Source organism: Dolichospermum compactum NIES-806 (genome assembly GCF_002368115.1).
Taxonomy (GTDB): domain Bacteria; phylum Cyanobacteriota; class Cyanobacteriia; order Cyanobacteriales; family Nostocaceae; genus Dolichospermum; species Dolichospermum compactum.
This window is the reverse complement of record NZ_AP018316.1, coordinates 4,976,008-5,033,678: the sequence shown is the minus strand read 5'-3', so window position 1 is coordinate 5,033,678 and position 57,671 is coordinate 4,976,008. Positions and strand designations below refer to the sequence as shown.

Annotated in this window: 46 protein-coding genes, 1 tRNA gene and 2 pseudogenes (1 of these 49 running past the window's edge); 27 read left to right on the top strand and 22 right to left on the bottom strand. The window is 39.2% G+C overall.

The window, feature by feature from the left end:
• The 6 genes from kaiC to CA730_RS23330 all read left to right on the top strand — a co-directional run.
• A protein-coding gene (kaiC, locus tag CA730_RS23355; protein WP_096670962.1) for a circadian clock protein KaiC crosses the window boundary here: on the top strand, positions 1–201 show its 3' end. Its footprint begins 1,356 nt before the window's first position; 201 of the gene's 1,557 nt are visible here — the last part of the coding sequence; the start codon falls outside the window, past its left edge; its stop codon occupies positions 199–201.
• A gap of 108 nt (positions 202–309) precedes the next feature.
• The gene (locus CA730_RS23350; RefSeq protein WP_096670960.1) at positions 310–2,313 is read left to right on the top strand and encodes a TolC family protein; all 2,004 of its coding nucleotides are present in this window, start codon (positions 310–312) and stop codon (positions 2,311–2,313) included.
• 107 nt (positions 2,314–2,420) lie between these two features.
• Positions 2,421–2,804, top strand: a complete 384-nt coding sequence (locus tag CA730_RS23345) for a hypothetical protein (protein WP_096671760.1) — start codon at positions 2,421–2,423, stop codon at positions 2,802–2,804.
• 18 nt (positions 2,805–2,822) lie between these two features.
• Positions 2,823–3,323, top strand: a complete 501-nt coding sequence (locus CA730_RS23340; RefSeq protein ID WP_096670958.1) for a hypothetical protein — start codon at positions 2,823–2,825, stop codon at positions 3,321–3,323.
• 75 nt (positions 3,324–3,398) lie between these two features.
• Entirely contained in the window at positions 3,399–4,178 is a 780-nt protein-coding gene (locus CA730_RS23335) for a photosystem II S4 domain protein (protein ID WP_027401464.1), read from the top strand.
• Positions 4,179–4,248: 70 nt separating this feature from the next.
• Positions 4,249–4,322 (top strand) — tRNA-Val (locus CA730_RS23330).
• An 11-nt stretch (positions 4,323–4,333) separates the two neighbouring features.
• Here CA730_RS23330 and rsmH read toward each other — a convergent pair.
• The gene (gene rsmH, locus CA730_RS23325; protein WP_096670956.1) at positions 4,334–5,236 is read right to left on the bottom strand and encodes a 16S rRNA (cytosine(1402)-N(4))-methyltransferase RsmH; all 903 of its coding nucleotides are present in this window, start codon (positions 5,234–5,236) and stop codon (positions 4,334–4,336) included.
• A 148-nt stretch (positions 5,237–5,384) separates the two neighbouring features.
• Positions 5,385–7,730, bottom strand: a pseudogene (locus tag CA730_RS25860) (type ISP restriction/modification enzyme).
• Between the two features lie 1,391 nt (positions 7,731–9,121).
• Here CA730_RS25860 and CA730_RS23315 point away from each other — a divergent pair.
• Positions 9,122–10,306, top strand: coding sequence for an NAD(P)H-quinone oxidoreductase subunit H (locus CA730_RS23315; protein WP_096670954.1), 1,185 nt, complete (start codon positions 9,122–9,124; stop codon positions 10,304–10,306).
• Positions 10,307–10,574: 268 nt separating this feature from the next.
• Here CA730_RS23315 and CA730_RS23310 read toward each other — a convergent pair whose 3' ends face one another.
• The 3 genes from CA730_RS23310 to CA730_RS23300 all read right to left on the bottom strand — a co-directional run bounded on the left by CA730_RS23310 (position 10,575) and on the right by CA730_RS23300 (position 14,217).
• Positions 10,575–11,234, bottom strand: a complete 660-nt coding sequence (locus CA730_RS23310) for a hypothetical protein (protein WP_096670952.1) — start codon at positions 11,232–11,234, stop codon at positions 10,575–10,577.
• 218 nt (positions 11,235–11,452) lie between these two features.
• Positions 11,453–12,271, bottom strand: a complete 819-nt coding sequence (gene thiD, locus CA730_RS23305; protein WP_096670950.1) for a bifunctional hydroxymethylpyrimidine kinase/phosphomethylpyrimidine kinase — start codon at positions 12,269–12,271, stop codon at positions 11,453–11,455.
• A 461-nt stretch (positions 12,272–12,732) separates the two neighbouring features.
• Positions 12,733–14,217, bottom strand: a complete 1,485-nt coding sequence (locus CA730_RS23300; RefSeq protein ID WP_096670948.1) for a CIA30 family protein — start codon at positions 14,215–14,217, stop codon at positions 12,733–12,735.
• 371 nt (positions 14,218–14,588) lie between these two features.
• On the opposite strand from CA730_RS23300, the gene CA730_RS23295 reads away from it, so the two are divergent.
• The 7 genes from CA730_RS23295 to CA730_RS23265 all read left to right on the top strand — a co-directional run bounded on the left by CA730_RS23295 (position 14,589) and on the right by CA730_RS23265 (position 21,393).
• Complete coding sequence (locus CA730_RS23295) at positions 14,589–15,089, top strand: HugZ family pyridoxamine 5'-phosphate oxidase (protein ID WP_096671759.1); 501 nt, start codon at positions 14,589–14,591, stop codon at positions 15,087–15,089.
• A gap of 2 nt (positions 15,090–15,091) precedes the next feature.
• A complete protein-coding gene (locus tag CA730_RS23290) occupies positions 15,092–15,997 on the top strand; it encodes an alpha/beta fold hydrolase (RefSeq protein ID WP_096670946.1) in 906 nt (301 codons plus the stop codon).
• Between the two features lie 286 nt (positions 15,998–16,283).
• Positions 16,284–17,561 (top strand): M16 family metallopeptidase, encoded by a 1,278-nt coding sequence (locus CA730_RS23285; RefSeq protein WP_096670944.1) that lies wholly within the window; start codon positions 16,284–16,286, stop codon positions 17,559–17,561.
• A 333-nt stretch (positions 17,562–17,894) separates the two neighbouring features.
• Positions 17,895–18,104: a YfbK domain-containing protein gene (locus tag CA730_RS23280; protein ID WP_231939926.1), complete on the top strand. Its 210-nt coding sequence runs from the start codon at positions 17,895–17,897 to the stop codon at positions 18,102–18,104.
• Positions 18,105–18,292: 188 nt separating this feature from the next.
• A complete protein-coding gene (locus CA730_RS23275) occupies positions 18,293–19,543 on the top strand; it encodes an ABC transporter substrate-binding protein (protein ID WP_096670942.1) in 1,251 nt (416 codons plus the stop codon).
• A 108-nt stretch (positions 19,544–19,651) separates the two neighbouring features.
• Positions 19,652–20,560, top strand: a complete 909-nt coding sequence (locus CA730_RS23270) for a carbohydrate ABC transporter permease (protein ID WP_096670940.1) — start codon at positions 19,652–19,654, stop codon at positions 20,558–20,560.
• Complete coding sequence (locus tag CA730_RS23265; RefSeq protein ID WP_172891238.1) at positions 20,557–21,393, top strand: carbohydrate ABC transporter permease; 837 nt, start codon at positions 20,557–20,559, stop codon at positions 21,391–21,393. The genes CA730_RS23270 and CA730_RS23265 overlap by 4 nt, the downstream gene beginning before the upstream one ends.
• A 41-nt stretch (positions 21,394–21,434) precedes the next feature.
• On the opposite strand, the gene CA730_RS23260 is transcribed toward CA730_RS23265, so the two are convergent.
• The 4 genes from CA730_RS23260 to CA730_RS23245 form a co-directional block, all read right to left on the bottom strand.
• Positions 21,435–22,163 carry a SagB/ThcOx family dehydrogenase gene (locus CA730_RS23260; protein ID WP_096670938.1) on the bottom strand — a complete coding sequence of 243 codons (729 nt, stop codon included), beginning with the start codon at positions 22,161–22,163 and terminating at the stop codon, positions 21,435–21,437.
• Positions 22,164–22,181: 18 nt separating this feature from the next.
• Positions 22,182–23,492 carry a YcaO-like family protein gene (locus tag CA730_RS23255; protein WP_096670936.1) on the bottom strand — a complete coding sequence of 437 codons (1,311 nt, stop codon included), beginning with the start codon at positions 23,490–23,492 and terminating at the stop codon, positions 22,182–22,184.
• Between the two features lie 11 nt (positions 23,493–23,503).
• Positions 23,504–24,637 carry a TOMM precursor leader peptide-binding protein gene (locus CA730_RS23250; RefSeq protein ID WP_096670934.1) on the bottom strand — a complete coding sequence of 378 codons (1,134 nt, stop codon included), beginning with the start codon at positions 24,635–24,637 and terminating at the stop codon, positions 23,504–23,506.
• Between the two features lie 191 nt (positions 24,638–24,828).
• The gene (locus tag CA730_RS23245; RefSeq protein WP_096670932.1) at positions 24,829–25,173 is read right to left on the bottom strand and encodes a hypothetical protein; all 345 of its coding nucleotides are present in this window, start codon (positions 25,171–25,173) and stop codon (positions 24,829–24,831) included.
• 607 nt (positions 25,174–25,780) lie between these two features.
• Here CA730_RS23245 and CA730_RS23240 point away from each other — a divergent pair.
• The 4 genes from CA730_RS23240 (at position 25,781) to CA730_RS23225 (ending at position 31,969) form a co-directional block, all read left to right on the top strand.
• Positions 25,781–27,592, top strand: a complete 1,812-nt coding sequence (locus CA730_RS23240; RefSeq protein WP_096670930.1) for an ABC transporter ATP-binding protein — start codon at positions 25,781–25,783, stop codon at positions 27,590–27,592.
• A 142-nt stretch (positions 27,593–27,734) separates the two neighbouring features.
• Positions 27,735–29,057 (top strand): efflux RND transporter periplasmic adaptor subunit, encoded by a 1,323-nt coding sequence (locus tag CA730_RS23235; RefSeq protein WP_096670928.1) that lies wholly within the window; start codon positions 27,735–27,737, stop codon positions 29,055–29,057.
• Positions 29,058–29,228: 171 nt separating this feature from the next.
• Positions 29,229–30,434: an ABC transporter permease gene (locus CA730_RS23230; protein WP_096670926.1), complete on the top strand. Its 1,206-nt coding sequence runs from the start codon at positions 29,229–29,231 to the stop codon at positions 30,432–30,434.
• Positions 30,435–30,667: 233 nt separating this feature from the next.
• Positions 30,668–31,969 carry an RNA-guided endonuclease InsQ/TnpB family protein gene (locus CA730_RS23225; RefSeq protein ID WP_096671755.1) on the top strand — a complete coding sequence of 434 codons (1,302 nt, stop codon included), beginning with the start codon at positions 30,668–30,670 and terminating at the stop codon, positions 31,967–31,969.
• Positions 31,970–31,980: 11 nt separating this feature from the next.
• Here the strand turns inward: CA730_RS23225 and CA730_RS23220 are convergent, their stop codons facing one another.
• Together CA730_RS23220 and pheA are read right to left on the bottom strand one after the other, a co-directional pair.
• Entirely contained in the window at positions 31,981–32,718 is a 738-nt protein-coding gene (locus CA730_RS23220) for a GDSL-type esterase/lipase family protein (protein ID WP_231939925.1), read from the bottom strand.
• A 373-nt stretch (positions 32,719–33,091) separates the two neighbouring features.
• Positions 33,092–33,955 carry a prephenate dehydratase gene (gene pheA, locus CA730_RS23215; RefSeq protein WP_096670924.1) on the bottom strand — a complete coding sequence of 288 codons (864 nt, stop codon included), beginning with the start codon at positions 33,953–33,955 and terminating at the stop codon, positions 33,092–33,094.
• A gap of 108 nt (positions 33,956–34,063) precedes the next feature.
• Between pheA and CA730_RS23210 the strand changes: the two genes are divergently transcribed.
• A complete protein-coding gene (locus tag CA730_RS23210; protein ID WP_096670922.1) occupies positions 34,064–34,675 on the top strand; it encodes a DUF1997 domain-containing protein in 612 nt (203 codons plus the stop codon).
• Positions 34,676–34,813: 138 nt separating this feature from the next.
• Here the strand turns inward: CA730_RS23210 and CA730_RS23205 are convergent, their stop codons facing one another.
• From CA730_RS23205 to CA730_RS23195, 3 genes are all read right to left on the bottom strand, one after another.
• On the bottom strand, positions 34,814–35,470 hold the full coding sequence (locus CA730_RS23205; RefSeq protein ID WP_096670920.1) for a ribonuclease HII: 657 nt from the start codon (positions 35,468–35,470) through the stop codon (positions 34,814–34,816).
• 346 nt (positions 35,471–35,816) lie between these two features.
• Positions 35,817–37,994 (bottom strand): Rne/Rng family ribonuclease, encoded by a 2,178-nt coding sequence (locus CA730_RS23200; protein WP_096670918.1) that lies wholly within the window; start codon positions 37,992–37,994, stop codon positions 35,817–35,819.
• A 1,039-nt stretch (positions 37,995–39,033) separates the two neighbouring features.
• Entirely contained in the window at positions 39,034–41,637 is a 2,604-nt protein-coding gene (locus CA730_RS23195; protein ID WP_096670916.1) for a TIGR03960 family B12-binding radical SAM protein, read from the bottom strand.
• A gap of 679 nt (positions 41,638–42,316) precedes the next feature.
• On the opposite strand from CA730_RS23195, the gene CA730_RS23190 reads away from it, so the two are divergent.
• Positions 42,317–42,514, top strand: a complete 198-nt coding sequence (locus tag CA730_RS23190) for a hypothetical protein (protein WP_015078743.1) — start codon at positions 42,317–42,319, stop codon at positions 42,512–42,514.
• Positions 42,515–42,590: 76 nt separating this feature from the next.
• On the opposite strand, the gene CA730_RS23185 is transcribed toward CA730_RS23190, so the two are convergent.
• On the bottom strand, positions 42,591–42,947 hold the full coding sequence (locus tag CA730_RS23185; protein ID WP_172891237.1) for a hypothetical protein: 357 nt from the start codon (positions 42,945–42,947) through the stop codon (positions 42,591–42,593).
• Positions 42,948–43,216: 269 nt separating this feature from the next.
• Between CA730_RS23185 and clpS the strand changes: the two genes are divergently transcribed.
• From clpS to CA730_RS26185, 3 genes are all read left to right on the top strand, one after another.
• A complete protein-coding gene (clpS, locus tag CA730_RS23180) occupies positions 43,217–43,498 on the top strand; it encodes an ATP-dependent Clp protease adapter ClpS (protein WP_027401430.1) in 282 nt (93 codons plus the stop codon).
• A gap of 64 nt (positions 43,499–43,562) precedes the next feature.
• On the top strand, positions 43,563–44,417 hold the full coding sequence (locus CA730_RS23175; protein ID WP_096670914.1) for a CPBP family intramembrane glutamic endopeptidase: 855 nt from the start codon (positions 43,563–43,565) through the stop codon (positions 44,415–44,417).
• Positions 44,418–44,692: 275 nt separating this feature from the next.
• Positions 44,693–44,815: a hypothetical protein gene (locus CA730_RS26185; RefSeq protein WP_269076488.1), complete on the top strand. Its 123-nt coding sequence runs from the start codon at positions 44,693–44,695 to the stop codon at positions 44,813–44,815.
• Between the two features lie 185 nt (positions 44,816–45,000).
• On the opposite strand, the gene CA730_RS23165 is transcribed toward CA730_RS26185, so the two are convergent.
• The 3 genes from CA730_RS23165 to CA730_RS23155 form a co-directional block, all read right to left on the bottom strand.
• On the bottom strand, positions 45,001–45,300 hold the full coding sequence (locus tag CA730_RS23165; RefSeq protein WP_096670912.1) for a HigA family addiction module antitoxin: 300 nt from the start codon (positions 45,298–45,300) through the stop codon (positions 45,001–45,003).
• 16 nt (positions 45,301–45,316) lie between these two features.
• Positions 45,317–45,610 carry a type II toxin-antitoxin system RelE/ParE family toxin gene (locus CA730_RS23160; RefSeq protein ID WP_096670910.1) on the bottom strand — a complete coding sequence of 98 codons (294 nt, stop codon included), beginning with the start codon at positions 45,608–45,610 and terminating at the stop codon, positions 45,317–45,319.
• A 241-nt stretch (positions 45,611–45,851) separates the two neighbouring features.
• The gene (locus CA730_RS23155) at positions 45,852–46,310 is read right to left on the bottom strand and encodes a DUF4079 domain-containing protein (RefSeq protein ID WP_096670908.1); all 459 of its coding nucleotides are present in this window, start codon (positions 46,308–46,310) and stop codon (positions 45,852–45,854) included.
• A gap of 127 nt (positions 46,311–46,437) precedes the next feature.
• Between CA730_RS23155 and CA730_RS23150 the strand changes: the two genes are divergently transcribed.
• Both CA730_RS23150 and CA730_RS25855 read left to right on the top strand, forming a co-directional pair.
• Positions 46,438–47,043 carry a TIGR02466 family protein gene (locus CA730_RS23150; RefSeq protein WP_096670906.1) on the top strand — a complete coding sequence of 202 codons (606 nt, stop codon included), beginning with the start codon at positions 46,438–46,440 and terminating at the stop codon, positions 47,041–47,043.
• A 186-nt stretch (positions 47,044–47,229) separates the two neighbouring features.
• A complete protein-coding gene (locus CA730_RS25855) occupies positions 47,230–50,103 on the top strand; it encodes a calcium-binding protein (protein WP_231939924.1) in 2,874 nt (957 codons plus the stop codon).
• A 639-nt stretch (positions 50,104–50,742) separates the two neighbouring features.
• On the opposite strand, the gene CA730_RS23135 is transcribed toward CA730_RS25855, so the two are convergent.
• Positions 50,743–52,365: a B12-binding domain-containing radical SAM protein gene (locus CA730_RS23135; protein ID WP_096670904.1), complete on the bottom strand. Its 1,623-nt coding sequence runs from the start codon at positions 52,363–52,365 to the stop codon at positions 50,743–50,745.
• Between the two features lie 16 nt (positions 52,366–52,381).
• Positions 52,382–52,636: a SemiSWEET transporter gene (locus CA730_RS23130; protein WP_096670902.1), complete on the bottom strand. Its 255-nt coding sequence runs from the start codon at positions 52,634–52,636 to the stop codon at positions 52,382–52,384.
• A gap of 269 nt (positions 52,637–52,905) precedes the next feature.
• On the opposite strand from CA730_RS23130, the gene CA730_RS23125 reads away from it, so the two are divergent.
• Positions 52,906–53,067, top strand: a complete 162-nt coding sequence (locus CA730_RS23125) for a hypothetical protein (RefSeq protein ID WP_231939923.1) — start codon at positions 52,906–52,908, stop codon at positions 53,065–53,067.
• A gap of 5 nt (positions 53,068–53,072) precedes the next feature.
• Here CA730_RS23125 and radC read toward each other — a convergent pair whose 3' ends face one another.
• On the bottom strand, positions 53,073–53,804 hold the full coding sequence (gene radC, locus CA730_RS23120; RefSeq protein ID WP_096670900.1) for a RadC family protein: 732 nt from the start codon (positions 53,802–53,804) through the stop codon (positions 53,073–53,075).
• Positions 53,805–53,928: 124 nt separating this feature from the next.
• The gene (locus tag CA730_RS23115; protein WP_096671750.1) at positions 53,929–54,867 is read right to left on the bottom strand and encodes a phosphoribulokinase; all 939 of its coding nucleotides are present in this window, start codon (positions 54,865–54,867) and stop codon (positions 53,929–53,931) included.
• A gap of 865 nt (positions 54,868–55,732) precedes the next feature.
• Between CA730_RS23115 and CA730_RS23110 the strand changes: the two are divergent.
• Positions 55,733–57,447, top strand: a pseudogene (locus tag CA730_RS23110) (SUMF1/EgtB/PvdO family nonheme iron enzyme).
• Positions 57,448–57,671 lie beyond the last annotated feature (224 nt).

Below are 57,671 nucleotides of genomic sequence, written 5' to 3'. Positions count from 1 at the left end.
GTATTTAAAATGCGTGGCTCATGGCACGATAAGGGCATTCGTGAATATAATATTACGGCAGATGGTCCCGATATTAAAGATTCATTCCGTAATTATGAGCGAATTATTAGTGGTGCGCCTACCCGCGTTAGTATAGACGAAAAAGCAGAACTTTCTCGGATTGTCAAACGTTTTGAAGACAAACCGAGTTCTGATCTCTAACATGAATTATAGTGCGATATTCCTGCCCAAATCTCCAGATCGTGCTATATTTCTGTTGAAGACAAGTATTCTGCCGCTAAATTAATATTTTTTGTGTGAGGGGATGCGGTGAAAGGACAGCAATTATTCCATTGTTTCTTACCTGGTGTAACAGTAGCAGTATTAACAACTCAGCCCGCTTGGGCTACTGTTATTAAAGTAAGTCAGTTACAGCTAACGTCTTCTCCTAGTGTGTTAATTTCTACTAATAGTAGGAATTCATTCACAGACAATAGCCTACAGCCCAAAAGTAACGTTAAAAGTAACCCAGGATTATTACCTGCTAATTATTTTAGTCAAGGTAGTATCAACCCTGTTGGCAACCGCAGTCTACCTATAATCATGGCTGACAATTATCTCAGCACTGAGGGAGAAAAAAGTTCTCCAAAATATGACAGTAGATTTGTAAGTTTTTCTGATTTATCAAATTCAAATAATAATTTACTGTTTGCGAGTAATTCTCAGTTAGGTAGTTTAAGTAACTCTGATCAGGAAGTGATCAATGGTGATGTTGAGGTATCAAAGTTACTAGAGTCTAGTAATTGTCCACAATCACAGCCCAAGAGTCAAGCAGCTTTGCTACTTACTAGTAACACCTGCTTATCTCAAAATAATAGTTTGATAGCACAAACAACTGTTCCGACTACGACAGAAACCAGTACACCTCCGACCGCAGAAAATGTCAATTCTGCACCTAGTCAACCTGTAGATTTTCCTAATGTTCCTAACGAATTGAATCCTAGTCCTAATCCGCTGTTATATCCGACGCAAGCAGAGGAAGTGAAAGTTCAAGGAACTCAGCCAATTAGTTTATCACAGGCGCTGGAACTGGCTAAACGGAATAATAATGATTTACAGGTGTCCGTACTGCAACTGGAACGGAGTAAATCGGTTTTACGTGAAGCTCAAGCGGCTTTAATGCCTAGCGTGGATTTGAGTGGTGATGTGACAAATAGTCGCAGTGCTAGTAGTACACTACAGTTTGATCAAGCTAGACAGACTAATCCTTTGGTGGGTGATGCTCCTTCGACTACTACATTTAGCGGTACTGCACAGATAAGATACGATCTGTACACCTCTGGTAGACGTAATGCAGCGATTAAAGAGGCACAAGAAAGGATACGGGTGCAAGAGTTAGATGTGGAGAGACAATCTGAGGAAATTCGCCTGAATGTGGCTAAGGCATATTATGATTTGCAACAAGCTGATGAAAATGTGAGAATTTCTCAGTCAGCGGTTACAAATGCTCAGGCGAGTTTGAAGGATGCAGTGGCTTTAGAACGGGCGGGTGTGGGTACTCGTTTCGATGTGTTGCGATCGCAGGTGAATTTAGCTAACTCCCAACAGGAATTAACTAGCGCCTTTTCTCAACAACAAATTGCCCGTCGTAAGCTAGCACCGCTGTTGAATTTACCCCAATCAGCGAGTATTAGTGCGGGTGATCCTGTAAAATTGGCAGGTTTATGGCAACATCCACTAGAGCAAAGTATTGTTTTAGCTTATCAAAATCGTCCCGAACTACAACAGAACTTAGCACAGCGCAATATCAGCGAGGCTCAAAGAAAACAAGCATTAGCAGCTTTGGGTCCCCAGGTAAGTTTGGTAGGTAGATATAACTTGTTAGATCAGTTTGATGATGGAACAAGCGTGAGTGATGGTTATTCTTTGGGAGTACAAGCCACCTTCAGTTTATATGATGGTGGGGCAGCAAAAGCCAGAGCAGCCCAATCTAAGACCAATACTGCGATCGCTGAAACTCAATTTTCTGAACAGCGCAACCAAATCCGCTTTCAAGTAGAACAGGCATACTCTACCCAGGCTTCAAACTTAGAAAATGTGCAAACTTCTAATGTGGCTTTAGAACAAGCTAAAGAGTCTTTGCGGTTAGCGCGGTTAAGATTCCAAGCAGGTGTCGGGACTCAAACTGATGTAATTAACGCATTAAATGATCTCACCCGTTCAGAAGGTAATCGCGTCAAAGCAATATTGGATTACAACCGGGCTTTAACAGAATTACAAAGATACGTTACCACTAGGGGTTTGAATCAGTTACAGGAATCAGGAGTCAAGTAAGAGGTAGGGGAGGTAGGGGAGGAAATTCTTCACCAATTACCAATCCCCCAATCCCCAGTCCCCAATGCTGTAAAATGGTTTTCAAATCCTGGTTTAGTCAAAAACTCATGACTACAGTTACATCACAAGAGATTGCAAAATTTCGCTCTCATTTGGTAGATGATCCTCAAGCAATGGAAGCATTAGACTTGATAGAGGATTGCGATGGAGATTTAGAAGATGCGGTAATGACACTGGCTATTCGGGCTGGACAAGAACCAGAACAAACCAATTCCGACTGGTTGGATGCTTTAGCCAAAAAGTGGCGGGCGGTAATTTGTGAACAAGAATATCGAGAAAACTTGTTAAATGAGTCAATTCAAGGGATGATAGTACATCTAAGGACAATACCGAGTTTTCCCAAAAGTCTGGCTACACCCGTTTTAATTTATATTCTTAAACAAGGTGTGAATAATTTTTGTGAGCCTTTGGATTTGCTGAAGTCACATTAATCCTGAGTTTTAAAATTGATGAATTATCTTGTTGCTGTATTATCAGATCGCATCCAGGCTGAAGCCGCTGATTTAGCCTTAGAAAGAGAAGGGATAAATGGCACTATTCTTGGTAGGGGCTATAAAAGTGCTGATGAGTTTGGTTTAATTGATCCCAAAGAACAAGCAAAAAAACAAGTCAAGCTAATGGCGATTTGGTTAGTACCATTTGGCTTTTTTTCCGGTTTTACCTTCAGTTTGATTACCGGTTTAGATACCTTCGCCTGGGCTGGGGAAATTGGAAATCATGTGGTTGGCGGCATTCTGGGGGCTGGTAGCGGTGCAATGGGTAGCGTATTTGTAGGTGGTGGTGTGGGTTTATTTGAGGGTGGTGGTGATGCTTTACCCTATCGCAATCGTTTAGATGCAGGTAAATATTTAATTGTGGTACAGGGTTCGGAAACTCTGACTCGTCAAGCTACTCGCATTCTCCGCCAGTTTGAACCAGAAAATATTCAAGGTTATGCGGAAACTAATTAGTACATACCAGATACCCAACTTCTTTGAGAAGTCGGGTATCTATTTGCTCCTGCTCCCTGTAACTCCTATAATTCCATGCTACCTAGAGAAGAACTTTTAAAAGGTGTTGAAAACCGCGATACTGTTGCCCGTGTAATTGATCAAGCAGATCAAGCCATAAAGACCTGGGAAGTGGTATTTACAGATTTTTTGTCTCCGCCGGAGTTGGCGGAAATTCAAAGGGTATTTAGCCGCTTAACGGAGGTGCATTCGGTAGCGTGGGGTGGATATCCACAGGCGGAAAGACAAAGGTTAGCTATCGCTCGTGCTGATTTACCATTAGATCAGTCTGAAGTGGCGATTGTGGCTTTAGAAATTGCTGGTAATTTCTTGTTTGATACAGCAAATCACCGGGATTTTTTAGGCGCAATGCTGGGAACGGGGATTGTGCGAGAAAAAACCGGAGATGTGATTGTATTGGGGGAAAGAGGGGCGCAGGTGATTGTTGTCCCTGAATTGGTAGAATTTTTAGAGATGAGTTTACAACAGGTGCGTTCTGTGCCAGTGAAAACTCGACGCATTGAAATTAATGAGTTAAAAATCCGCGAACCGAAGAAGAAGGAAATGACGACTGTAGAGGCTTCTTTGCGGTTAGATGCGGTGGCTTCGGCTGGATTTGGGATGTCCCGCAGTAAAATGGTGGATTTGATTGACTCGAATGATGTGCGTGTCAATTGGAAGGAAGTCACCCAAGCCAGTTCTCACGTTAAAACAGGGGATTTAATCGCAATTCGGGGAAAAGGGCGGTTGGAAGTTGGAGAAATTGCGGTGACGAAAAAGGATCGCTATCGGGTGCAATTGACTAGATATATGTAGGATATAATTTTGGTTTTAGTGGTTGACAAATTATATTTTATATGATAGATTATTAGTCTGTGTTGACTACGGACGGTTAGCTCAGGTGGTTAGAGTACATCGTTGACATCGATGGGGTCGTTGGTTCGAGTCCAATACCGTCCATATTTTTATGTCTAATCTGTATTTTTCTTTTCTGCTATTCTCAATTTAGCAGAACGGGAACGGGGGTTTTCTTTAATTTCTTCTTCTGTGGCAATTATGGGTTTTTTTGTCAATATTCGCAAGGAGGGGGAATTTCTCAAGCCATGTTTCACCGGTCTGTCTTCTAAACTGTGAAAACTGATAATAGCTATTCTTCCTTCAGGAATTAGCGCGTTAGGTGCTTTTTCTATTAAGGTTTCTAGGACTTTTAATTCGTCATTGACAGCAATTCGCAAAGCTTGAAAAACACGGGTTGCGGGGTGAATTCTCCCATGACGATATTTAGGAGGGACGGAATAGGCGATCGCATTGGCTAATTCTGTGGTAGTGTTAAATGGGCGTTTTTCAACTATTCTTCTGGCTATTCTGCGAGAAAGTCTCTCTTCACCATATTTAAAGAAAATATCTGCTAATTCTTGTTCGTCCCATTCATTGATAATATCTCCAGCAGTGAGGGATTGTTGCTGGTTCATTCGCATATCTAAATTAGCAGTATTTCTAAAACTAAAACCCCGTTCTGGGTTATCTAAATGATAGGAACTTACTCCCAAATCGGCTAAAATTCCATGATAGGTATTTTCTGGAAATTGGTAATTAGCAAAGTTGCTATGAATAAATTTGACTCTATTTCCAAATTCTGTTAGATTCTCTTTTGCTGCATTTAAAGCATCTTCATCTTGGTCAACTGCGGTAACTTTCACATCTTCAGCAGTTTCTAATATTAACCGACTGTGACCACCACCACCAACGGTTAAATCTAAATAATTTCCACCAGGTTGAATATTTAAACCTGTAATCACTTCTTGACTGAGAACAGGAATATGGGAAAATGTAACTTCTTCTAAATCTATGGGGGTTTGTGAATCTGATTTCATCATTAATTTATTGATACTAAAAATTAAGAAGCAAGTTTGGCGTTGATAAAACGGGAAAAAGGTCAGAATCACGGATTAGACGGATTGCGCTGATTTCACAGATTTTAGTAACTTTTATCATAGCAAACAACCTAATCCGCGCCATCTTTTAATCCGTATAATCCGCGATTCTCACTTTTGAGTGATCCCCGGATTCCTTAAGAATTGTAAAACCATAAGAATGTAAGGGTTTAAATTCTAACGGAAAACCGCCATATTCTTCAATTATTTGATCAATATTTTCCATAATCTTAATAGTCTCTGATATTATAGAAATAATATTTTGATAATGACTAATATCATCAAAATTCAATTGTCTCCCTTTTCTGTCTTTTAGCCATTTTTGACAGACTTGATAACCTCCAATATAAAAATTCCAAATTTGCGAGGAAATTTGATCAAAATACTGTTCGGAATTTATCCAAATTTGTTGATGATTTTCATTATATTTAACTTTTTCGACAAGATCAGAACCAGGAATAGGATAATTAGAAATTCCTGTTCCTATTGCTTTCATTAAATGGTATTTAACTAATTTATCACCTTTGGTAACTAATTCCCAAAAAAGCGCAGCATTGGAAGTTAAAGGAACACGAGGAAAATCAATCTTTAAAAATTCGGCGTAGCGTTGACGGTAGTTAGGAGAATGAAAGATAGCATAAATGTAATTAAAAATATCCTCTGGTCTAAAGGTTTTATTTTTATCTCCTTTTCCATCAAACATAAATTCTAAATCTAGTTTTTGGGAAAATTCAATAATAAATTCTGGAGATAAATTCGGTTTACGTCCTCCAGGTGTATTAGTTGGGATAGAATCAAATAAAGTTGGGGTATCTGTTGGGTAAAGGTAAAGAGGGAAAATATTAACTCCACCTCTTCTAAAAATATTAGTATCAATAGGTTGATTTGCAACTGATACCAAAGACCAGATAGGATCATTTACAGCAATTCCTTGACGACCTAAACCTAAACATAAGTTATCTTTTCTAAAAACATGATCAAGTAATTCTCGTCTAGGTCTATCCATTATTAGATCACTATAATAACATTAACGCCAATCGAAAGGGCGATATAAACAACTAATTATTTTCTCTGTCCATTGATTATCTAAGCGAATTAATTGACGGACTTTATCTAATCGCCAATTTTGATGATCATGAATATTATATTTATTGCTATAGTCTTCTTTAGATAAATTAGTTTCTCGCATTTCTCTAAATTTTTGAGTAATGCTTTCTTCATCAAAATCAATAGCAAAATGATCTCTATGGGTTTTTATACCAGCAGCATTCACTAGCATTATATCAATAACTTTCCATCCTTGTTCATACTCGGATGATAAACTGGTATTTTGAGGGTTAAATAAATAAAATTTAGCTTCAGGTTTGACAATTTTCCAATCAGTTGAACTAATATCATTTTCTGCTAACCAATGATATTTACCCCCAACTAATTCTTTATTTTCATAAACCTCTCTCATACCCCATAAATCAGCATGATAAACCGTTGCTAATTTTTGCTGACTATGTTCATATTTAATAAAAATACTAATTGCTACACCTTGCTGAATATCAAATACATTTTTATCTGGTGAACCGTCAGGACAAACTTCTTTTTTCTTACTATTACCATGTAAATCTAAAACATAAATCTCATCAAAAGTTTGCATCAAATTTTGACGCATTCCCCGAAAAGTCGGATTATCTAAATAACCATGATTCGTAATTAAAGCCACAATACCATAACCGGTTTCGGAAACTCGATGTTGAGCAAAACGGATAAACTTTACATAATCATCTAATAATCCTTTCGGGTTTCTTTCTCCTAAAGGTTTACCATCTATTTGATAATAATCTCGAACTAATCCCACAATCCAAGGGTCAGTATTTATAGATTCATAAGAATAGGGAGGATTTCCTAAAATTACCATCACAGGAACATCTTGTTTTATATCCTTTGCTGCTTCTGCTTCATCTCTAATTCTGTTCATAAAACCATCAGCAGCAGGAATTTGAAAAGCCTCTTGTAATGTATTAGTTAAATAAATCCTTAATCGTTCATCAGAACTAAAATCATAACCCAATTCTTGCAACTGTAAACCTAATTTCATGTGTGCTACAGTATAAGGTGCCATCAACAATTCAAACCCAAATAATCGGGGTAATAAATGTTGACTAACATAACTTGACCACATTCCTTTTTGAGATTTAAACTTATCATAAATAAAATCAATCACACTGTGCATAAAAGTTCCCGTACCCACCGCAGGATCTAAAATCAAAACTTGATGGGTTTCAATAGTTCCCTCACCCTTGGGATTAGGAACTTTAATCTTTTTAGAATCTGCTAAACCCTTACTAATATTAAATTTATATTTGAGAATATAATCTACACTTTTAACAATATAATCAACCACAGGTTCAGGAGTATAATAAACCCCTCTTGATTCTCGCATTTTCGGATCATATTCTGCCAAAAATGTCTCATAAAAATGCACAACAGGGTCTTCTCTGCGGGTACGTTTACCAAAATCTTTGAGAATTTCTGCCATTTCCGTTTGTTGCAGAATATTCGCTAAATTATCCACAGCCCAACTAATTCTATCATCTAAATCTGGTCCGGATATTTGTCCAAAAATACTCCTTAAAAAAGGGTTGGTTTTCGGTAATTTAAAAGCTGCTGTTTCCCGCGAAAAAGTATTAACATTATCAGTGTTACACCGCGCTGCAAATAACCCATAACAAATAGTTTGGGCGTACATATCTGCAAACTGTTCCACCGTCAAATCTTTAATTAATACTCGTTGAAATGACTCTAGCTGCTGACGTAACATTCCCCCATTATCCACATCATTTAACGCCGTTTTGATAGCATCTCTCATTAATTGGGCTAAACTAGCCATACGTTTAGCTAAATCCTTCGGTGTGGTCACTTGGGGAACTTTAGCTAATAAAAATTGCCGTAAAAGTTGATCAACTTCCTGTATTCCTTGTTTATCAACTTTGATTTTTTTGTTTTTATCAATAGTTCCTAAAGAAGCAGATAATTTTAATTCTCCTTGAATATACCAGCGAAATTCTAAATAATCAGTTAAAATCAAATTACCTAAAGCCTGAAAATAACGTCCCATTTGGGCAGTTTTTTCTACTTTCTTGAGAGAAACACCTATATCTTTAGCTTCAATATGTCCAATTTCTAAAATACCATTTTTCACTACAAAATCTGGCGCACCGCAAGCTATTCTTTTTGGTTCATTAATAGCTTGAATTTGAGAATCTAAAGATTCCATTAATTTTTTTAATGCTGGGCGATATGTATGTTCTGTGGCATTTTGTTGTTGATAAACTTGATTAATTTCCTGAAAATAAACTTGAAAATAATTCATAAATTTAATCACACCCCTTAAAAAACTCCGTTTCTCTTCCTCTGTGCCTCTGCGCCTCTGAGTGAGCTAAAATTTACCCATAGATACTAATGAAGATAATTATAAATTAAATCTATCTTCCTACGGGTCAAAAATCAGCAAAATCACCAAGACATTGATACAATTTTAGTTTAGTCATCCGCACCGCGAAGATTTCTCTCCATTCCCACACCCCTAGGTACATGAAAAAAATCCAGATTCTCAATCCCTTATATATCAGGCTTACCTATAATAATTGAAGTAGCTGCACACAATAAAACATCAAGTACAAAACCGACTCTGCTATTCTCTCTCCAACGTCACCTGTAGAGATAACCTAGAAATTATCCCTATAAGCTAAATTTTGGCAGACAATAACAATCGCAGCAAGTTAATCTTAGCGGGTCAATTTACAACATCCACAACGGGAGAACAGCAAATCTATGAGTAGAATAGAAACGCGCACCGAACCGATGGTGCTAAATATGGGTCCTCATCACCCATCAATGCACGGTGTTTTACGCTTAATTATGACCCTAGATGGGGAAGATGTCGTTGACTGTGAACCAGTTATAGGCTACCTGCACCGGGGAATGGAGAAAATTGCCGAAAACCGCACTACAATCATGTACGTCCCCTATGTCAGCCGTTGGGACTACGCTGCGGGGATGTTTAACGAAGCGGTGACAGTCAACGCACCGGAAAAATTAGCAGGTATCACTGTACCTAAACGCGCCAGCTATATCCGCGTGATTATGCTGGAATTAAACCGCATTGCAAATCACTTATTATGGTTTGGTCCGTTCTTAGCTGACGTGGGCGCACAAACACCCTTTTTCTACCAATTCCGGGAACGGGAAATGATTTATGATCTGTGGGAAGCTGCAACTGGCTACCGCATGGTTAATCACAATTATTTTCGGGTTGGTGGTGTAGCTGTGGATTTACCCTATGGTTGGGTAGATAAGTGTTTAGATTTCTGCGACTACTTCATTCCCAAAGTTGATGAGTATGAACGCTTAGTTACCAATAACCCCATTTTCCGCCGCCGGATTGAAGGTTTGGGAACTATTAGCCGTGAAGAGGCTATTAACTGGGGACTTTCTGGACCAATGTTACGGGCTTCTGGGGTAAAATGGGATTTACGGAAAGTTGACCACTACGAATGTTACGATGATTTCGATTGGGATGTTCAGTGGGAAACTGTTGGTGATTGTCTTGCCCGTTACATGGTACGGATGCGAGAAATGCGCGAATCTGTGAAAATTATTCGGCAAGCGATCGCAGGATTACCTGGTGGACCTTATGAAAACCTAGAAGCCAAGCGGTTAATGGCTGGGAAAAAATCTGAATGGGATGCTTTTGATTACCAATTCGTGGCTAAAAAAGTTTCTCCTACTTTCAAAGTCCCCAAGGGTGAAATTTACTCCCGTGTCGAAAGTGGTAAGGGAGAATTAGGAATTTATTTAGTTGGTGATAATAATGTTTTCCCTTGGCGTTGGAAAATCCGCGCCGCAGATTTCAACAACTTACAAATTCTACCTCATTTACTGCGAGGAATGAAGGTTGCAGATATCGTGGTTATTCTCGGTAGTATTGACGTAATTATGGGTTCTGTTGATAGATAATCAATCTTGATACTCTAGGACAAGGACTTCAATGTGTATCTTCTGGAATTCTTGTAGAGACGTTCCATGGAACGTCTCTACATTACCTGCTACCTAAGTAGTGAGACAAAATTAATTACACAATGTCATTGCGTAAGCGTTGCGTGGCGTTAGCCATATGGAACGAAGTGAAATGAAGCAATCACAACCTTTGCGATTGCTTCCCTTCCCTCGCAATGACTGTAAATATTTTTGTCCAATTACTTAATGTCTAATTTGCCATGAATTTTCAATTTTTAATTGTTGAAGGTTGGGTGTGATTTTGGAATAAAGGGCGCACAATTAAATACCCAGCGGCAAAACCAGTTATCATGATAAATATAATGGTTATTATCAGCCACCAACCATTTAAGCCTTTACTTTCAGTCCGATATTGAGGATAATAGTGAACTTCCTCTTCTTCTATAAATACTGTTTCTGATACTGGCAAGTTTATATTCATCCTTGGTGCAGCAGACTCCTGACGACGATTTTGAGGAGGAGTCGGTTTTGGCGCTGTTTTTGGTCGGGTACGATTTGTTTGCTGACGCGGATATGATGCGGTAACAGTTGGCTTATGCGTGTGTTTTACCTCGTGATTATGGTAAGGTGTTGGCTGAGGTTGAGGTGGATATTTAACTTCATTATCAGATGAAGATGGTGCAGGAGAACTGGGTGATGGTGTACTAACTAGCTTTTGCACTTCTAAGCAAGACTGAATCACTTTAGTAATTTCTTGCCGCAGTTGTTGATTTTCCTGGACTAATTTCTGATTATGACTGGTCATAACATCCAATTTGGATTGGACTGCTTGTAACTCCACTGTCAACTCTCGATAAACGCACAGGGGAACAGAAGGGGGGTAGCTATTAGGTGGTTGACTATAGTGAGATCCTGTAGTTGTTTTCATGGAATTTTTAGTATCAAAATACGGTAGTTAGAGTAAGGGTACGCAAAACCAGAATATAATTATTTATGAGATTATGCCCAAGAATAATAGAAAAATGCACAAAAGGCAAAGACGGGGAAAAATATCAGGAGTTGAGAATTAGAAACAAGAAGGGTTAAATAATTAGAACTATTAGTATATTAGCTGGTTGTATTTAATTAATACAGTGCTTAATAAATCTATTTTATCAATAATGGGAAAAAGTGTCCTACTGGTCCTTGTCCTTTGCCAATATCCAAGGAATAGGTAAGAGCATTTGTTACATATTCCTTGGCTATTTGCACGGATGTCCAGAGGTCTTTACCTAAAGCTAGATTAGCAGCGATCGCCGCTGATAGAGTACAACCTGTACCATGAGTATTTTTTGTCTCTACCTGTTTCGTTGTCAAAATCTCCAATTGTTCCCCGTCAAACCAAACATCAACACCTCGCAAATTTCCCGGCATTCCCCCACCCTTGACTAAAACAGCCTTAACTCCCAATTCCCTATGGATCATTTCCGCCGCTGCTTGCATATTTGCTAAAGAAGTAATTTCAAACCCGCTTAAAATCTGCGCTTCATAGCGATTTGGGGTAATAATAGCTGCTAAGGGAATTAAATTCTTCCGCAGAGTTTGTATCGCATCATCATCAATTAATTGCGCTCCTGTGCGTGATACCATCACAGGGTCAACCACTAAATTCTCAATTTTATAAGCTGTTATTTGCTGGGCTACAGCGAAAATAATTTCTTGATTGAGTAACATTCCCGTTTTTGCAGCCTGTACACCAATGTCCTCTACAACCGCCTGAATTTGAGCGATAATAGACTGGGGAGCGATCGCATCAACCCTACTAACTCCCACAGTATTTTGGGCTGTAATGCAGGTAATAGCACTTGTTCCGTGAACACAGTGAAAAGCAAAAGTCCGTAAATCAGTTTGAATTCCTGCACCCCCACCACTATCAGAACCAGCAATAGTTAAAGCAACAGGAACGAAAGTTTTGTTTATTGTCATAATTGGAGTCTAAATAGGTCTTGCTGAAAAAACGTAAAACGTAAATGAATCAAAGGTTTGAGGTTGATAAAAAGGAAAATAGGTGCTAGGTTTTTGAGGGGGTAGTACCAAGACGGAGTATTTTAAGTAGGTGAACAGAAAAATTTAAAGGTATATAACGGTATGTAAATTTGTCTCAATGCGAGATTCTGATTGAGTTTCAGCCATTTTACAAAACGCAATACCCCTCATTTTTATTTTGTTTACTTACTTACCTCTAATAAACTTAAAAGTTTGGGGATAACCATCTTTTCAATATCATATTATTGAAGATTATTAAATGAAAATGGCTCTACCGTTCCCTTTCTGTAAAACAACATTTATTGTAGGTTGGGTTGACGCAAGGAAACCCAACAACTTTTACCATATTACCGCCAATGTTGGGTTTCACTTCGTTCCACCCAACCTACCTTAGAACCGTTTTATTTATCAGCCTGTAAACCAGAAAATAGCCTTGTCCAATTTAAATTATTAGCAATCGCTTCACCTTCTTTAACTTCAAAAGTGCGATTAATAGCTTGTGGTTCTTTAATTGCTTGAACACAAATTTCCGCAACATCATCACGGCTAACTTTTCCTTTAATATTATCACCTTGCTCAAAAATTAACTCCTTCCCTCCTGCTGCTTCTGTCAAAGCACAAGGTCTAATAATTGTATAGGGAATTCCACTAGCTTTCAGGCTTTCTTCTCCTCGCAACTTCCAAGTTAAAATTCCTCCCAATTGGTCATTTAATCTCACTGCTGGTGGTTCTTCATCTAAATTAATTCCTGGTCTTCCGGGACGAGTTACCCCAGCGGAACTGATTAATACAAATTGAGGTAAAGTTTCCGCCCCATAAGCTTGAATTGAAGCAACTTCCAGCGCGAAAAACCCCGGATTAAACGCAGGATTTAAAGCACCATCATATTCAAACTTACTCAACATTAATTGCACAGAACAAACTTTGCTAATGTCCATTGGTGGACAGTCCTTAACAATTTTGGCACGAAATACGGGAACTAAATCTGTAAAAGGAATCTGAATATCTAGCCAATTATTAGCAACAGTATCAAAAGAATAGCTATAACCAACACCATCCCAAGTTGATTCTGTGCGTAAAAATATTTTATAACGTTGTCCATCACCTTTAACCCGCAATTTCACACCTTGATAACCAGATAAATCCAGCAAAGGTGAAAAATTCTTAGTTCTCACCGAAGCAAACCCCCCAGAATTAGCCGTAGAAACATTACCTGTAAATACTCCTATATTTTCCCTAATTTGGAAACTACTAGCACTAACACCTCCCATAACCACATCATCTAAAGCACCCCAGATATTTTTGATTTCATCTGATGGTTTCGTAAAATCAAATATCGGTTTTTCACCCGCAGCAACCAGATATTTTGCGGCTGCTGTTACTAAATTTTTCACACCTTGATATTCAACATTTTCTGGTGTATCTCCGACAATTTCCGGCAGATAAAATTTCACACCTTGATTATATTTTGCTCTATCGGGTGTATCTCCCTCAACAGGTTGAACACGCACTGACGTACAACAAATTACAGCTTGAATATTAGCCATAACTAAATTTGTCAAAGTCTCTGGTTTGGTAATATCTCCAACTACCAAATTAATATCATCACCCAAAACTTGCCGCGCTTTTTCAATATCTCGAACTAAACAGCGCACATTATAACCCTGTGTTATTAACTTCTTAACAACTCGTTTACCTACACCACCTGTTGCACCAGCTACCAGAATTACAGCCACATTTCCTCCTTCTTTGGGTCTATCTTGATTATCTGTTGAACTACCTGGAAATAGTTTTTGAATCCAATTAAGAATCGGAAATACTTCAAAGTACGTTAGGGTTTTAATGAATCTGCATAAATCCCATCGAGAGCGGTTGTTATTATTCATAGTTACGATTTAAACATTGTATTTTATTGTTATTGTATCAATTTTTTGTAGATTTAGATCCCCGACTTCTCAGAGGATGTTTGAAAAGTTTTTAATGTATAGATAAACCCCTCTCAAAACCTCTCCCCGACACGGGGAGAGCCTTTGAAACCCCCATTCCAGATAAAAAAAGTTTTTCTGCTTCCCTCTCCTAAAAGGAGAGGGCTAGGGAGAGGTAGGGAAAAGGGAAGGGGGGTTAGGTTTCTGGAGATTGTCGGTTTCATCTAATACTTTTCAAACAACCTCTCAAAGCAGTCGGGGATCTGGATGAATCTGGATAGCCATATTACTATTTTTTGGTATAATATTTCTAAAATATGATAATTGCCGTGATGAGTCAATTTGCCAACGCCCAAGCTGAATATGAGAAATTTCCTGAAGAATTTACCAGCATTATTATTAGTACGGTAAATAAACAAGGAATCCCTAATGCTAGTTATGCTCCCTTTGTCATGGACGATGATAAGAACATCTATATTTATGTGAGTGGACTAGCTACTCATACGCAAAATATTCAAAATCATCCTTTTGTAAGTGTTCTATTTATTGATGACGAAATTAAAACTAAACAGATTTTTGCTCGTCGGCGCTTAAACTTTGATTGTAACGCAAATCTGATAGAAATGGAAACTGAAAAATGGGAGGAAATTGTTGATAAATTTCAGCTTCGTTTTGGAGAATTGATTTCTACATTACGCAGTTTACCAGATTTTCGGATTTTGCAACTTACACCGCAGACCGGACGGTTTGTCATTGGGTTTGGGGCTGCGTATAATATTAGTAATGATAATATAAATCAACTTGTCCAAATTACCAAAGATTCACTTTCATAATTATGCTGAAATTTCAACCTCCGGGTTTTGGGAGTAAATTCATTCATACATCTTTGGGGGCAATGGTTTATTATACCCAAATTAGCACTCCTTGGGAAAACACCAAAAACCAAGATTTACCACCATTATTATTTCTACATAACTTTGGTGGTGGTGCGTCTGCTTATGAATGGTCGAAAATTTACCCAGCTTATGCGTCAACATATCGAATTTTAGCCCCAGATTTAATTGGCTGGGGAAAATCTGCTCACCCGGTGAGAGATTATCAAATTGAAGATTATTTAACGACGATTCTAGATTTTATTTCGCAAACTTGTGATCAACCTGTCACTGTCATAGCTTCTTCTTTAACTGCGGGTTTTACTATTCGTCTTGCTGTGACTTATCCCGATTTATTCAAAGCTTTATTTTTAGTTTGTCCTGCGGGTTTTAATGATTTTGGAGAAGGTGCAGGGAGAAGATTACCACTTTCTTTAATTAATACACCATTAGTAGATAATTTAATTTATGCTTTAGGTGCAGAAAATGAAATTGCAGTGAGAAACTTTTTGCAAAGTTTTCTATTTTCCAACTCTGAAAGAGTAACACAGGAAATGGTATCAGCTTATTTAAGTTCCGCACAACAATATCAAGCCAAGTTTGCAGCTTTGTCTTTTTTACGGGGAAATTTGTATTTTGATTTGAGTTTATATATTCAACAACTGCAAGTTCCCACTGTGATGTTGTGGGGTGAAAATGCCCAATTTACAAATATCCAATTGGGACAACGGTTAGCAAATTTAAATACTGAGGCAATTCAGGGTTTTCATAAAATACCCGATACAGGAATTTTGCCCCATTTAGAAATACCAGCAGTTGTCATAGGAATTTTACAAAAATACAACAAAACTGGAAAATTAGAAATCTAAAGGACTAGCAACGCTGCGCGGAAGTCAAAAGTCAAAAGTTAAAATGCAAAAGTAATAAGTTACTTGATTTTGGACTGACGATTTTTCCGTCCTCAATGGCGGGACTTGTACAAAATTTTTGTAATCCAAAATCCAAAATCCAAAATCCAAAATCCAAAATCCAAAATCTAAAATCCAAAATTATCGGTCATAAGCTAGAATCTTAGTAGATGAGTGCGAAAGGTTTACACCATCAAGAAAGTTGTAATATAAAAAAAGTAACATAGCTCTTCACTCACCACAACCAATGACATCAACTCTTCTGAAACTTCCACGCCTTAATGCACCTACACGGCACCATCTACCCAACGGGTTGACTATTATCGCCGAACAAATGCCAATAGACGCGGTTAATCTCAACCTTTGGGTAAAAACCGGTTCTGCAATGGAATCTGATGCTATTAATGGTATGGCTCACTTTCTAGAACACATGATTTTTAAGGGTACACAAAAACTTATTAGTGGTGAATTTGAACGCCGGATTGAAGAACGTGGTGCAGTGACTAATGCTGCTACTAGCCAAGATTATACCCATTATTATACCACAACTGCGCCTAAAGATTTTGCCGAATTAGCTCCTTTGCAAATAGATGTTGTTTGTAATCCGAGTATTCCTGATGATGCTTTTGAACGGGAACGATTAGTAGTTTTAGAAGAAATTAGACGTTCTGAAGATAATCCCAGACGACGAATTTATCGTCATGTTATGGAAACTGCTTTTGATTCCTTGCCCTATCGTCGTCCCGTACTTGGTCCTGAGTCTGTGATTTCTGAAGTTAAACCGCAACAAATGCGAGACTTTCATAATCATTGGTATCAACCTCAATCAATTACAGCAGTTGCTGTGGGTAATTTACCAGTAGAAGAATTAGTAGAAATTATTGCGGCAGAATTTAGTAAAAATTATCAACAAACAACTAATAAAATCACACAAACAGCAGCAATTCCTGAACCTGCATTTACAGAAATAGTCCGTCGGGAAGTTGTTGATGAAACTCTCCAACAAGCAAGATTAGTGATGATGTGGCGAGTTCCTGGATTGATGGAATTAGAGGAAACTTATGCGCTTGATGTGGTAGCGGGCATTTTAGGACATGGAAGAACATCTAGATTAGTGCGAGATTTACGGGAAGAACAGGGATTAGTTTCTTCAATTTCTGTGAGTAATATGAATAATTTATTGCAAGGTGTGTTTTCGATTTCTGCTAAATGTGATGTAGAAAATTTAGCGGACGTGGAAGCAGGAATTATTCAACATCTTCGCAGATTACAAACAGAATTGGTCAAAGAATCAGAAATTGCCCGTGTCCAACGACGAGTAGCTAATCGGTTTATATTTGGGAATGAAACACCAAGCGATCGCGCTGGGTTGTATGGTTATTATCAGTCATTGATTGGTGACTTAGAACCAGCCTTTAATTACCCCCAATATATTCAAGCCCAGGCAGCCACTGATTTAATCCAAGCTACAAAGGATTATCTGTCCCCAGATGCTTATGGTGTCGTTGTCATAAAGCCTGTTTAGGTTTGACTTAAACCTCATCGAAGATAAACATCGTAGATTAGTTGTTAAACCCTTACAGTTACCAAAACTGTAACGGTAACTAAATTTCAAGCGGCCCAGGACTATTCTAGGTAAGTGCAAAAAAGCAAACATCTTTCTTGAGTGTGAGGATTTAGCAATGTCTTACCCGATTCCGTCCAAAATGTGGCAGCGCGTCAGTATTTTAACACTACTTTTATTACTACCAACAGTAGGAATTGCCGTTTTCCGTCAATCCAAAACTTCGCTATAAATTACCTCAAGATAGTAGCACTCAATTAATTACCCAAACTATCAAAGATAGTGAATTCAAAGTTGACCGAATCCCCTTCCACTAACTTGAGATTTGCGGCTGCTGTGGCAACTTTTGGGATGATATTACGTGATTCTGAATACAAAGGGAATGCTAACTATGATTCGGTGATGAAATTAGCAACTCAAGGTCAGGGGGAAGATCAGGAAGGTTATCGGGGTGAGTTTATGCGTTTGGTAGAGAAATCTAGAGATTTGATGATCAGAAAGTAGCGCCCCCGTGCCTAACCCAGTATTTGGGGCAACCACAGGGGGTTGGCCCCTACTTAAATGGTGATTTAAACCAATTTAGTGATACTTTCTGCTATAGAAATTAAAGCCATCCTCTAGAAAGATGATCTATATCAGCAGGGGAAATAAATTAGTAACCATATCAACTCAGAATTAATCTCAATTAAATTGTGAGAAAAAAGAGATTATTTAACCTTTTAGGATTGGTAATAACAATAGCGATCGCTCTTATTAGTTGTCACAATTTGCTATTACCAAAATCACCCCCACCCATTATCGTCAAACTCAGTGGTTGGACAGGCAATCCCCTAGAACAAACACTGTTAAAACAGGTAATTCAAGACTTTGAAAAGCAGCAGTCCCAGATCAAAGTCAAATATGAAGCGATCGCTGATCAATACATGGATGTGATTAAAACCCGTTTAGTAGGAGAAGCCGCACCAGATGTATTTTATCTTGACGCTTTAGAAGCCCCTTTTTTAATGAGTCAGAACGTCCTAGAACCCCTTAATAAATATATTAAACCTGAATTTGATCTTACAGACATAGAACCCAACCTCCTCAACAATTTTACCTACCAAAATCATATTTATGGTTTACCTAAAGACTATTCTACCTTAGCCCTATTTTATAACAAACAAGCATTTAATCAAGTTGGTTTAACCAGTCCGCCAACTACCTGGGAACAACTTCGCACCTATGCAAAACAACTAACAGGCAAACTGAATAAATATGGCTTTGGTGAAATTCCCGAATTATCTCGTCAGGCATATAAAATCAACGCTTTTGGCGGAGAAATTATTGATAAAAATGGTTATGCTACCTTTGCTAATGATCCAGGTTTGCAAGGTTTAGAATTAGTAATCAATCAATATCAAAAAGATCGTTCCTCCGCCCAAAAATCTGATGTCGGCACAAATTCCGGGAGTGAAATGTTTGGACAAAATAAAGTAGCAATGGTAATTGAGGGTAATTGGGCAATTCCCTATCTGCAAGAAACCTTTCCCAAACTAGAATTTGCCACAGCAGAGATCCCCAAAATTAATCATCAGCAAGCAACAATGGTTTTTACCGTTGCCTATGTCATGAATAAACAAGCCCCCCATAAAATTGAAGCATGGAAACTCATTTCCTATTTAACAGGTAAAGAAGGCATGAAAAAATGGACAAGTAAAGGATTTGCATTACCAGCCCGTAAATCAGTAGCACAGCAATTAGGTTATGATAAAGACCCTCTCAGAGCATCATTAGTAGCAGGAGTTAATTATGCCACACCCTGGCAATTAGGCAAGTATCCTGCCGCAATTATCAACAACTTTGATAATCAATTTATTAGTGTTTTGCTAGGACAACAACCGTTAAAACAGGCAATGTTAAAAGCACAAAATGCAGCCAACCAACAAATTCAGGCAGATATGTAGAGTTTGTAATTAAAATTTGTACCAGACTCTAATTTTTCGGCATTGGTGAATGAAAGTATGATTTTTTTTTCACGCAGAGGCGCGGAGAGTAAGAGTGTGAGAAATAGAATGTTTGAGTTTCATTTACCCGAAAATTACTGTAATAGACAGATCAAAGAAAATTTAACAGCTTATTTATTCATAACTCCCAGTATTTTAGTTATAGGGACATTTATAATTTTACCTATTCTCTATGCTGTATTTCTTTCCTTACACAAAGTGCAAATGCTAGGAGGTATTCATTACCGTTTTTTCGGTTTGGGTAATTTCCAAAGATTGTTAACAGATGAAAGAGTGGGAATTGCTTTAAAAAATACAGCCGAATATGTAGCCGTTGTTGTTCCCACACAAACTATTTTGGCTTTAGGTTTAGCAGTAACACTCAATTCTGGCATTCACGGGAAAAACTGGTGGCGGATTCTTTACTTTTTACCAACAGTCACATCTTCCGCCGTATTGACACTAATTTTTATGTGGATTTATAACACAAATGGACTCCTAAATAATTTTTTAGCTTTCCTAAAATTACCTATATATAATTGGTTGGGAGATCCATCTGTTGCTCTTAAAGGAATTATGATCATGAATATTTGGTCAACAGCACCGTTTTTTATGGTGATTTATTTAGCAGCTTTACAGGATATTCCCCAAACCCTTTACGAAGCAGCAGAACTTGATGGAGCGAATAGTTGGGAACAGTTTATTTATATTACCTTGCCTTTATTGCGACCAGTGACTTTCTTCGTCATAGCAATGGGGATGATTGGGACTTTTCAATTATTTGATCAATCTTATATATTTTCTGGAGGAACTGGTGGACCAAATAACGCCACTCTCACCTTAGTTCTGCTAATTTATCAAACCGTATTTCGGAATTTACAGATGGGATATGGGGCTGCGATCGCCTTTTTACTAGCATCTGTAATTATTACCCTCACATTAATTCAGAGACAATTCTTCGGAGGTGATAAAATTTGAATAAAATCCTTGATATTTTCTGGGTTAAAGTTCTATTATATATCTTCCTCACAGTTTATGGAATTATCACCATAATTCCCTTCCTTTGGGCATTATCAGCATCATTTAAGCCCCTCCCCGAAATTATAAATGGTGAATTTAATTTCATCCCCAAACATTTTACTCTTGATAATTACAAACAGATATTTCTGCAAGAACCTTTATTTTTGCGATGGTTATTTAATAGTGTAATTATTGGCGTTACCGTCACAATTTTAAACTTACTATTTAACTCAATGGCAGGTTATGCCCTAGCCAGATTACATTTTCATGGTAAAAGTTTCTGGTTCCTCCTAATTTTGACAGTCTTAGTAGTGCCAGCGCAAATTACCCTAATTCCCACATTTTTAATTCTCAAAACCATCGGTTGGTTAAATTCATACCCTGGGATGATAGTTCCGAGTATGGTTAATGCTACTTTTATTTTTATGATGCGGCAATTCTTTGTTAATTTCCCTAGAGAATTAGAAGAAGCTGGTCAACTAGATAGTTTAAATGCCTGGGGAATTTTTTGGCACATAGTTTTACCTCTAGCTAGACCAGCATTAGCCGCACAAGCAGTTTTTGTCTTTATGGGTAGTTGGAATAATTTTTTACTGCCCGTAGTCATTCTTTTTGACCCAGAAATGTTCACCTTACCCTTGGGACTAAACACCTTTAAAGGTCAATATATCAGCTATTGGAACTACACTATGGCAGCCTCAATGGTATTCACCCTGCCCGGTTTAGCCATTTATGCCTTCTTTAACCGCTACTTAATTCAAGGTATTACCTTTACTGGTGGTAAAGAATAATTCCTCCTCTCTGCGCCTCTGCGTCTCTGCGAGAGAAAAACTTATCCCTTCCTCCCAACAGCAACACAGTAAATAGCCGCATGACGTTGCCCATCAATCCCCAACATACCGTTTAAACTCAGATCATGGAATCCACCGAGACAAAGACTATCCAGCCCCAATTGCACAGCCATTAAACTTATATTTTCAGCTTGATGACCAGCTTCCAAAAGTGCAAAACGATAGCCTCGCGCTCCATATTTGCCCATTGAGCGCATAAAAACCGATGTGAACACAAACAGAGCATTGGCATTGACAATATAATCTTGCTGCAAAAATGCTTCTATAAAATCTGTTGGTACGGCATCATTCACCCAATGTAACCCTTGTCCGCGAGGTTCATAGTGATATAGTCCGCTAACCAAACCTTGTACCGCTTGTGTAGATACGAACACCTCCAGGGGATACAATCCGCCCGCAGAAGGAGAGTTGCGAGCCTCATAGCATTGATTATCTACCTCACGCAGTCCATTGAGTCCACACCCTGCATCAAGTAGTTGAGCCAAAGAGACGAGTGGCATCACCTGATTTTCAAATGATCGCACAGAAGTACGCCGTGCTAAAAGTTCCGACAGCGGGTTATCCCGTGGTGCTTTTGGTAGTTCCAGAAAAGGAGCTTCTGGCAGATATCGCAGTTCAGTAGCCGGAACCCGCTTGACATGACTTTTCGGGACTGGAGAGTTCAAATGATACAGAAGAGCTAATTCTAAAGGTTCATTGGCTGTGTGCATTGCTCTAATTTCCTTGTTTTAAGCCATAGGATGTGGGCAGGGATTCAAGTCATTTGCGGTACGTCGGCCACCATAATCCAACCTTTCTGGGACTTCAAACAATCGCCGAGTCCCCAGTGGTTCTTGTCCATAACCAAAATAGATAGGGACTAATTCACTGGCTAAAGTCCGCACCACTCGGAAACCAAGAGAGGCGATATCAGGGGCGGTAATTTCCACTACATAAGGTTCAACACCCACTGAATTCAACTTGGTAACTACTGATTGCAAATTCTCCGCTTCTGATTCAGATTCGTAAATTGGTAAATCTTCAACTTGGCAGGATTGATCATGATGAAACAGAAAATCCAACTCACTCAACCGAGCCGTTGTGTAGAAAAAAGCGCTGTGATCATCCAAATTCTGAACATCACTATATTCATGAAGATTAGTCCCAGCACCATTTTTCATCCGTTCTATGTCACCAAAGCGAGCTTGACAAACTTCAAAAACTGCCTTGTGAAAAGCCGTTGGTCCATCAAGATGACATCCCATACCAGTGGACACAGCCGGACCCTTGCCCGAACGGTCAATTAACATAGCCATGAAAACTGGGACTTGAATATCAGTAATCAACTCGAAGACAACTAACTCAATGCCAAAGCGGGCATAGTGGCGGGCTATTTCCGTCTCAATTCCTGGCAGGTGGTCAAAATAGATGCGCGGAGCAGGTAAGCGATTTAACCAAGTAATGATGAAAGCATCGCGTTCAATTAATTCGCACAAACCCCTGTAGGCAGCAAACTCCCAAGACGGTCCACTAGCCATACCGTTAGAACTAACAGGTAAAATATGATCTCCTGGTTGGTTGCCGTCCCAGTCCAAATAAACCAAAAAGGCTGGAACTAAAACCTGTTGGTTACTGGATAAAGAAAGGGCATTTATCCACGAAGTCTGCGTTGTCGGATTGAAAGCTGGAAAAGGGAAATTGGGGTTAGAGTATTGTTGGTCAGAAAAAGGAGAAAAAACTAAAGGAGAAACGGCACGATTGCCTAATTCTTCGTAGCTACCAACAATTAGTTGGCGATGATCAACAATACCACCACAGTATCTTTCTATAGCTTCGCCCACAGCCCCAAAAATGGCTTGTTCATCCGTCATGCCCCTACCAACACCGTAGCGTAAATCGTCCTGCTGTTTACGAAGTTGGAAATTGGCTAATTCGGCTTGCCACAACACCGGGAAATCGAACTCTGTATAAGGCTTGGTAAATCTATCTAAGGATCGAATAATGCCAGTATGGGGGCTGACTAAATCCCCCCAGCGGGGACTTGCAATTACTGTATTCACTGTGTTCTCTCCTATCTTTTTCCGTTCCCTGTCTTGGCTGAACAATGGGGACAACCTGGTTTTTTGAGAACAACATTGTGAGTCAGTTTTGTGCTAAGTAAGTCTATATGTAGTAGTTTTCCGTCAGTAGCCATAGGTAGACCGAGCATCATCTTCACCGCATCAAGAGCCATATAACTTCCCACCAACATCTGACCTATCGGTAAATTTTCCCGCAGTCGTGGTTGAGAACGCCGTTCTCGGTTGAGCAACTGTTCAACCGCCAATTCCGCCTCTGGAAACTTAGAACAAGCCATAGACCGCATTCGATAGCATAGATAACAGGGTTTGTCCTGGGAAAAAACCAGCGGACCGACATTTCCCTCAATCCCAGCCGCCCCACCCGGTAGCAATGGGCGCTGCATCTTTAGGCATAGTCTGTTTAGGCGATAGGCTAGATTTACAGATACGGCATCAGTAGCAACAATCACCAGATCAACGTCCGCCAACAAAGGATTGATGGTTGCATCATCATTTAAATTATCTGTAACAATTTCAGTTTGGGTAACTCCACCAATGGCTTCAATCTGTCGAGCCGCTTCCACACCCCGAAAAGCACCGATCTTATTCAATCCCGAACCTGACATCATCAGGGAATCCGAGGGCAGGATACAGGCATCATCGCACAAACGCACAAAACCGATACCAGCAGTAGCTAGATTAATTGCTGCTATCAGTCCCGAACCTCCCAGTCCAAAAACAGTAATCCTGGCATTAGCTAAGAGTTTCTGAGCATCTTTTTGGTCAAAGCCTAATTCATGATAAAGACTAATTTGCGGCAGTAAATAAGCACGACTATCTAAATCATCTCTATCTTCCCAAGACTCTTCAACTAGGCGATTGTCCATCAAAAATTCTAAACATTGATTTAGAGAAGAATCTGTCAATTGTTCGCCAATAGCATCGCGGATTTCTCCTATTGTGCGATCGCCATCTAGTAAAGGTAAAACAATGTTTTCTACATTATGCAGAGCTTGACCCTGTACTCTCAGGGTTCGCCGTGTTGTATTAAATATCATACTTTCTTCGCCACTGCAATCTGCCGGCATCACGTTGATAACAACGTGTTCTAGTAGCCGGAGTCGCTGACTATCATTTAATTTCATAGACTTTATTGCAAAGATTGAATCTTGCTATCAATAGCAACCAGAAAAATGAAAAACCCTGTTTTTTGTACTCAAAAAATATTGGATAAAAGCAGGGTTTCTGTTGACTTTTCTAGCCAAGTTCAATGATTTTCAACTCAAGAAACTTGGTTTCTAGAATTACTAAACTATCGTTATATCGCTGAGTTTAGTTAGTATCCAAATCCGACCTCATCAGTGTCTTCCAACACACCTGATACTGTTGCATGACCACAGCCACCACATCCGCCGCAAGGTCTACAGCCACCACAGCCACGACATCCGCAGCCACGGCATCCACAGCCACCACAACCACGACATCCGCAGCCACGGCATCCACAGCCACCGCAATTAGCAAACCATCTTTGGGTGGTTTCAGAGTCAAATACTCCTGACATTGCTAATTTTTCTAAAGTTGCTATTTCCTCTTCAGACAACAGAAGTTTTTCTAATTTGTCGGCTTGATCTACCAAACGCATTTCTATTGTTGATTGGCTCAGTGTTTTTTCTGCCAGCATTGTCACCTACTCCTTTTAACTATTTTTTAAATTTCACTAATCCACAAAAGAGCAAAACCAATTTATGATCAGTTTGGGCAACTATCAAATGGAATTTATATTCCGTAAGACCTTGTCTTTTATAAAAATTGCTCTTGTCAGAATTGCCAATTATGTCTTTATTTGCTTATCCAACTTCTACAAGAATATCTTTTCTTGGACGATTTTCTTCTTTCTTGAGTAGTATTATTTTATCTCTTGATAGATTAAGGCTCAATTTATGAACTTGTGCTAATGGTGCATCAAACTCTTGTAATTCAAGGTAATTTGATAGTTAAAGTCAAATTAAAATAATGCTCATAACTGATTTAAAAGAGCAGTTCTATTTCTTTATATTTACTCCTTTAGTAAGATCGTGAGACAACATCCAGTTAATTTTTTTTGAAATATTCATCCTTAAGAAGTGGAGGACAAAAATTTTCAAAAGTAAGATATTAAAGTATATGGACAGCAGAATCAAAAAAAATGCCAAAGGATTGAAGTAATAAATTTAGTTATTACTGAGAAAATATCAAATTTTTGGAAATCAGGGAATTATCTAACAGCTTATAAAAATTAGGGTTAATGAATGAGTGATTTAAGAGTTTGGGCAGAAGATTATAGTAGAGTTTTATGGCGTTCCTTACCCTTGTTATGGACAGCAGCACCTCAAGAAATGGTGTTTTTAATTGCTGTAACCCTATTACAAGGGTTTCTTCCTGGGGTTAGTGTTTGGATTACTAAACTAGTAGTAGATACTGTGGCTACAGCTTTAACAACTGGTAAAGTCTTAGATGATTCCATTCTATGGTATTTGGTAGCAGCATGGGTGGGATCTTTGCTATTAGAAACCCTGCTTTATCCTTGGATATTTGCACTTCAGGGGAATCTCAATGATAAATTAGCGGCTCACATTAGTTTATTATTAATGCGAAAAGCCGATAGTTTTTCGGACTTGAGTAGATTTGAAGATGCTGAATTTTATGATGAGTTACAGCTTCTCCAACAACAGGTTAGCTATAAACCCTTAAACTTAGTTGAAAATTTGGTGGAATTAATTCGCTCATTGATTACTTTAATTGTGGTAGTTGGGCTATTAATTCCCCTGGCTTTTTGGATACCCATTGTGATTGCGATCGCCACTATACCCCAAATAGTAGTTTCTTCCCAATATGGTAGAGCTATTTGGATCACTTTATTTGAGAACAGTCCTCAAGCCCGAAAAATGGAGTATTACACCACAGTAATGCTCACTGATACCTATGCCAAAGAAATCAGGTTATTTCAGCTAGGTACATTTTTTATGCAGCTTTACGGACAAGCTTTTCAATCTTTACATCAATCTATGCGTCATTTGCGGGGTAAACAGGCATTTTGGTCATCTAGTTTAGCTATTCTGAGTACATTAGGAAATGGTTTTTCTTTCTATTGGGTAGTTAAACAAGCTTTTAGAGGACTGTTAAGCCCAGGAAGTGTCCTTTTATTCGTACAATCATTAACTTACTTCCAGAATAATCTCGAAAGATTTGTCAGTCATTGGTTGGATTTATTTGAGAATATTATCTATATGCAGCAGTTTTTCAACTTTCTCGACAGTCCTACCCCGATGACATTGAACATACCTGGAGAAAAAATCCCCACTCCGATTCGTGCAGGTATTACTTTTGAGCAAGTTGATTTTCACTACCCAGATGGTAGATTAGCACTCAAGGATATTTCTTTTACCCTTTACCCCGGCCAAACAGTAGCCATAGTTGGAGAAAATGGCGCAGGTAAAACCACTTTAGTTAAGCTATTAACAAGGCTTTACGACCCGACCACAGGACGGATTATCGTTGATGGTATAGACCTCAGAGATTTGAATTTAGACCAGTGGCGACAGCAAATTGCGGGAGTTTTCCAAGACTTTGGACATTACTCGCTCACCCTGGGAGAAAATATCGCATTAGGAAACCTCGCCGCCCTAGAAAATCGAGAAATTCTCAGATATGCGGTAGAAAAAGCCGATATCGTCAACCTAGTGGATGATTTTCCCAGTGGAGAAGATACACAATTGGGTAAACAGTTTGGCGGTACAGAACTTTCTGGAGGACAGTGGCAAAAATTAGCTCTAGCTCGTGCCTTTGTTCGCCAAGAAGCCCAACTACTCCTTTTAGATGAGCCTACCGCCGCACTAGACCCCCGCAGCGAGTGTGATTTCTACCTGCGTTTTGTGGAACTAGCTGAAGGGAAAACTACCATCCTGATTACCCACAGATTAGCCTCAGTGCGAATGGCTGACCGGATATTAGTCCTCAAAGATGGTCATTTAATTGAAGATGGTACTCACCAAGAACTTTTACAACTGGGAGGCGAATATACCGCTCTATGGAATATGCAGGTAGAACAGTATGGTGTGTAATATTAATTACATCTGAGGCTGCACAGAATTATGATTTTTTCTCTCGCAGAGGCGCAGAGAGTAGGAGTTTGAGAAATAGAAAAAATTCATCCGTATTTATCTGCGTTCAATTATTCTGGAAATATTATTCTATGCAGCAGCCATGAACATCAAAAATCCGACTCCTTTGTTAATTGGGCTGACTGCATTTGGTTTATCTGGAATTGCTATTGCTTATTTCAGCCATTGGTATCAACCCAGCAAAAAAGATATTACAGATTTGACAGTCCCTGTCACTACCAGCGACTTAAAAATTAAAATCAAAACCAATGGAGTCGTGCAACCAGTTCGCAAAATTAATATTGGACCAAGAGAAACCGGTCGAATTGCCAAACTCTATGTAGATGAAGGTAGTTATGTCCAAAAAGGACAATTAGTCGCAGAAATGGAGCGTCAAGCCTTTCAAGCTCAGGTAAATCAGTATCGAGCGCTGTTATGGAAAGCAAAAGCTGAGTTGCAAGAAAAGCGTAAGGGTTATAGACCAGAAGAAATTGCGATCGCTCAAGCTGATGTGCATAAGTATACAGCCCAAGTGCGGGAAGCTCAATCTCGCTTGGCATTAGCTTCTCAACGAGTCCAGCGTAGGCAATATCCTGTATCACAAGGGGCAATCTCCCGTGATGAACTAGATGCTGCTTTAAATGAGGAAAAAAGCGCCAAGGATAACTTACAACAAGCTAAATTTAGTCTGATATCTGCTCAACAACAACTAAAGAAACTACTTTCCGGCTATCAAGCTGAGGAAATTACCAAAGCTGCTGCTGAAGTAGCTCAAGCAACTGCCCAATTGCAATTTTACGAAAATCAGTTAGAAAATACTTTCATTCGCGCTCCTTTTGCTGGCTTAATTACCCGACGTTTTGCCCAAGCTGGCGATTTCGTAACCCCAAATACTTCTGTTTCCACTAATGAAGGGGGAACTAGCGCCTCTATTGCTGAATTATCCAGTGGTTTGGAAATAGAAGCTAAGGTTCCCGAAGTAAATATGGCGCAGATTCAGAAAAATCAGCCTGTAGAAATTCGCCTTGATGCTTTTCCTGAAAAAGTTTTTCAAGGGCAAGTCCGTTTGATTGCTCCCAGGGGAGTTAAGGAAGAAAATGTCACTTTTATGCGAGTCAAGATTGCTTTGGCAACAGGCCAAGATCAACTCAAGGTAGGGCTAAATGTAAAGTTAACTTTTCTGGTGAATGATATTCGCAATGCTTTGGTAATTCCTTCGGCTGCTGTGGTTTCTGGTAAGCAGGGGCAAGTGGGTGTATTGTTACCAGACAAAGATAATCAAGCAAAATTTCATCCGATACAAGTAGGAATTACTTCTGGTGATAAAACGCAAATTTTGGGCGGACTTTCGGAAGGTGAACGGGTTTTTATCCAACCACCAGCTAATCAATTAATTGATGGTGTTGATCGTCCTATGGGATCTTAGGGATTTCTAATTAAAAAAATACTTAAATAAACGAACCACAGAGACACAGAGAACACGGAGGAATGAGAGTTTAAGAAATTTTTTGCTTTAGGTGGTTGGGTGTTTTTTATTTGCAGGTTTCTTGGTGTAAGGAGTCAGCAGAAGAAATTTATCTTTTTATTGTTTTAAATTATGAATTTGTTAGAAAGTGTGAATATGGCTTTTGCCACTCTCTCTGCTAATAAACTCCGTAGCGGACTAACTATGCTGGGAATAATTATTGGCAATGCTTCTGTTATTAGTATGATTGGGATTGGACAGGGCGCACAAAATCTTGTATTGGGCAAACTTGAGGCTTTTGGCGCAAATCAACTCACGGTATATAGTAATTTTGAAGATGATGAAGGCATGAAATTTCCTGATGCCCAATTGGTGTTATCAGACGCAGAAGCAATTAAAGCTCAAGTTCCTAGTGTTAGTCAAGTTGCGCCTGTAGATGAGCAAAAAATGCCAATTAGCTTTAATAATAAATTAACATCAACAACTGTTAAAGGAACTACGTCTGATTTGCTTGCTGTGCAGAATCTTGTGCTTGTCACTGGCAGAATGTTTAATCAAAAACAACAGCAACAACAGGCTCAAGTCACTGTTTTGGGTGCAGAAACTAGCCGCAAGTTGTTCGGTTATGAAAATCCTGTTGGACAAGAAGTGATGATTAATAATATCTCGTTTCAAGTGATTGGTTTGTTGCAATCAAAGGGTGCATTTGCTGGGGAGAATTTGGACCAAACTGCAATTGTCCCACTGACAATATTTGCTAATAGATTAGTTGGACGCAGATCAATATCTGATATTCCTCTCAGTTATATTTTAGTGACTGCCAAAAATAGAGATAGTGTTCGCGCGGCAGGTTTTCAAATTACTAATATTCTGGCTCGACTACATGGTAAAAAAGATGTGGCTGTTTTCGCTAATAAAAAGTTTCAAGAATTGGTAGTTCAGGTGACTAGTATTTTATCTTTATTATTAGCTTTAATTGCTGCCATTTCTCTGTTAGTAGGTGGAATTGGTATCATGAATATTATGTTAGTTTCTGTGACTGAACGCACTCAAGAAATTGGTTTACGCAAGGCAGTTGGGGCAACTCAGAATGATATTTTAGCGCAGTTTTTAATTGAGGCAATTATTCTCTCTCTTTCTGGCTGTTTGCTGGGGATAATTTTAGGAGTTGGGGGAACTATCCCCTTGGCATTTTTCACGCCTTTAACTCCTCAATTTCCTCTATATGCGATCGCTGTGGCTGTGACAATATCTGGTAGCATAGGCTTAGTTTTCGGTGTCTTTCCCGCCCGACAAGCTGCTATGTTAGATCCCATTGTCGCCCTCAGAAGTGGCTGATTATAGAGACATCCGGTAAGCGTAAAACTCAGTCCTTCGACAAGCTCAGGAACCATGTCTTTAGACCTGAGATATAAGCGACACGAGCAGTTCGACAAGCTCACTGACCAAGGTTTTAACTGCTTTGGTATTTTCTATACTAACCGTGATGTTGACGACCTTAGCTTAATCAATTATCATTGAAAAGTCAATTTTCATTACATCAAAAATTGGTGGGAAAAAATAAAAAAGCGATGGGAGTACAGCAGGTTTTGTTGTCTCCCAATAATGAAACAAAGGCAGTGTTAGAGTATCTTTGTGAGCAATCTGGCAAACTATATAACAGCGGTGTTTATTTTGCTCGACAAACATTTTTTAAAACTGGAAAGTTGTTAACGGGCAAGTTTGATTTGATTTATGAGCCTTCAGTTTCTAAAACTATGGTTGCTCAATCAATGCCATCTATCCCAGCGCAACAAACGCTCTTATCTGTAACCGAGTCATTCAAATCTTTTAAAAAATTACGTTCTTTGTTCCTTAAAGAACAACTACACTTCAAACCTAAAGCCCCCGGCTATTTAACAAGTTCTAAACTTTTCAAAGTTGCCTATCCTAATAGCGGTGGACAAAAGCCTAGTCTAGTTAATGGGCAACTTAGATTCTCGTTGGGACTAACAGTTAAAAGATGGTTTGGAATTTCTGAATTTTTCCTACCAATGCCGTCAAATATAGATATTGCCAAGGTTAAAGAGTTTACTATTCTACCTAAGAACGGTGTTTTTTATCTAGAGATGTCTTATGAAGTCGAGAAACAAAACCACGTTTTAGATATTAATCAGGCATTATCTATTGACTTGGGAACGGCTGATAATTTAGCGGCTTGCGTTGATACATTTGGCAATTCCCTATTGATTGATGCCCGTGCAATGAAAGCTATGAACCAGTTGTGGAATAAGAAAGTATCTACTCGCAAGGACGGAAAGTCAGAAGCTTATTGGGATAACTGGTTAGACCGTGTAACCCGTAAACGTAACCATCAAATGCGTGACGGTATTAACAAAGCTGCAAAACTAATTGTTGACCATTGCTTAAAATATGGCATTGGTACGTTAGTAATTGGTTGGAATGAAGGGTTTAAATCTAACGCCAATATGGGAAGGATTAACAATCAAAAGTTTGTCCAAATGCCATTAGGTAAACTCAAAACCCGGCTAATCCAACTTTGCGATTTGCACGGTATTAGATTTCAAGAAACTGAGGAAGCGTACACATCAAAAGCTAGTTTTCTAAATGGAGACTCCCTACCCAAGTTTGGTGAAAAACCAGACGGGTGGAAAGCATCTGGAAAGCGTGTTAAACGTGGCTTGTATCAGTCAGGTAATGGTTCAATGATAAATGCAGATTTGAACGGCGCAGCTAACATTCTGCGAAAAGTAGCCAGCAATCTAAGCTTAGACTTAGGCTTACTGGGTAGACGGTGTTTGACGACCGTAGCGAGAATTAAACTTTGGGCATTGCCTAAATTTACTCTGTCCGCAGAATCTCAGCGGCTTTAGCCCTGAGAGTGTCAACTCAACTCTTGCTGTAATTCTGCCCGATAATCAGCTTGACAATGATATTGGGATAATTCTTTCCAGTTGAGTACGGCTTCTAATAAGTCCTGATAACCAAGTGTGTTGGGGTGCAGTCCGTCCCCGGTGAGGCGATCGCTTCTCCATCCTTGACTCCGCTGCATCCATTGATCAAAAATATCTAAATAGGGAATCTGTCTTTGTTCACAAGCTTGTCGTGTTGCTTCTTTGTAGCGGTATTGGTCGCCATGATTATAAAATAAACAATCAAGGAAGGGCATTTTGCTTTCGTCTACGGGAACCATCCCCACAAACAGCACGGGACAGAGTTTTTGAGCTTGATCCAGCAATGTGGCGATTTCTGATTCAAACTGACCAAAATCTGTGTAATTTCTGCCGTTAGGACTTCTTAATCGAGGTGTATCGTTCACACCGACAGACAAAATAATCAAGTCAGGAACACGATTGCGGATTTCTCCCCGGTGACGAAATTCCACTTCTAAACGTTGGCATATTTGCTGTGTGCGATCGCCCCTTACCCCCAAATTATAAAGCACATGACCCACACTGTCCGGTAACATCCACCACCGTCGCAATTGTTCCACCCAACCGCCTTTCTCTGGATCACCGTATCCATATACTAAGCTATCCCCCAAGGCGACAATCTTTAAAGGTTGACAAAGTTTTGGCGCTACAGATATTTGCATTAAGGTAGAAGTCGGAAAACTTGGCATTTCAAAAAGTAATGTAATGGATATTTCCAGAATATTCTATATATTTTTACACTATTACAGGAGTCAGGAGTCAGGAGTTAGGAGTTCAGGAGGAAGAAGAATAGTTTTCACGAATAGACATCTCCGAAAAAGAATCTGAAACCCTTAACTTGTCTAGCTGAAAACCTAATTTCCGGAGAGGTCTAATGACTAAGAGGTTGTTTGAAAAGTATCAGATGAAACTCATAATCTCCAAAAACCTAACCCCCCTGCCCCCCTTCCCTACCAGGGAATGGGGTTTTCAAAGCCTCTCCCCGCGTCGGGGAGAGGTTTGGAGAGGGGTAAATTTATACATTCAAAACTTTTCAAACATCCTCTAATGACAACTGACTAATTATAAATTAATTGGTAACACACTATAGCTACCAAAAATTTTCAAAATTTCTGTATAATTTCGCAACTCTTCCAAAGCAGATTTCATGATTTGTGCATTTACATCTGCTTCAATATCCAAATAAAATAAATATTCCCCTAAGGAACGTTTTGTCGGACGCGATTCAATTCGACTCAGATTAATCCCTAAACGAGCAAATACTGACAATACTTTTATTAATGCACCCGGTACATTAGCTGGCACGCTGAAAGCTAAAGATGTATGAGTACAATCAAGGGGATAATTTTCCTCCGTGCTTACGACCCAAAACCGAGTACAGTTTTCTGGATAATCATTAATCCCTCTGGCAAGAATAGGTAAATTATACAATTGTGCCGCCCGACTAGAAGATATAGCTGCTGTAGTGACCTCTTCTTCTAATCCCTGTAGTGCTTCAGTGGTTGAATTTCGGGGAATTAAATTGACATTTGGCAAGAACTGTGATAACCATTCTTGACATTGCGCTAACGCTTGAGGATGAGAATAGACAGTTTTAATATTATCTAAACTTGTGGCATAGGAAATTAATGTGTGTTGAATTGGTAAAACTAAAGCTAACTGAATTTTTAAATTCCCCAATTGCCATAAGCTATCCATTGTCATGTTGACACTACCTTCAATAGAATTTTCTACTGGGACAACAGCTATTTCTGCTTGTTTATCTACAATAGCTTGTAGGGACTGAGCAATGGTAGAATATGAACATAATTCAAAGTTTGTTTGAGAATTAATGTCTGAATGGGTTTTTAACCAGTTGAGATAAAAAAAAGCCGCTTGTTCGGCATAAGTTCCTGGGGGACCTAAATGAGCGATTTTTAGATTCATGCTGTTAAATTTGGTGAATTTGATGAATAATGAATTAATAGTTGGATTTTTGGCAATTTAAATTGTTAAAAAATATTACAATGAAAAAACAAATGGTTTAATTTGCTCATGGTTACTAAGTTTATTGCCTCTCAATCGGTGGAAATTTCCGTTCCTAAGCAATCTATTCCTATTCAACACTACTTGCGGCAGCCTCAACGTTTAGTTAATGCCTTAGCTGATAATACAAGAATTCAACAACTTTCTGAAGAAGTTTTTCGGTTAAAAATGCGTCCTTTGTCTTTTATGTCACTGAGTATTCAGCCGACTGTAGACATGAGAGTTTGGGCAGATGCCAGTGGTACAATTTATTTGCGATCGCTCGGTTGTGAGATATTGGGTTTTGAGTATATTAACGAAAGGTTTGCACTGAATTTAAAAGGCTATTTGTCACCAGTTCAACTCAATGGTGAAACTCACTTGCAAGGGAAAGCTGATTTGGAAGTTTTAGTAGACATACCGCAACCATTTTCCTTTACACCCAAATCAATTTTAGAAACTACAGGGAATGGATTGCTCAAAAGTGTTTTACTAACAATTAAGCAAAGATTGTTACATCACCTCTTAGCAGATTATCGTCATTGGGTAATCTCGCAAACTCAAAATAACGAGATTGATCATACAGCAGGAGTCAGGAGTCAGGAGTCAGGAGTCATATTACCAACTTTAAATTTTGAGTAGTTTATGGAAAAATAAGGCAAAATTTGGCAATTTTTCTCAAAATCCAAAATCTCAAATTGTTTGACATCAACACTGGGAATCCAAAATCTAAGATCCAAAATCCAAAATTGTTTGACATCAACACTGGGAATCCAAAATCTAAGATCCAAAATCCAAAATTGTTTGGCAAGGACGAAAAGAGCGACGATGTAAAGATGAAAGTCCGTATTTTTGAAGCGCCAGTAAATGACGCGGACTTCCATAACCTTTATTCTTTTCTAGATCATACAGCGAATATTTTAACGCTAACCGTTGCAGCAAATCATCACGCCAAACCTTTGCCATGATACTAGCTGCGGCAATATTAAGCGATCTCTCATCACCTTTGACAACTGTTTCTTGAGGTATTGGCAAATTCTTCACCAACTGATTACCATCAATCAAACACAGTTCAGGCTTTACCCGCAGCTTCAAAACAGCACGCTTCATTGCCAAAAGAGTTGCCTGTAAAATATTCAACTCATCTATTTCCGCAGTTGTAGCATAACCAATTCTCCAATCTACAGCCAACGTGGCAATTTTTTGAGCCAGTTTAGTTCTCCGATAACTAGACAACTTTTTACTATCCTTAATGTTATCCAACATTAATATTGACAAAGCATCTACTGGTAATATAACTACCGCTGCCACCACAGGACCAAATAAAGCGCCCCTGCCTACCTCATCTACACCCCCAACTGCACCCTGCATATTTGAGTAAGTAGAAAACTCTAACCAACTCGAATTATCCCAGGATGCAGGTTTAATATCTCCCATTATCTGAACTATGATTTGTTTGATTTATTTGATGCAGCTAATTAATTGAAACTATGATTTATGTAATTGATTTGATTTACCTGATTTACCTGACTGATTCATCAATTAATTAATCACACAAATCACACAAATCTAGGATTTACGCATTGACAAGATTCTCCAAATGTGTAACGTGAATTTCATCCCTTGTAGGGTGCGTCAGACACGATATTTTGACAAAAAAACAGATTTCCTCTATCTGACGCACCCTACTCAATAAGTTATTCCCAAAGCCGAAACCGACCCAATTTCTTTCATTCATGTCATGGCAGTTAGTGAGCGTGCGTAAGTCCTAAAATCATAAAAATCACAGTCCGAAACCATCTGTATCTAAGGCTGATGAACGACGACGACGACGACGACGACGATTAAGAATAGAACTATTATTGCTATCCGATTCTATTTCTTTTTCAAGTTCCGTTTTTTCTTCAGCTTTAGTTTCTTTCTCCGGTTCTATTTCTCCTTCAAATTTAGTTGCCTTTTCTTTGGAAATTATTGTCAATTCTGGAAATATTACTAATGGTGGAAAGGATGAATCTTCTTCTTCTATCTCAAATTTTGGTGTCGGTAGTTTAATAGTGACGATTTCAGGAAGTGTTTTTTCCGGAACAATTGGTTCAGGGATAACTTCAGTTTCTTCACTAGGTGATTGTCCTGGTTGCACAACATTAATAATCACCGATCTGGGATTTTTTCCCTCCCGATCTAACTTGAGTAAAGGAGAAATTCCCATTTCAGCATAAGTATCCTGTTCCTTTGCTGACATTTCTACCGTAATTACCTCTGGTGGTTCTACCTTAATCGGGTCTAATTTTACCTTTGTCCGTTCTGGTCTTTCCGTCCAACCTGATTTATTAATAGTTGGGGGAGAGATTTCTGGTATTGGTAATTCAGGTTCTTCTAAGTCTAAATCTGAATCATTAACAAAAGCTAGAGGATTGGTAGGTAAGCGAGATTCATCTTTACCGTTAGCACCATTTACACCAATACGGCTACGACGGGTACGGGTACGTCGCTTATCATTTAATTCTTGGTAACTAGGATGATTAATCAGATGCAGAGAACTAAATTCCGGTTCGGTTTCAAATCCATCGCCAAAGCCATCATAGACATCTTTTGGTGTCACTTGTGGCACACTACCGATATCAGAGATGCGAGTAGTAGGTGCAGGTGGACGAGATTCCCTTTGAGGCATGGGTACAAACCGCTCTGGGATGTCCGCAGCCGGGATAGGCAGACGGTTTTCCAGTTCTCCAGGTAATCTGACGGTATGTCCTAAACCGCCGCAAGTAGGACAAGTTTCGCCAAACAATTCATAAATGTTTTGACCTTGACGCTTACGAGTCAGTTCAACTAAACCTAGTTCAGTCAGTTGGGCAATTTGGGGACGGGCTTTATCCGCTTTTAGAGCTTTGTTAAAGTGTTCTAAAACTTGCATTTGATCACGTCGGGATTCCATATCAATGAAATCAACCACAATTACCCCCGCAATATTCCGCAACCGTAACTGACGAGCAATTTCCGCCGCCGCTTCGCAATTTGTCCACAGGACTGTTTCTCTAGCAGTTGCCGAACGGGTGAATGAACCGGAGTTCACGTCTATGACGGTTAAAGCTTCCGTCGGTTGGATGATGACATAACCACCTGATGGTAAATCTACCCTCGGTCTGAGGGCTTCACGGACGGCGGCATTGATGCGGAAATATTCTAAAATGGGAGAGCGATCGCGGTGATGATCAATTAACAATCCTTGGGGTGTTTGTCCACCACTCCAGTTTTGTAAATACTGCTTCACCCGTTTTAAGCCAGTGCTGGAATCAACAACTATGCGATTCACGTCACTACCATACATATCCCTAAGTACGCGCTGAATAAAGTCATCATCACGATTCAGTAGAGCCGGCGCACGGGAAGTTACTGCTTCTTGCTGCACAATTTCCCACTGCTTTTGCAGCACTTCCAAATCTTCAATAATGGCTTCTTCTGGCTTTCCTTCTGCTTCTGTGCGTACCAGCAAACCCATCCCTGCTGGTTTCACCAAAATAGCCAAAGCTCTGAGGCGATTACGTTCACTTTCGCTTTTAATCCGTCTCGATAAATTTACCCCTCGTCCATAAGGCATTAACACTACATAACGTCCGGGTAAAGTGATATTACCTGTGAGCCTGGGACCTTTTGATCCAGTTGGCTCTTTCATTACCTGCACTAAAGTTTTTTGTTGTGGTGTCAACAGTTCTGTAATCGCCGCTGCACTACGTTTCAGCCTTAATGGACCTAAATCAGTGACGTGAATAAACCCGTTGCGTTCTGGATCGCCGATATTAACAAAAGCCGCATCTATCCCAGGTAATACATTTTCTACTACACCCAGATAGATATCACCAATTTGGTGATGACCCGTAGCTACAACGAGTTCTTGTATTTGATCTTCTGAAAATACAGCAGCAATTTGATGCTGCTCCGCGATGATAATTTGTTTTGGCATTCAATTTCCTCAAAAATGGCAGCGCCGTTGGGAATTACCAGGAATTTCTTTGTTATCCCGCTTGTCCTGACGGTCGCTACTACAAGACGCTACTAGTAATAAAAATTTCCAATTTGAGTAGCTCTGCAAAGTTATGAAGAGCTAATGATACTGTGATTGCGTTTACACGCCGGATTATTCCTGAATAGCTGCATATAGTTTAAGAACCTCCATCAACCGCCCTTGGCTGATTTCCCCTACTATACGCTGCTATTTAAACTTTGGATATCCGTAGACATCTGTTTCAAAGTTAACATTTTATCAAGTAAAGCTGACTACACCTAAATAGCATACTCATTCTGAAAAGCCTTCGCGTCTAGACACGGTATCTCTTTAGGTTTACCATCTGCTGACGGAGGGAAATCTGCCTTTAGCACTAGGATTCACTATCCGTGTTTTTACTAGAAAGTCTAGCTAGGTGCAGATAACTCACTGGGTCATCTTTACAAGAATTCTGGCAGGTTTGTAATCTCTGTCAATATTTACGTGGTATTTTTACAATCAAACACACTTGCATTTGTAGCAATTGCATAAAAGCTCGCAATAAAAGCAAGTCTTATTTAACAAGTATTTAGCTATCAGCATTCAGCTAGTAAGCTAATTCTGGGTTTCATTTCCCACCTCTACAGGAGGAATTTTGTTGAAGTGAGGTTTAAATCCCCTTTTCAACAACCCGCTGACGGCTGAGGGCTGAACGCTGACGGCTCTTTTAAGGGATAGACTGTATCAGTCAATGGAGAAGTTGACGAAAGCTATTGTTAGTGATTGATTCACAAGGTAGCTATAGAGAGAGTGGTTTGTAATCAGCAGCAGAGTTTGTCTGGGATACAATCTTAAAAGTTGCACTCTTATATCTTTGCCTTCGCTCCTGTAAGTATCACAGGTAGTGAATCAATTCATTCAATGCAGTTCCAGAAAATTTCTCTTAATTGCCATTCTAACGCAACCTTGCTAAAAATCAATTGCCACAACGTACTAATTTTTGATAACTACTAGCAAGTTATCCGATAACTAGACGCTTGCGGTGGATATGCAAGAGGTGAAATTCTAGGTGAGCTACTGTTTCTAGCATAGACAATATTTGCTCAGGACGCAAGATCACTCCATCAGGACGACAACTACCCAAGTAACGCACAATGGCTGTTGAGTATGATTCTTGGTTAGAGACTGAAATTAATTCTATCTCCCACAGGCGATCGCGCAGATTTATTAATTGCTGTTTACCGGATTTAGTTGTATGTGCCGATAAAATCTCCTCTTGATGTTTAATATTTTCAATCCAATCTTGCCATTGTGCCGATTCTCCTTCGCTTTGGTCTGTAGATATTGTTAATAAATACTCGGCTGCTTCCAGAGTTTGGGTAGCGGAGGGAGACTTAATGTCTATTTCTACCACATTATACACAGGAATGTCAGTAGGTAGTTGTTTAACCAATTGGGTATGAAAAGTTGCCACATCTATTGGTTCAGTCAACTCAAAATCAACTATTTCTCCACTACTGGTAGCACCTAAACTTAAAGCACTGGCTAAAGCAATCCTCGGTCCAGGATGAAAACCACCTGTGAAGGTGATGGGTAAACCGGCACGGCGCATAACTCGATCAAATAGACGCATCAAATCTAAGTGACTGACTAAAGCCATATTTCCTTGTTTACCAAAGCATACTCGCAATCGTTGGGCTTTGGTGGTGTTGGGGACAAAATCGCCGGCAAAGCTGGGAATGGGAGGTGCAGGCATAACCACATTATGACCGAAATCTGTGCCACAGACTCCACAATGAGAACAACCTTCAAAAGAGCAGTCAGGGACAATTGCGGCTTCTAGAGCGCGTTGTAGGTCTTGTTGCAGCCACTTTTTATCAATGCCAGTATCAATATGATCCCAAGGTAAGGGAGTATCCAGAGGTGATAGAGTTTCTTGTTCGTTGTTGCTGACAGCAAACAGATTCCATTCGCCATTTTCCACTTGACGGTATTTCCAGTCTAGACCGGCTTCGGTAATGGCTGTTCCCCAAGCTGTAAAGGCTTTGTCTACATTATCAAACCAAGCATCCATACCTGCACCCAATTTCCAAGCTCGATGTAACACTTTCCCCAAAGTGCGATCGCCTCTACCAATAAAGTCTTCCATCGCTGATATGCGAAAATCCGTGAAATTTACTTTCACATTCTTCATTCCCCGAAATTCTTCCCGCAGGAGGTTCTGCTTTCTCACAAACTCGGTGGTGGAAACTGAATGCCATTGAAAGGGAGTATGGGGTTTAGGGGTAAAGTTAGAAACGGTCAAGGTAAAGTTTAACGATCTGCGTCCTTTTTCCCAACATTCTTGTTTTAACCAGCGGACAGTTTCCACAATACCGATCACATCAGCATCGGTTTCTCCGGGTAAACCAATCATAAAATACAGCTTGATTTTATCCCAACCCTTTTCCCAAGCTGTTTTTACCCCCCGCAATAACTCTTCATTTGTCAAACCCTTATTAACGATATCCCGCATTCTTTGTGTACCCGCTTCTGGGGCAAAGGTTAACCCACCTTGGCGCGTACCTCCCAGGATATTGGCAATATTTTCATCAAATCTATCTATTCTCTGACTAGGTAAGGTGAGAGAAATATTGTCATTTTTTAAGCGATTTTTTATTTCCATCCCCACCGCTGGTAGGGCTAAATAATCAGAACAACTCAAAGACAAAAGGGAAAACTCATTGTAACCAGTTTCCCGCATTCCCTTTTCTATAGCTTCTACTACTTTTTCCGGTTCGACATCCCTCGCTGGTCTGGTTAGCATTCCTGGTTGACAAAAGCGACAACCGCGAGTACAACCGCGACGAATTTCAATGGTGAGGCGATCATGAACTGTTTCTACATAAGGAACTAAGCCAATAGAATAGGCAGGAATGGGTGTGGCTACTCTTCTCAGGACTCTTTTGGGTACATCTGGACGCAGGGGATATACAGCCCCTCCTTTACCCATTTCATAGAACTGTGGCACATATACACCAGGAATTTGTGCCAAGTCTAATAATAGGTCTTGACGATTCAAGGCTGATTTTTTCCCTTCTTCTAAAACCAAGCCAATTTCGGGAAGCAGTTCTTCACCATCTCCCAAAACCATGAAATCGAAGAAATCTGTATAGGGTTCGGGGTTAGAGGTTGCTGTTTGTCCACCGGCAAAAATTAGCGGGTGATTTCCCTGTAACCGTTCTTCTCTAGTGACGGGGATTCCTGCTAAATCCAACATTTCTAAAATATTGGTGCATCCTAATTCGTAACTGAGACTAAAGCCTAAAATATCGAAATCCGTCAACCACCGTTTAGATTCTACTGCAAACAAGGGTGTCTGCGTGGTGCGAAGTTTGGCGGCTAAATCCGCTCCTGGTAAGTAAGCGCGATCGCATAACTGGCGAGGCTGGGCATTCAAAATATTGTATAATATGATATGCCCTAAATTTGATGCCGCTACCTCATACACTTCTGGATAGGTCAAAACCCAGCGGATTGTTGCCGTATCCCAAGGCTTATGGACAGCTAAACGCTCATTACCCAGGTAACGGGCAGGTTTTAAAATATCCGATGTTATTAATTGTTCAACTAAAACAGCCACTTTGCTATCTTCTAGCTACCATAAATTACAGCTAACCACCCCAAGACTAGCATTAATTAGAGATTTTGACTGGAGTTCAATAATTTTATTTTGCAAATTTGGCGCTGCATGAATTAGATTATGCCTACGGCACGCTGCGCATTAACGAAGTTCCTCTAAAAGAGGCACGCTTAGAGGCAAACAGGAGCAAAAGCGCAAAGTTTTAGGAATTATATTGACATTATCATATAAGCTTTTGTAAGTGTAAATTTGCATTTTGTTTGAGGATCAACTTTTTTCTGACTTGGCTACAAGCGTGAAGTCTCTTTACTCAATCTTTATAGCTTGACTGGGTTTATTTAAAGATTGTCATAAGTCAATGGTAAAGTGTACTTATATATACATTTTTTTTTAGAAAGTTAAAAAACAATCTACTTATGCCTTCTGAATGCAGATTAATCATCTGTCGCCATAGTAGTTACTCCTGTTGAAACTAGGAATGGAGGTAGTTTCAGAAAAATTTCTCTGTAATTGTCCACCTTGACTTTTACCCTTGTCATTAACAAAAACAGAGTTACCGAATAACTGGTCTTGATTATTTAGTAGTGATCTAAATCACAGCATTGAGAGGTATAAATCACCTTTTATACCGAGCATTGTCTTACATAGTAACTAGTAACTGCAATTTGGTTTATTTCTTATGAAAACTCGATACGTGATTCGTCAGTTGGTAGAAAAAGCCCTGCATATCCGCAAGCTAACGCCAGAAATCGAAAATGAGATTAACTCGGAATTAACAAAGCTAGGTCATATCTCTGATGTTGACTATGAAGCTTTAGAATTACTAATGGCAGAGATGGATGCTGGCAGGGTACAGTTAGTTCCCACCTGGGGATAATACTCGTACTGGGAGGTATTAACTCTGCTTGCTAACATCCTCTTGTTGCTAATATTACCTATGCAATTAAGTCTCTTTATGTTTCCTGTCCTTGTTGATATGCTTGCCACAGTTGATGAATAAATAAATTAAATTGTTGTTTAGCTACTAAATCAGGTTCAAATTTTAGTTCTTTAGGAAAAAGTTGTCCTAAAAAAGCTATAACTTCAGTATCTAAAGCCGGTCTAAACAAGTCTAGTGGCCAGAACAAATCCGATACATCTTGTAAATCAATCATAAGTGGTAATTCTGAGGTAGAGTTCACAAGCAGTAGGGGACGCACCCAGCACAATTGACGGGAAACGACGATTTCAATGACTTCTGCATAAAGATGCTGATGGCTATAATCCAAGGATACAATTTGTCCTGCTTGAAATTTGGGGCTGATATCCATAACTATCTAGAGTAATTTCTGTGTCGCAGTTTCCTTAATTTTAATAATTCCCATTGCCAGTAATGAGATAGAAAATAAGGGAAAATTTTTCTGTACCAATTATTAATGTCAATTTCTTGTGTTTGTGCTACGATGTTATATGAAAAACTTCTCAGCAACGCCAAAGGTATTTTAAGATGGAAATACGGCAATGCAGAAGTAAATAACTGTTAAGCAAGTGCTGAACAGGAATATATTGTAGTAAATCAACGATAAAAGAGCAAAGAACCGTGTCAGTCGAAACCATTGAGAAGCGTTCTACATCCCGCAAGCTTGCGCCTCAGTATCGCGTCTTGCTCCATAATGATGACTATAATCCAATGGAGTACGTTGTACAAGTGCTAATGACTACTGTTAATAGCATCACCCAACCGCAAGCTGTTAGTATTATGATGGAAGCTCACCATAATGGGTTAGCTTTAGTTATTACTTGCGCTCAAGAACACGCGGAGTTCTATTCTGAAACCCTCAACAATCATGGTTTAAGTAGTACGATTGAACCAGAAGAATAGTTTCTGGTCATTAGTCATTGGTCATTAGCAGTATATTGTTGACTGATGATAATTGACTAACTTTATGAAAATTAATCTCACTCAACTTACCCAATACCCCGTTACTGTGAGGCTGGTTTGTTTTATACTGGCCTTACTATTTTTATGGCTACCCCTAGCTATACCAATTTATTTGCTAGTGGAAGATACTAATTTAGAAAGTATTTTAACTCTGGTAATATTATATGTAGAGTTTATTTTTCTGCTAAATATTTGGGGTAAACAAGTTCATCAGCAACCAAAAATATTCAGCTATTATGGTTTAGAATTTACGCGATTTAATGGTGTAGATGTATTGTGGGGGTTAGCTATTGGACTCACTAGTGTTTTAGTTTTATTTAGTTTGGAAGGTGTACTGGGTTGGTTGGTATGGCAACAACCTCAAGTGTTTTTAGGGAGAATAATTTTAGAGGGTTTATTAGTTGGTTTGGGTGTGGGTTTTGCAGAAGAATTATTATTTCGGGGTTGGTTATTGGATGAATTACAACGAGATTATAAATTAAATATTGCTATGAGGATAGATGCAATTTTATTTGCTGTATCCCATTTTATTAAACCTTTGGAGGCAATTATTCATACTTTACTCCAGTTTCCGGCTTTGGTATTGTTGGGGTTAACGCAGGTATGGGGAAAACGTTGGAAACGAGGACGTTTAGGTTTACCTATTGGTTTACATGGTGGGTTAGTTTGGGGTTATTACATTATTAATGTGGGACAATTAACTAAATATTCGGGACAAGTTCCTGACTGGGTGACTGGTGTGAATAATAATCCTTTACAGGGAGTTATGGGAGTGCTGTTTATGGGTGGGTTGGCTTGGTGGATAGGTAGTAAACAACAGGTGACAGGGAAGAGTATAGAATTTGAACATAAAACCTGATTCAGAAAAAAGCGTTGCTGATTAAGGGTAGGTATTTTAGTCTCACGCAAAGGTAAGAGGTTAAAATTTATCCTGAAAATCCTCAAATCCTGGACACCCTGATTCTGACAAATTAAATTTTATTATGGCTTATTTTACCCCAGGGCAACTACTCAAAAAAAGGACAATACGAAGTTATTGATACTCTAGGACAGGGAGGATTTGGTATTACCTATTTAGCGCAAGATCATAAACGCAAAAAACAAGTAGCTATCAAAAGTCTCAACGTCTCCTTTTTGAAACAACGCTATCGAGATAAATATGGGAATACAGAAAATTTTGGAGACTTTTTAGCAGAAGAACAGGACAAATTTAACACCGAAGCGATGGTCTTAGCTACCTTTGATCGCTCTTTGTAGGAGAGAGGTTTGGAGAGAAGTTTTTAACTAACCTGAAAACTTTCACTTTTGAAGTTGTCACAACTAACGCGAAAGGAAGTATTATCAACAAACACAACCACTCAGCAAATTACTTTGTGGAAGATTTGGGAAATGGGGTGAAGTTGGAAATGGTGGAAATACCCTGGATATCCTGATTCTGACAATTAAGCGACAAAAGGATTAATTGTATTCAGAAATTCTGCTTCTGCTTGTTGAGCATAATATAGATCCCAGCGAACTTGTAAATTCATCCAGAAATCAACAGATATACCAAAAAACCTGGATAACCGCAGTGCTAAACTGGGTGTGATATGCTGTTTACCTGCTATTAAATCTACAATTTGCTGTTCTGTAACACCAATAGACTCAGCTATTTTTTGGGGTGTTAAACCTTTATGGATCATAAACTCTTCTAATAACATTTCTCCAGGATGGGTAGGAGGACGATGGGTTGGGATTTTCATAAATGTGATTAATACCTCAATGATAATCTACAATTTCCACAGCATCTGCCCCTAATTCTTGCCAAAAAAAGCAAATTCGATATTGATCATTAATCCGAATACTATACTGACCTTCTCTATCACCTTTTAATGCTTCTAGACAATTACCTGGGGGAATTTTTAAATCTTCTAAACTTGTAACTGAGTCTAACTGATCTAGTTTACGAACTGCACGCTTCCAAAGGGATGAGGGACAGGTTTTTCGAGCAGCTTTAGAATCTTTACCATCGAAAATGTCTTGTGTACCCAAATTCTTGAAAGTATAAATCATTTATAAAGGTTTTACTGTTTTAAATGATTTGATAAATGAAAACCCTGTATATATGGGCGCACACTTTCCCACTAATAACATAAGAGTAATCGAAACTGAGAACTTTGTCAAGGGTTAAAATTGTCAGAAGTGGCTAACGCCACGCTACGCGAACAGGATTTTCAGGATTGACAGGATAAATTATTTGTGTGTGGTCTGCACAATTTCCCAGGTATAATAGAAGCATGGTGGAAACTGAGAATTAAGGTAAATATTTTTGTACCACCATCCAACCGCTGAAAGATACCCAAGCAAATCCTAGTAATAAGCAGAGATTACAACTAAGATGTAATGGTCTAGCCCAAGGCTTGTTTGTACTAATTTGAGTGGCACTAAAAGCGGATATTAAAACTAAGATGACGACTATTAACCCAGCGAGTAAATGTGGTGAATGTCCTAATGAGCCGAAGTGTCCTAATGTACCAACAATGCCAACGGCTAGAAGTAGTAATACTAGACTAACCATCGTGATGCCGATTATATAATGGAGCGATCGCACTTGCGGACGATACGAAGGTAATAGAATACCGAAAGATTCTGGGTTTGTTCTGACCCGTAACATCCAAATACCAGTTATGGCTAAAAATAAATAGGCTAGTAAAGATAATCCCATTGACCAAGCGGCTATTTTCCATAACCATAGAAAGGAAGGTAGGTGCATAAAACAGTTCAGTTCCAGAAAGTTACCTATTGAGCTTAACAGGACTTCGGCTTTTTTTTGTTTTTAACTGTCCATGTTTTTGCCCCACTACAGAGATTACAAGTCAATATAAACGTGAATCAAAATTATGGCTGGTTCTAGAAATGACTGGTTTCCCACTTCTGTTTGGCATTTTTCCCTAGAAAATTATCAACAATTAAATCCTCCACTCTTAGAAACTATCTATGCGGAAGAACGTCGAGATAGTCAGGGTGAGAAGTGGTCAAATATACTAGGATGGCATAGTACAGATAGGTTGCATGAAATGGAAAGTTTTGACAAACTTACACAAATCATTAATGAAAATGTCTTAGAAGTTGCCACATTTTTGCAATGGGATTTACAAAAATTTAGCCTCAAAATTACAACTTGTTGGGCAATTATTAATCGTAAACTTGCTTCAAATTCTGTACATAATCATCCAAACTCAATTTTAAGTGGAGTATATTATCTGAAAACTCCTGAAAATTGTGGTGGCATATTTTTCTCTGATCCGCGACCAGCTTCACAGATGATTGTACCACCTTCCATAGAGTTTAATCTTTGGAATTTCCCCAAAATAACTTATAAAGCTCGTGAAGGGACAATGTTAATATTTCCTAGTTGGCTGTTACATGGTGTGGAAATGAATATGAGTGAAGAAGATCGGGTATGTATTAGTTTTAATATTGGCATAGTACCCATAAATAGATAATCTTTAATTAATCAAAAATTAACTTTTAGCAGGATTTTTAATTAAGAAATAGCCAAATCATAGTGCCTTCTTAACCTCTGCGTGAAATTCTACTGGAAGGTAATATTCATATTCAGTAAGTATAGGTTCTCCTGAATTTACCAAGCATTAATTCAGTAAGCATTACAAAGAAAACTGAGGGATTTTATGGCTAACACACCATTCGATACAACCGAACCGTCTCAAGTCAAAGGATTAAACGGTTACACAGTTGACCCAATTTTTACAGTTGGCGACAAAATTGGCAACTATGTTGCTCCTGGGATTCTTGACGGTATTGGCGCTTACTCACTCAACGACACAACCGTTCGTTTATTAGTTGTTAATGAGGTAGGGGCTGCTGATGGTTATAAGTACACCCTGAAAAACGGTACTCAACTCCCCGGTGCAAGAGTTAACTATTTTGATGTTGACAAGCGCACATTGCAAATCGTTGATGCTGGATTAGCCCATGACACCATTATCAACCGCAAAGGTGAAGTTGTTGATGCTGCTGCTGATTTAGAATTTGGTGGTATTCAACGTTTTTGTTCTGCTGCTTTGTTTGAAGCCAACCAGTTTGGTGCGGGTATTGGTTTAGCTGATCGTATTTTCTTCTCTGGGGAAGAAACCTATGGTGGGACACAATTTGCTTTAGATACCAAAACCAATGTCTTATATACTCTTCCTTGGTTTGGTCGGGCTGCATGGGAAAACGTCACTGAGTTGAACACAGGCCGCACTGACAAAGTTGCTTTTTTAATTGGTGATGATCGCGGACCTGCACCTCTGATTCTCTATATTGGTGACAAAAATGCCAAGAATGATGGTAGTTTCTTAGACCGGAATGGACTTGGACAAGGTAAGCTCTATGTTTGGGTTGCTGATGACCCCAGTAATGCTACTGATCCGATCGAAGCTGATCCTAGAGAATTCAAAGGTACAAACAACTCTACAGTTGGTAAGTTTGTAGAGATCAAATATTATGACCCTGCTCTTGCTAATACTGCTGTTGATGGACCAGACTCAGATACAAGCATTCAAAATGAACTTGGTTATGATGCTCAAGGCTTTGCCACCCAAGCACAGCAAGATAAATTAGCCGCAGATGTCAAAGCATTCTTGTTTTCTCGTCCTGAAGATGTATCTACCAACCCTAAAGACGGTACACAAGTAGTCCTAGCTTCCACAGGACGTGAAACTATATTTGACGGTGTAGATACCTATGGAACGACCTATAAGATTGATATTGACTTCAATAATATCAATACTGGTGACATCTCAGCCAAAATAGACATTCTCTTTGATGGTAACTTAACCAAAGATGCCAGTCTCCGTAACCCTGATAACCTTGACTGGGCTGATGATGGCAAAATCTACTTTAACGAAGATCGGGCAGCTACAGCAGCTATTTTTGCGGGAACATCGAAGGAAGAAGCATCTATTTGGAGAATTGATCCTACAACCAAGAATGTAATTAACGTCAACAACGACCAGAAGAATTTTGCAACCTTCACAGGCAACACTTTCACCGTTAAATTACTTGGCGAACAAAATCCTGGATTAGATACTCCCAAAGAGACATTAGATTTGTTTGGTAATGTCCGAGATACTAACCAGTTTATTCTTCAAGATGCCACCAATCCTAGCAAGACTGTTACTATTTTTGAAGGTCCTGATGGAGCCGGTAAAACAGTTAATGTTACTATTGATGATCAAGGTAATGTAGCTATTAATGGGTTACAAGTTGCTACAGGCTTTAGTCAACAGTTTCACTTTGGATTGATTAATAACCTTCCTAATGGTGATCCAACTGGTAGAGGTGCTAAAAAATATACCTTCTCTACCAATAACATAATAAATCCTGATCGCGCGTCCCAATTTGTCACCTATTCTAAAGGTGAAAATGTGTTCGTTCTTGGTGCAGAAGAGTTGCCCTATGCTAATTCCAACCAAGATTTTGATGACATGATTGTTGAAATTAATGGCATCAAACCTTTACTGAACACCCAACAATCAATAGTTTCATTTAACAACAATGCCAGACTACAGGGTTTCTTCAATAGTCAAAATATTGTTGCTGATCCTTCCTCAACCCTGACCCGAATTGCACAAGTTGATCGCTCGGCTGTTCCTTCTGGTCAAACTGACTCTAGCCCCACTGATATCGGTAACTGGGAAACTTCAGGTATTCTAGACGTTTCCGATCTGTTTGGTAACGCTCCTGGTACACAGTTTGTGTTTGATGTCCAGGCGCATAGTATTCGTTCTGGCACAATCATTACTGCAACTGACATTGATGGTAATGGTGATGGAACTAAAACTAGACAAGAAAACCTGGTTGAAGGTGGTCAGTTATCTTTCTTGATCGCGCCTAATGCCAATTTGATTCAGGACACACAATTCTTTGCTGGTAAACCTGATGCCGATATAATTGTAGCTAAGGCAACTCCAAATGGCTTTGGTGGTATTAATGATGTCGTGTTTAGTGGTGCTGGTAATGACGAGGTTGATAGTGCGGCTGCGGGCGCTCTTGCCAGTAATAACATTATTGACAGTGGTAGTGGCAATGATACCGTGTTTTTAGCCAATGGCGATCGCGCTTTTGGTAGTGATGGTAATGACATATTTTTTGGCGATGAAGCCAGCAAATTCCGTGCCTCCGGTGGCGCTGGTAATGATACCTTCTTCCTGGGTAATGGTTCTGATGGTCGTGCCTTGGGTGGTGATGGTAATGATACCTTTGAAATTGGTCTTGGTGGTGGTCACACCCTATCTGGTGGTGCTGGCGCTGACCAATTCTGGATTGTTTTTGGTGAATTAACCAAAGCTACTAACACCATTCTAGATTTCCAAATTGGTACTGACGTGATTGGTATTTCTGGTGCTGCCAGTTTAGGTATCACTACAGCTAATCTTACCTTGACTCAAGTTGGTGCTGATACTGCGGTTATGTTTGGTGGTCAAACTTTAGCTACTTTAACTGGTATTCAAGCGAGCGCTTTGAGTGTGGCTAATCCTAATCAGTTTGTCCTGGTTTAATTAAAGCACTTTCCGGTCTTATCAGGTACAAGAACCCCAACCCCAACCCCCTCCAGGATCAAAAGCTTATCCTTTTCTTCCCACCGCTGCGGGGGGATTTAGGGGGGTGCGATGAGGGGGCTAAGATACACCTCATAAGAACAAAAATCGCTGTAAAGTTGGGATTTAATAGTAATTACTTGTAACCCACATTCCGCACTTCATTTTGTAATACACCAAGATTACCAATATAGGGCTAATAATAGTCAGATAGCGATTCCTACGGAGCGCTTCGCTATCGCATTACCACCAGGAAAAATCAGGATTAATACTTAATAAAACTATCCTAATTTAGTAACATTTTTTGAAGCATAAGTATGTGACACTTTGAAGTGCGGAATGCCGGTTGTAACTAAATACCTTGGCAGGACTTGATATTTTTCGAGGTTTTGCCAAGGTTTTTTATTATGACAGGTGTTGGGTTGAGCAACGGCGAAACCCAACATTATCAAGGATTTTGTTGGGTTTCGTTCCGATTGCTCCGCAACGCTAACGCGAACAACCCAACCTACAGTATAATGACTTTTTAGGCTTAACCGAGCAGTATTGATAGTGTATGAAACGTTAGGAAGATTTGGTAAAATATTGTATCTGTGTGCATTATTTATGATTGAATTCTGAATTGGTAGCTTCTGCCAAATGCTTAATCAGTGTAGACTGTGGTAAGGGTCCGTGCAAGTGATTCCAAGGTAAAATTTTCTCAGTTGACCAATTGCTGTGAACATAAAAATCTAAGTCGGGAATTTGTCCTTTCAGTTGTTTAAAAGCGCGTTTGTAACTTCCTAAAGAGTCGCCAAAATCACGGGTTAATTCTAATAATTGAGAAAGTCGGCGATCGCCTCTGGACAACAAAGCCTGTATAATTGACCAATTATAGCTTTCTGGTCGAAACTCCATCCCTTGAGGTTTTATTTGCTTTTGTAACAATTGCAACCGCTTTTCTGCTTGCTTATTAACCCCAAACCATTGAAATGGTGTGTGTGACTTGGGTACAAAGGTACTGCATCCTAATGTTAACCGCAAACCAGGCGCAGCTTTTCTTACACCTTCCATCATTTTTACAGTTTCATCTATATCTTCCGCTTCTTCCCCAGGAATTCCCACCATTCCATAGAGTTTTAAGCTAGATAAACCACCAGCTTTTGCATTGATAGCCGCTTGGATAATTTCATCATTATGTAATTTTTTATTGACAATTTTCCGTACTTTTTCCGAACCACTTTCCACCGCAATTGTCAATGATCTTGTATCTCGTTTTGCCAAAGTTTCGGCTAATTTAACTGTAACTGTATTGGTTCTCACAGAAGCCACACTCAACCGTACATCATCATATTTTGGTTGACTAATATAATCTAACAATTCTGTAAATTCTGGATGTTGAGTAACAGAAGCTCCCAACAAACCCAAACGATTTGTAACTTTTAAACCCCGTTCAATCCCAGGAATTAAAGAACTTTCTAAACTCGCAGTTCTAAAAGGCAAAGTTAAATAACTAGCTAAACAAAAGCGGCACATTTCGGGACAACTCCGCACCACTTCCACCATATAAATATTTTCCCAAGCGGCTTTTTCTGTCACCACCGTAGAAGCAGAAAGAGTATTGCCTCGATAAGTTTGCTTTTGGATAATTGGGGGAATTTCCTCCGAAATCGGATTAATTGATTTTATTTCCCCATCTGGTGTGATATATTCTATTACATATAAACTAGGAATATAAATTCCGGGAACTTGGGCTAATGTTTTTAATTGAGTTTCTTTATCAGCATTTCTGACTTTTTTATAAGTATCTATAAAATCACTAAGCAGATTTTCACCATCTCCCAATAAAATCACATCAAAAAATTCAGCATAAGGTTCAGGATTAGCTGTGAGAACAGGTCCACCACCAAAAATTAGGGGATGATTTTGATGACGGGAATTAGCGCGAATGGGAATTTCTAAAGATTCCAAAAGATTAAAAATATTCACATAATCTAATTCCCAAGACATCGAAAAACCTAATAATTCTGAATGTCTGGGAAGTTGTTCCCGAATATCCGTAAATAAGCGACTTACCTGCAAATCATCACGCATAGCCAAAGTCGCCCATACCACCTGATAACCCAGGCTAGTTATGCCCACAGTGTACTCATTGGGAAAGGCAAAAATTACAGGAATAGCATCGTTCTTGGGGGTTGCTGGGGTAAACAGAAGGCGTTCACAGTCAAATACAGATGATGTCACAGCTTTTTTAGTAGAGTTATCTATATTTAATTTTAAGCCATAGAATAATCAAGTTAAAACATAATGTCACCCCATTAGCGAGAATAACGGGGAAAGCGCCGAGAATAATCCCATAGACTAACCACAGAAACAAGCCACTCATGAAGACAATCAGCATCACATAAGAAACATCTTTTGCTGATTTTGTGCGCCATATTTGGAACATTTGTGGTAAAAAGGCAATAGTAGTTAATGCCCCTGCAAGTAATCCTAAAATGGTGATAAAATCCATGTTCAATAATATATCCTGATTTTACAGATTATACTCCATTAATTGCAGATATTTGGCTCAATAGTAGAAATTAACAGGTGAGAAATTTTGTTAGATCATGTTATTTGAACATTAGATTCGGAAAAAATATTATTTGTGAGTTATTGTTTTGATGATGATTTGGGCATTTTATAGGGACAGTTATCAATTGCAATCTCTAATTGGCGAGGAATTGAAGATGAAACGATACATACCCTTTTTTTATCATTGGTTTTATTCTCTTTATAACTTTGGGAGATAAGGTTTTACCCGGTGAGTTAGGGAAATCCAGCGCTCAAACCCGGATAGCCTTGAATAATTTTGCTCTTAACTTATTTCCTACTATTAAGCGTCCTAAAAACCCCAATGCACGCACAGATGAGGAACTAGAACAGGTTGAACAAAAAAGGTAGAAATATCAATCAACTTGAGGACAATCATCCCATAAAGTTGTAATTTCTCTTAAACTCTGATGAGTGCCATTACCTAAGATTAAATGATCTAAAATGGAAATAGCTAATAGTTCTGCCCCGGCTAATAATTGACGAGTCAATTCTATATCTGCTTCACTGGGTTCTAAACACCCAGAAGGGTGATTATGGGCAACTATTACCCTGGTAGCACCTTGACGAATCACTTCTCGAAAGATATCACGGGGAGAGGCTAAAGTTTCTGTGGCCGTCCCAATTGTAATTACCTTTGTGCCTAATAACTTATTTTTCACGTCCAATAACAATACGGCAAATCTTTCTTGATTTTGCCACATCAAGTCTTGACTCAGCACTGCAGCCGCAGCAATGGGACTATCAATTACTGTTCCGTCGGAAGGACGGGATAAAAAAGTGCGTTTACCCAATTCAATTGCAGCCAAAATGGTTGTTGCTTTTGCTGGTCCCACACCGGGGATTTCCATTAATTCAGCGGGGGAGACATTTCGTAAAGCAGCTAAGGGGTCACACTGACCTTTACTCAATTCCTGTAATATATATTGCCCTAAACCAACTGCTGAGAGTTTACCAGGTCCTTGACCAGTACCCAGCAAAATAGCGATTAATTCCGCTGTGGCTAAAATCTTCGGTCCGTAAGTCATTAACCTTTCACGGGGGCGTTCATTTTCCGGTAAGTCAGCTATTCTCAGGCAATAAGTCATACCAATTGGGGATTTTGAATTGGGAATAATTGGGTAGAGCTATCTTTATTTATCCCTTATTTTTGGTCACAATTATTCCGCATTGACAATATCTTTATTTTTTGTAGAGATTACCCTGAATTACTTACTGGTGAATTTGCGTAGCTTTGAGCATATGGTAGGTAATAATTAACTGAGTCAGGGCGAGAGGATAACTTTGCAGTGTTTCTCCAGTTGTACCCGCAATTTTACCCAATTCTGGATTACTTTCGCGATCGCAGACACTATTCAAATGCGGCATATCATTACACATAATCCGTTCGATTTTATTCACCTGTTCCAAAGTTGCATGACCGTCCACCTCTAAAACATCCACTGGTTTTCCCATATCTCTATCCAGTCCCAAACGGATAGCTGACTGGGAATCACCATGACCAGCGTGAATAATTTCCGTAAAATCAGGGTGGGGAATGGAAGGACGCAGCACCAAGCGCACATTTAAATGTCCGTTAGTTTCATCAATTTCATCATTGGGAGGATAGAAACTGACCACGATATCTGACCATTGCCGCTGAGGACGGATATACATTTCTGAATCTGGTTCGCGCTTGTCTAACTCCGCTAATACCTGTTCTGGAGTATAACCGCGCTTTTGAGTATCCCGTTTCACCTTCCAATCAGCACGTAGCGATTCAGGAGGAGCAAGATAGACTTTAACATCATAAGCATCACGGGCTACACGGGTAGAATAACCTAGTAACCCTTCAATAATCACAAATTTACTCGGCTTAATATATTGTGGCGGCTCAAATGTGCCTGTTTTATGGCTGTAAACCGGCTTGAGAATCGCCTGTCCTGTCCGTAGCAGCGATAAATGTTGCTGCATGATATCCAGGTAGTTACAATCAGGATGGAGGGCTGTAATGCCGAGTTCTGCCCTTTGTGTGCGATCGTAACGGTGGTAATCGTCTGTACAGATAATAGTCACATTTTCAGGACCTAATACCTGAGCAATCCCTCTAGTCAGAGTTGTTTTCCCCGCAGCACTATCACCAACAATACCCAGAATAATTGGACGGCTCATGAATACCTCCTCTGACGCGAGTAAGTTTATAGAATAATCTTTAATTTTAGGGGGCAAATAAGCTCTTTCTTCAGAAAATCTTATCTTTGCAACATCTCTACATAAACTCCCTGGATTTGGTGTCATGGGATGATTTTTTGCACGCAGAGGCGCAGAGGCGCAGCGATTGAGAACCGCTATAGATTTTAAGTAATGAGACGGAATTAATTACATAACTGATTTTCCTGTTCTTTTCAACTAAGTAATTGGACAAAAATATTTACAGTCATTGCGAGCGAAGGGAAGCAATCACAACCCTTGGAATTGCTTCATTTCACTTCGTTCCATATAGCTAACGCCACGCTGCGCTAACGCAATGACATTGTGTAACTAATTCTGTCTCACTACTTACCAACATAATTATTTTCCTCTTTATCCTCTAAATCCTCAAATCCCGGACATCCTGATTCAGACAATTTAATTCACATCAAGACTTGACAAATCTCAAAGCTTGTATTATATTTATGTTATGAGTGGAAAAGTGTGCGCCCATATATATAGGCTTTTCAACCACCAATATAATTATTTTCCTCTTTATCCTGAAATCCTGGACATCCTGATATGGCTTGCGCCACACTTCGCTATCAGACAAAAAAATCACCACTTCCTCAAAAACAATCTTTAAATCACATCCTGAAAATCCTCAAATCCTGGATATCCTGATTCAGACAATTAAGACTTGACAAATCTCAAAGCTTGTATTATATTTATGTTATGGGTGGAAAAGTGTGCGCCCATATATATAGACTTTTCAACCACCAACATAATTATTTTCCTCTTATCCTCAAATCCTGGACATCCTGATTCAGACAAATTAAATTTTATTATGGCTTATTTTACCCCAGGGCAACTACTCAAAAAAGGACAATACGAAATTATTGATACTCTAGGACAGGGAGGATTTGGTATTACCTATTTAGCGCAAGATCATAAACGCAAAAAAGAAGTAGCTATCAAAAGCCTCAACGTCTCCTTTTTGAAACAACGCTATCGAGATAAATATGGTAATACCGATAGTTTTGGAGATTTTCTAGCAGAAGAACAGGACAAGTTTAACACCGAAGCGATGGTATTAGCTACCTTTGATCATCCTCACATTGTCAAAGTGTATCCTGAACTGTTTCAAGAAAATGGTTTATCTTGTATGGTGATGGAATATGTCAAAGGCAAAAATTTAGAACAATATTTATACGCGAATGGTATTTTTAGTGAAAGTGCAGGTTTAGGAATTATTAAAGGCATTGGAGAGGCTTTAAGTTATATTCATAGTCGTAATTATCTGCACCGAGATATTAAACCTGCGAATATTTTACTGCGAGAATCTGACAATCAAGCCATATTAATTGATTTTGGTTTAGCTAGAGAAGTCAACTTTGCGGAATTGATGAGTTTAACAAATGCCAAAACTCCGGTTTTTGCACCACCAGAACAATTTGAAAATAGAAGTAATTTCACGCCGGCTTTAGATATCTATGCTTTAGCAGCCACATTATATGTAATTATCGCCGTTCATGAACCTCCTTTCATTCCTCTGCCTAGTCCTTATCTGAATGCTAAGATTATGCTAGACATGAAAATGGCGATTGAACCACCGCAAAAATACAATTCTCAAATTAGTCAAAAGGTAAATGATGCTATTCTCAAGGGAATGGAGTTAGATTATCAAAACCGTCCTCAGTCTATTACAGAATGGTTTACGTTTTTAGGTATTCAATCACAAAATAATCATCTCAAAACTTTCACTTTTGAAGTTGTCACCACCAACAATAAAGGAAGTATTATCAACAAACGCAACCACTCAGCAAATTACTTTGTGGAAGATTTGGGAAATGGGGTGATGTTGGAAATGGTGGAAATACCCGCAGGAACATTTTACATGGGTTCACCGGAAAATGAAAAGGGAAGATCCGATGATGAAAGTCCCCAACATCAAGTTAATGTTCCCAGCTTCTTTATCGGTAAATATGCTTTGACTCAAGCACAATATCAAGCTATCATGGGAAACAACCCTGCTCATTTCAAAGGTGCTAATCGCCCTGTTGAAAGTGTGAATTGGAATGATGCAGTGGTATTTTGTCAAAAGTTAAGCCAAAAAACAGGTAAAAACTATAAATTGCCAAGTGAGGCACAATGGGAGTATGCTTGTAGGGCGGGAACAACGACACCTTTTTATTTTGGTGAAAGTATTACCCCAGATTTGGTAAACTATGAAGGTAACTATTCCTACGCTTCTGCACCAAAAGGGCAATATCGAGAACAAACCACAGATGTAGGAACTTTTCCCCCTAATGCTTTTGGTTTGTATGATATGCACGGGAATGTGTCGGAATGGTGCGAAGATGATTGGCAAGAAAATTATATAAATGCGCCTATAAATGGTCTGCTTTGATTGTTTTAAGCGATTATAAGCGGTTACGCGGTGGTTCGGGGGACACCTATCCTGGGAATTGCCGTTCTGCTTCTCGCAGCAGCATCAAGCTCGGCAGCAGACACTACGATATTGGTTTTCGGGTTGTATGTAGTGCTGCCGCGAGGACTTAGTTGCCCTTTATACTCTTGCTCTTTTGCCCTCTGCTCTTTTTTATTTTCCCTTGTCTCGCTGTTAGGCAGAATTTTTTTGGATAAATACTGGATGTGGAAACCTTATATATATGGGCGCACACTTTTCCACCTATAACATAAGCATAGTCGAAACTGAGAACTTTGTCAAGGTCTGAATCAGGATATCCAGGATTAAAGGATTTACAGGATGTTGTTTAATGATT

What these genes read in the sequence shown, in the direction of transcription:
- CA730_RS23345 (WP_096671760.1), top strand. Translation starts at nt 2,421, where the DNA reads ATGACTACAGTTACATCACAAGAGATTGCAAAATTTCGCTCTCATTTG.
- CA730_RS23340 (WP_096670958.1), top strand. Translation starts at nt 2,823, where the DNA reads ATGAATTATCTTGTTGCTGTATTATCAGATCGCATCCAGGCTGAAGCC.
- CA730_RS23335 (WP_027401464.1), top strand. Translation starts at nt 3,399, where the DNA reads ATGCTACCTAGAGAAGAACTTTTAAAAGGTGTTGAAAACCGCGATACT.
- rsmH (WP_096670956.1), bottom strand. Translation starts at nt 5,236, where the DNA reads ATGAAATCAGATTCACAAACCCCCATAGATTTAGAAGAAGTTACATTT.
- CA730_RS23315 (WP_096670954.1), top strand. Translation starts at nt 9,122, where the DNA reads ATGAGTAGAATAGAAACGCGCACCGAACCGATGGTGCTAAATATGGGT.
- CA730_RS23310 (WP_096670952.1), bottom strand. Translation starts at nt 11,234, where the DNA reads ATGAAAACAACTACAGGATCTCACTATAGTCAACCACCTAATAGCTAC.
- thiD (WP_096670950.1), bottom strand. Translation starts at nt 12,271, where the DNA reads ATGACAATAAACAAAACTTTCGTTCCTGTTGCTTTAACTATTGCTGGT.
- CA730_RS23300 (WP_096670948.1), bottom strand. Translation starts at nt 14,217, where the DNA reads ATGAATAATAACAACCGCTCTCGATGGGATTTATGCAGATTCATTAAA.
- CA730_RS23295 (WP_096671759.1), top strand. Translation starts at nt 14,589, where the DNA reads ATGAGTCAATTTGCCAACGCCCAAGCTGAATATGAGAAATTTCCTGAA.
- CA730_RS23290 (WP_096670946.1), top strand. Translation starts at nt 15,092, where the DNA reads ATGCTGAAATTTCAACCTCCGGGTTTTGGGAGTAAATTCATTCATACA.
- CA730_RS23285 (WP_096670944.1), top strand. Translation starts at nt 16,284, where the DNA reads ATGACATCAACTCTTCTGAAACTTCCACGCCTTAATGCACCTACACGG.
- CA730_RS23270 (WP_096670940.1), top strand. Translation starts at nt 19,652, where the DNA reads ATGTTTGAGTTTCATTTACCCGAAAATTACTGTAATAGACAGATCAAA.
- CA730_RS23260 (WP_096670938.1), bottom strand. Translation starts at nt 22,163, where the DNA reads ATGCACACAGCCAATGAACCTTTAGAATTAGCTCTTCTGTATCATTTG.
- CA730_RS23250 (WP_096670934.1), bottom strand. Translation starts at nt 24,637, where the DNA reads ATGAAATTAAATGATAGTCAGCGACTCCGGCTACTAGAACACGTTGTT.
- CA730_RS23245 (WP_096670932.1), bottom strand. Translation starts at nt 25,173, where the DNA reads ATGCTGGCAGAAAAAACACTGAGCCAATCAACAATAGAAATGCGTTTG.
- CA730_RS23240 (WP_096670930.1), top strand. Translation starts at nt 25,781, where the DNA reads ATGAGTGATTTAAGAGTTTGGGCAGAAGATTATAGTAGAGTTTTATGG.
- CA730_RS23235 (WP_096670928.1), top strand. Translation starts at nt 27,735, where the DNA reads ATGAACATCAAAAATCCGACTCCTTTGTTAATTGGGCTGACTGCATTT.
- CA730_RS23230 (WP_096670926.1), top strand. Translation starts at nt 29,229, where the DNA reads ATGAATTTGTTAGAAAGTGTGAATATGGCTTTTGCCACTCTCTCTGCT.
- CA730_RS23225 (WP_096671755.1), top strand. Translation starts at nt 30,668, where the DNA reads ATGGGAGTACAGCAGGTTTTGTTGTCTCCCAATAATGAAACAAAGGCA.
- CA730_RS23220 (WP_231939925.1), bottom strand. Translation starts at nt 32,718, where the DNA reads ATGCCAAGTTTTCCGACTTCTACCTTAATGCAAATATCTGTAGCGCCA.
- pheA (WP_096670924.1), bottom strand. Translation starts at nt 33,955, where the DNA reads ATGAATCTAAAAATCGCTCATTTAGGTCCCCCAGGAACTTATGCCGAA.
- CA730_RS23210 (WP_096670922.1), top strand. Translation starts at nt 34,064, where the DNA reads ATGGTTACTAAGTTTATTGCCTCTCAATCGGTGGAAATTTCCGTTCCT.
- CA730_RS23205 (WP_096670920.1), bottom strand. Translation starts at nt 35,470, where the DNA reads ATGGGAGATATTAAACCTGCATCCTGGGATAATTCGAGTTGGTTAGAG.
- CA730_RS23200 (WP_096670918.1), bottom strand. Translation starts at nt 37,994, where the DNA reads ATGCCAAAACAAATTATCATCGCGGAGCAGCATCAAATTGCTGCTGTA.
- CA730_RS23190 (WP_015078743.1), top strand. Translation starts at nt 42,317, where the DNA reads ATGAAAACTCGATACGTGATTCGTCAGTTGGTAGAAAAAGCCCTGCAT.
- CA730_RS23185 (WP_172891237.1), bottom strand. Translation starts at nt 42,947, where the DNA reads ATGGATATCAGCCCCAAATTTCAAGCAGGACAAATTGTATCCTTGGAT.
- CA730_RS23175 (WP_096670914.1), top strand. Translation starts at nt 43,563, where the DNA reads ATGAAAATTAATCTCACTCAACTTACCCAATACCCCGTTACTGTGAGG.
- CA730_RS23165 (WP_096670912.1), bottom strand. Translation starts at nt 45,300, where the DNA reads ATGAAAATCCCAACCCATCGTCCTCCTACCCATCCTGGAGAAATGTTA.
- CA730_RS23160 (WP_096670910.1), bottom strand. Translation starts at nt 45,610, where the DNA reads ATGATTTATACTTTCAAGAATTTGGGTACACAAGACATTTTCGATGGT.
- CA730_RS23155 (WP_096670908.1), bottom strand. Translation starts at nt 46,310, where the DNA reads ATGCACCTACCTTCCTTTCTATGGTTATGGAAAATAGCCGCTTGGTCA.
- CA730_RS23150 (WP_096670906.1), top strand. Translation starts at nt 46,438, where the DNA reads ATGGCTGGTTCTAGAAATGACTGGTTTCCCACTTCTGTTTGGCATTTT.
- CA730_RS25855 (WP_231939924.1), top strand. Translation starts at nt 47,230, where the DNA reads ATGGCTAACACACCATTCGATACAACCGAACCGTCTCAAGTCAAAGGA.
- CA730_RS23130 (WP_096670902.1), bottom strand. Translation starts at nt 52,636, where the DNA reads ATGGATTTTATCACCATTTTAGGATTACTTGCAGGGGCATTAACTACT.
- radC (WP_096670900.1), bottom strand. Translation starts at nt 53,804, where the DNA reads ATGACTTATTGCCTGAGAATAGCTGACTTACCGGAAAATGAACGCCCC.
- CA730_RS23115 (WP_096671750.1), bottom strand. Translation starts at nt 54,867, where the DNA reads ATGAGCCGTCCAATTATTCTGGGTATTGTTGGTGATAGTGCTGCGGGG.